The sequence below is a fragment of the Prosthecobacter sp. genome (genome assembly GCF_044227185.1).
GTDB lineage: Bacteria > Verrucomicrobiota > Verrucomicrobiia > Verrucomicrobiales > Verrucomicrobiaceae > Prosthecobacter.
Map to the genome: position 1 here is coordinate 57,164 of NZ_JBGAFO010000001.1, position 57,671 is coordinate 114,834.

At 62.5% G+C, this 57,671-nt stretch carries 41 protein-coding genes (2 of these 41 running past the window's edge); 15 read left to right on the forward strand and 26 right to left on the reverse strand.

Translation table 11 applies throughout. The annotated features are described in order from the left end of the window. Positions 1-67 carry the 3' end of a hypothetical protein gene (locus ACILSQ_RS00225; protein ID WP_395741549.1) on the forward strand. It extends 272 nt beyond the left edge of the window, so only the last 67 of its 339 coding nucleotides appear in the window; its start codon lies off the left edge, out of view; the stop codon is at positions 65-67. Between the two features lie 13 nt (positions 68-80). Here the strand turns inward: ACILSQ_RS00225 and ACILSQ_RS00230 are convergent, their stop codons facing one another. The 3 genes from ACILSQ_RS00230 to ACILSQ_RS00240 form a co-directional block, all read right to left on the reverse strand. Then, positions 81-1,424 (reverse strand): hypothetical protein, encoded by a 1,344-nt coding sequence (locus tag ACILSQ_RS00230; protein ID WP_395741550.1) that lies wholly within the window; start codon positions 1,422-1,424, stop codon positions 81-83. 66 nt (positions 1,425-1,490) lie between these two features. Further along, positions 1,491-1,712, reverse strand: coding sequence for a hypothetical protein (locus tag ACILSQ_RS00235; protein WP_395741551.1), 222 nt, complete (start codon positions 1,710-1,712; stop codon positions 1,491-1,493). A 102-nt stretch (positions 1,713-1,814) separates the two neighbouring features. After that, on the reverse strand, positions 1,815-2,564 hold the full coding sequence (locus ACILSQ_RS00240; RefSeq protein ID WP_395741552.1) for a glycosyltransferase family 2 protein: 750 nt from the start codon (positions 2,562-2,564) through the stop codon (positions 1,815-1,817). Between the two features lie 123 nt (positions 2,565-2,687). Here ACILSQ_RS00240 and ACILSQ_RS00245 point away from each other — a divergent pair, with 123 nt between their 5' ends. After that, the gene (locus tag ACILSQ_RS00245) at positions 2,688-4,958 is read left to right on the forward strand and encodes a tetratricopeptide repeat protein (RefSeq protein ID WP_395741553.1); all 2,271 of its coding nucleotides are present in this window, start codon (positions 2,688-2,690) and stop codon (positions 4,956-4,958) included. Positions 4,959-4,968: 10 nt separating this feature from the next. Here the strand turns inward: ACILSQ_RS00245 and ACILSQ_RS00250 are convergent, their stop codons facing one another. After that, positions 4,969-6,402 (reverse strand): DUF1501 domain-containing protein, encoded by a 1,434-nt coding sequence (locus tag ACILSQ_RS00250; RefSeq protein ID WP_395741554.1) that lies wholly within the window; start codon positions 6,400-6,402, stop codon positions 4,969-4,971. 121 nt (positions 6,403-6,523) lie between these two features. Between ACILSQ_RS00250 and ACILSQ_RS00255 the strand changes: the two genes are divergently transcribed. Next, positions 6,524-8,110, forward strand: a complete 1,587-nt coding sequence (locus ACILSQ_RS00255; RefSeq protein ID WP_395741555.1) for an MFS transporter — start codon at positions 6,524-6,526, stop codon at positions 8,108-8,110. 11 nt (positions 8,111-8,121) lie between these two features. On the opposite strand, the gene ACILSQ_RS00260 is transcribed toward ACILSQ_RS00255, so the two are convergent. From ACILSQ_RS00260 to ACILSQ_RS00285, 6 genes are all read right to left on the reverse strand, one after another. Beyond that, positions 8,122-9,774 carry an L-lactate permease gene (locus tag ACILSQ_RS00260; protein WP_395741556.1) on the reverse strand — a complete coding sequence of 551 codons (1,653 nt, stop codon included), beginning with the start codon at positions 9,772-9,774 and terminating at the stop codon, positions 8,122-8,124. Continuing rightward, positions 9,771-11,021 (reverse strand): glycolate oxidase subunit GlcF, encoded by a 1,251-nt coding sequence (glcF, locus tag ACILSQ_RS00265; RefSeq protein WP_395741557.1) that lies wholly within the window; start codon positions 11,019-11,021, stop codon positions 9,771-9,773. The genes ACILSQ_RS00260 and glcF overlap by 4 nt, the downstream gene beginning before the upstream one ends. Then, positions 11,021-11,965: an FAD-binding protein gene (locus ACILSQ_RS00270; protein ID WP_395741558.1), complete on the reverse strand. Its 945-nt coding sequence runs from the start codon at positions 11,963-11,965 to the stop codon at positions 11,021-11,023. Before ACILSQ_RS00270 ends, glcF begins: the two co-directional genes overlap by 1 nt. Next, positions 11,962-13,410: an FAD-linked oxidase C-terminal domain-containing protein gene (locus tag ACILSQ_RS00275; RefSeq protein WP_395741559.1), complete on the reverse strand. Its 1,449-nt coding sequence runs from the start codon at positions 13,408-13,410 to the stop codon at positions 11,962-11,964. The genes ACILSQ_RS00270 and ACILSQ_RS00275 overlap by 4 nt, the downstream gene beginning before the upstream one ends. A 720-nt stretch (positions 13,411-14,130) precedes the next feature. Beyond that, positions 14,131-15,246: a pyridoxal-phosphate-dependent aminotransferase family protein gene (locus ACILSQ_RS00280; RefSeq protein ID WP_395741560.1), complete on the reverse strand. Its 1,116-nt coding sequence runs from the start codon at positions 15,244-15,246 to the stop codon at positions 14,131-14,133. Positions 15,247-15,336: 90 nt separating this feature from the next. After that, on the reverse strand, positions 15,337-16,293 hold the full coding sequence (locus tag ACILSQ_RS00285; protein WP_395741561.1) for an alpha/beta hydrolase: 957 nt from the start codon (positions 16,291-16,293) through the stop codon (positions 15,337-15,339). A gap of 191 nt (positions 16,294-16,484) precedes the next feature. On the opposite strand from ACILSQ_RS00285, the gene ACILSQ_RS00290 reads away from it, so the two are divergent. After that, positions 16,485-17,009: a hypothetical protein gene (locus ACILSQ_RS00290; RefSeq protein ID WP_395741562.1), complete on the forward strand. Its 525-nt coding sequence runs from the start codon at positions 16,485-16,487 to the stop codon at positions 17,007-17,009. Next, positions 17,006-17,509 (forward strand): hypothetical protein, encoded by a 504-nt coding sequence (locus ACILSQ_RS00295; RefSeq protein ID WP_395741563.1) that lies wholly within the window; start codon positions 17,006-17,008, stop codon positions 17,507-17,509. The genes ACILSQ_RS00290 and ACILSQ_RS00295 overlap by 4 nt, the downstream gene beginning before the upstream one ends. Positions 17,510-17,513: 4 nt before the next feature. Here the strand turns inward: ACILSQ_RS00295 and ACILSQ_RS00300 are convergent, their stop codons facing one another. The 4 genes from ACILSQ_RS00300 to ACILSQ_RS00315 all read right to left on the reverse strand — a co-directional run bounded on the left by ACILSQ_RS00300 (position 17,514) and on the right by ACILSQ_RS00315 (position 24,596). Beyond that, positions 17,514-20,456: a DUF1553 domain-containing protein gene (locus ACILSQ_RS00300; RefSeq protein WP_395741564.1), complete on the reverse strand. Its 2,943-nt coding sequence runs from the start codon at positions 20,454-20,456 to the stop codon at positions 17,514-17,516. Between the two features lie 55 nt (positions 20,457-20,511). Then, entirely contained in the window at positions 20,512-21,144 is a 633-nt protein-coding gene (locus ACILSQ_RS00305; RefSeq protein ID WP_395741565.1) for a response regulator, read from the reverse strand. Beyond that, a complete protein-coding gene (locus ACILSQ_RS00310) occupies positions 21,141-23,042 on the reverse strand; it encodes a histidine kinase (protein ID WP_395741566.1) in 1,902 nt (633 codons plus the stop codon). The genes ACILSQ_RS00305 and ACILSQ_RS00310 overlap by 4 nt, the downstream gene beginning before the upstream one ends. Positions 23,043-23,297: 255 nt before the next feature. Beyond that, a complete protein-coding gene (locus ACILSQ_RS00315; protein WP_395741567.1) occupies positions 23,298-24,596 on the reverse strand; it encodes a DUF1552 domain-containing protein in 1,299 nt (432 codons plus the stop codon). A gap of 343 nt (positions 24,597-24,939) precedes the next feature. Here ACILSQ_RS00315 and ACILSQ_RS00320 point away from each other — a divergent pair, with 343 nt between their 5' ends. Together ACILSQ_RS00320 and ACILSQ_RS00325 are read left to right on the forward strand one after the other, a co-directional pair. Beyond that, a complete protein-coding gene (locus ACILSQ_RS00320; RefSeq protein WP_395741568.1) occupies positions 24,940-25,146 on the forward strand; it encodes a hypothetical protein in 207 nt (68 codons plus the stop codon). Then, the gene (locus ACILSQ_RS00325; RefSeq protein ID WP_395741569.1) at positions 25,127-25,537 is read left to right on the forward strand and encodes a hypothetical protein; all 411 of its coding nucleotides are present in this window, start codon (positions 25,127-25,129) and stop codon (positions 25,535-25,537) included. Before ACILSQ_RS00320 ends, ACILSQ_RS00325 begins: the two co-directional genes overlap by 20 nt. Here ACILSQ_RS00325 and ACILSQ_RS00330 read toward each other — a convergent pair whose 3' ends face one another. Together ACILSQ_RS00330 and ACILSQ_RS00335 are read right to left on the reverse strand one after the other, a co-directional pair. Beyond that, positions 25,538-28,105 (reverse strand): DUF1592 domain-containing protein, encoded by a 2,568-nt coding sequence (locus ACILSQ_RS00330; RefSeq protein ID WP_395741570.1) that lies wholly within the window; start codon positions 28,103-28,105, stop codon positions 25,538-25,540. Positions 28,106-28,423: 318 nt separating this feature from the next. Continuing rightward, on the reverse strand, positions 28,424-29,809 hold the full coding sequence (locus tag ACILSQ_RS00335) for an alkaline phosphatase family protein (protein WP_395741571.1): 1,386 nt from the start codon (positions 29,807-29,809) through the stop codon (positions 28,424-28,426). 79 nt (positions 29,810-29,888) lie between these two features. Here ACILSQ_RS00335 and ACILSQ_RS00340 point away from each other — a divergent pair, with 79 nt between their 5' ends. Continuing rightward, positions 29,889-30,644 carry a glycerophosphodiester phosphodiesterase gene (locus ACILSQ_RS00340; RefSeq protein WP_395741572.1) on the forward strand — a complete coding sequence of 252 codons (756 nt, stop codon included), beginning with the start codon at positions 29,889-29,891 and terminating at the stop codon, positions 30,642-30,644. Between the two features lie 143 nt (positions 30,645-30,787). On the opposite strand, the gene ACILSQ_RS00345 is transcribed toward ACILSQ_RS00340, so the two are convergent. Together ACILSQ_RS00345 and ACILSQ_RS00350 are read right to left on the reverse strand one after the other, a co-directional pair. Beyond that, positions 30,788-30,973, reverse strand: a complete 186-nt coding sequence (locus tag ACILSQ_RS00345) for a type II toxin-antitoxin system HicA family toxin (protein WP_395741573.1) — start codon at positions 30,971-30,973, stop codon at positions 30,788-30,790. Beyond that, positions 30,970-31,188 (reverse strand): type II toxin-antitoxin system HicB family antitoxin, encoded by a 219-nt coding sequence (locus ACILSQ_RS00350; protein ID WP_395741574.1) that lies wholly within the window; start codon positions 31,186-31,188, stop codon positions 30,970-30,972. The genes ACILSQ_RS00345 and ACILSQ_RS00350 overlap by 4 nt, the downstream gene beginning before the upstream one ends. A 132-nt stretch (positions 31,189-31,320) precedes the next feature. Here ACILSQ_RS00350 and ACILSQ_RS00355 point away from each other — a divergent pair, with 132 nt between their 5' ends. Next, a complete protein-coding gene (locus ACILSQ_RS00355) occupies positions 31,321-32,613 on the forward strand; it encodes a hypothetical protein (RefSeq protein ID WP_395742387.1) in 1,293 nt (430 codons plus the stop codon). A 117-nt stretch (positions 32,614-32,730) separates the two neighbouring features. Further along, positions 32,731-34,629 carry an ABC-F family ATP-binding cassette domain-containing protein gene (locus ACILSQ_RS00360; RefSeq protein WP_395741575.1) on the forward strand — a complete coding sequence of 633 codons (1,899 nt, stop codon included), beginning with the start codon at positions 32,731-32,733 and terminating at the stop codon, positions 34,627-34,629. Between the two features lie 66 nt (positions 34,630-34,695). Here ACILSQ_RS00360 and ACILSQ_RS00365 read toward each other — a convergent pair whose 3' ends face one another. Continuing rightward, positions 34,696-35,373 (reverse strand): DUF1080 domain-containing protein, encoded by a 678-nt coding sequence (locus tag ACILSQ_RS00365; RefSeq protein ID WP_395741576.1) that lies wholly within the window; start codon positions 35,371-35,373, stop codon positions 34,696-34,698. Positions 35,374-35,595: 222 nt separating this feature from the next. On the opposite strand from ACILSQ_RS00365, the gene ACILSQ_RS00370 reads away from it, so the two are divergent. Further along, on the forward strand, positions 35,596-35,964 hold the full coding sequence (locus ACILSQ_RS00370) for a hypothetical protein (protein WP_395741577.1): 369 nt from the start codon (positions 35,596-35,598) through the stop codon (positions 35,962-35,964). Here ACILSQ_RS00370 and ACILSQ_RS00375 read toward each other — a convergent pair. From ACILSQ_RS00375 to ACILSQ_RS00395, 5 genes are all read right to left on the reverse strand, one after another. Continuing rightward, positions 35,902-37,284, reverse strand: a complete 1,383-nt coding sequence (locus tag ACILSQ_RS00375) for a WD40 repeat domain-containing protein (RefSeq protein WP_395741578.1) — start codon at positions 37,282-37,284, stop codon at positions 35,902-35,904. The genes ACILSQ_RS00370 and ACILSQ_RS00375 overlap by 63 nt on opposite strands. A gap of 806 nt (positions 37,285-38,090) precedes the next feature. Further along, the gene (locus ACILSQ_RS00380; protein WP_395741579.1) at positions 38,091-40,280 is read right to left on the reverse strand and encodes a DUF1549 domain-containing protein; all 2,190 of its coding nucleotides are present in this window, start codon (positions 40,278-40,280) and stop codon (positions 38,091-38,093) included. Positions 40,281-40,330: 50 nt separating this feature from the next. Then, on the reverse strand, positions 40,331-41,122 hold the full coding sequence (locus ACILSQ_RS00385) for a GxxExxY protein (RefSeq protein WP_395741580.1): 792 nt from the start codon (positions 41,120-41,122) through the stop codon (positions 40,331-40,333). 64 nt (positions 41,123-41,186) lie between these two features. Continuing rightward, the gene (locus ACILSQ_RS00390; RefSeq protein WP_395741581.1) at positions 41,187-43,616 is read right to left on the reverse strand and encodes a serine protease; all 2,430 of its coding nucleotides are present in this window, start codon (positions 43,614-43,616) and stop codon (positions 41,187-41,189) included. A 313-nt stretch (positions 43,617-43,929) separates the two neighbouring features. Then, positions 43,930-45,294, reverse strand: a complete 1,365-nt coding sequence (locus ACILSQ_RS00395; RefSeq protein ID WP_395741582.1) for a DUF1501 domain-containing protein — start codon at positions 45,292-45,294, stop codon at positions 43,930-43,932. 412 nt (positions 45,295-45,706) lie between these two features. Here ACILSQ_RS00395 and ACILSQ_RS00400 point away from each other — a divergent pair, with 412 nt between their 5' ends. After that, entirely contained in the window at positions 45,707-46,462 is a 756-nt protein-coding gene (locus ACILSQ_RS00400) for an SDR family NAD(P)-dependent oxidoreductase (RefSeq protein ID WP_395741583.1), read from the forward strand. Positions 46,463-46,824: 362 nt separating this feature from the next. On the opposite strand, the gene ACILSQ_RS00405 is transcribed toward ACILSQ_RS00400, so the two are convergent. After that, positions 46,825-47,697: an NAD(P)-dependent oxidoreductase gene (locus ACILSQ_RS00405; protein ID WP_395741584.1), complete on the reverse strand. Its 873-nt coding sequence runs from the start codon at positions 47,695-47,697 to the stop codon at positions 46,825-46,827. A gap of 58 nt (positions 47,698-47,755) precedes the next feature. On the opposite strand from ACILSQ_RS00405, the gene ACILSQ_RS00410 reads away from it, so the two are divergent. From ACILSQ_RS00410 to hflC, 3 genes are read left to right on the forward strand one after another with little or no spacing between them, the layout of a single operon-like run. Further along, on the forward strand, positions 47,756-48,724 hold the full coding sequence (locus tag ACILSQ_RS00410; protein ID WP_395741585.1) for an NAD-dependent epimerase/dehydratase family protein: 969 nt from the start codon (positions 47,756-47,758) through the stop codon (positions 48,722-48,724). Between the two features lie 37 nt (positions 48,725-48,761). Further along, positions 48,762-49,751 (forward strand): FtsH protease activity modulator HflK, encoded by a 990-nt coding sequence (gene hflK / locus ACILSQ_RS00415; protein WP_395741586.1) that lies wholly within the window; start codon positions 48,762-48,764, stop codon positions 49,749-49,751. Next, positions 49,748-50,806 (forward strand): protease modulator HflC, encoded by a 1,059-nt coding sequence (hflC, locus tag ACILSQ_RS00420; RefSeq protein ID WP_395741587.1) that lies wholly within the window; start codon positions 49,748-49,750, stop codon positions 50,804-50,806. Before hflK ends, hflC begins: the two co-directional genes overlap by 4 nt. A gap of 16 nt (positions 50,807-50,822) precedes the next feature. Here hflC and ACILSQ_RS00425 read toward each other — a convergent pair whose 3' ends face one another. Then, positions 50,823-57,671, reverse strand: the end of a protein-coding gene (locus ACILSQ_RS00425) for an autotransporter-associated beta strand repeat-containing protein (protein WP_395741588.1). The gene runs 10,518 nt beyond the window's last position; 6,849 of the gene's 17,367 nt are visible here — the last part of the coding sequence; its start codon lies beyond the right edge, outside the window — the gene reads right to left on this strand; the stop codon is at positions 50,823-50,825.

A 57,671-nucleotide genomic window follows, 5' to 3' on the forward strand; every position in this document is an offset into this window, starting at 1 on the left:
TCCGCAGGCAATGTGGCTGTTTCTCTTCAAGCACCTGAAACCGGAGCGTGCTCCGCTGAGGCGATGAACACCCGAGGTGTTTACTTCACGCGGAGCAGTTCGGCGATGGTGTCCCGCATCACCTTTTCGGACTCCGGCGCTGCGAAGGCCTGGGTGGGCTCATAGCCGCCTTCGGCGAAGGATTTTTCCAACGGGATGTAGCCCGGTGCGCCGTCACCGTAGCTGGCCGTGGCGACAAAGGCTCCGGGGCGCTGCTGCTGGGCGAAGAGCTGATACTCGATGAAGGTCTCGCCTGGGAGATGCAGGAGGCTGACGTCATCCCCGAGGTGCAAGCTGGTGAACTGGATGGGCACACCTGCGGCGCTCTGGCGGATGAAGCCCACGCGAAATGCGGCGCTGATGCGCGTGGAGGGGGCTGCGGCTGCATTCTCACAAACCTTCAGCATGCGCTCCTCGGGGAACTCGGGATTGGCCTTCAGCACCACAGGAACGGCACGCCACTCGATTTTGCTCAGCGGCACGCGTTTCATCTGCTGCTCGGAGGCGACCATGGCGGCATGGATGTTTTCGCCGAGGCGCAGGCGGGCCTCCTTGCTGGCGTCATTGTATTTGCCGGCGGCGATGTTGCCACCGCAGCCGGTGAAGTACACGTGGGGCACACCATCGTCCTGCGTGCGTTTTTCCCGTGCGGTGCCCACAAAGTCATACGTGACCATGCCATCGCCATAGTAGCTCATGGGGTGCGTGGCGTAGTAGTGCAGCACGGCGAGCTTCTTTTCGCCGTTCCAGAAGCTGATGGTTTTCAGCATGGGATCGATCAGGCCTTCCGGGAGATCGCGCAGGGTGGCGTCCTTGGTGGAGCTGAGGCGCATCTTGGCGATCTTGCCATCGTCTCCCAGGATTCGCCGGTTGGAAGCCACTTTTTCCACCGCAGCCTGGCCGGTGGCCAGGTGGGTGACCGGCTGCGGATTTTGGAGCGCGGTTTTGATGCTGGTGGCGACGCCCTGCAGAGCGCGCTGCGCCCAGTCGAGATCAAGCACCGCCGGGGGAGAGGGGCAGCCCGCCAGCAGCTTGTGAGAAGCGGAATCTCCGAGCGGTGCATTGTGCTGGTGCAGGCTCTGCACCGCCACGCGCTCGGGAGTCGTGCCCGCAGCCTGGGCCAGCACCTCGCGCCAGTGGACGTGATCGCCCGCACGGATCTCGCACCAGTCCACGGCGCAGAGCACCACGGGCTTGTCATCGCTGAGGATGACGACGCCCAGGGCCAGCAGCGGTTCGCTGATGCCGGCCACGGGCTTGACCAGGCCGCCGCACAAGGGTGCGCCGACTGGAGGAGTGACATCGGCGCGGAAGGTGGCAAGGCGTAAGGGAGCGCCAAGTGCTGTGGAAGCCAGAAGGGGAAGGAGGAGCAGGAGCTTGTGCATGGGATCACTACGGACCCACGTGGGCGGGTTGATCGCGAAAGCTCAGCTCACAGGTGTCTTTGCCGATTACCCGGCTTTCTTGAATGTGATCGTTCCACCGTTGGGAAGTGCATCGTACTGAACCACGCCATCACGAACGGGGACCGTGCTGGCGCCTGCGCCCTGGGTGGCAGCGCACTCTTTCCAATCGGCAGGGACCTGGGTCGAAAGGGTCAGCGGCAGGTCATAGAGCGCGGGATCTGCTTTGCAGGAAAGCTCCAGGCTGATCTCTCCGGCACCGACTTTCACTTTCTTGATTTCGGAGCGTTTTGAGCGTGAGGTGGTGGCGGTGACGCGGAGGCACCGGAAGCTGCCGCGGCACGTGGCGGGGTTTGTGGAGAATATTTTGTTTTAACGCCCTTCCTTGCGCTCCCACCGGGCGGTGATGCCAAACTTGACGATGCACCACAGCGCGCGGACGCCATCGCGCCAGCTTACTTTTTTGCCTTCGGCATAGGTGCGGCCGTGGTAGGAGACGGGGACTTCATAGACGCGCACCCCGAGCGCGGCGACCCTGGCGGCGAGCTCTGGTTCCACGCCGAAACGTTTTTCCTGGATGGTCATGCCGGCGATGATCTCCCTGCGGAAGAGCTTCGGGCCGGCTTCGACATCGCTCAGATTCAGGCCGGTGAAGCAGTTGGAGAAAAAGGTGATCAGGGCATTGCCCACGGCGTGCCAGAAATACAGCACACGGTGCGCCCCGCCGCCGAGAAAGCGCGAGCCGAAGACCACATCGGCACGGCCCTGCAGGAGCGGACGCAGCAGCGCATCGTAATCCTCCGGGTCGTATTCGAGATCGGCGTCCTGAACGAGCACGATGTCTCCGGTGGCGCAGGCAAAGCCGGTGCGCAGGGCGGCGCCTTTGCCGCTGTTGTGTGAATGACTCTGGAGGCGCAGGCGGGGCTCACCGGCCATCATTTTCTCCACGAGGGCATGCGTGCCGTCGGTGGAGCCGTCGTCGATCACGATGACCTCGGTCACAGAGCTCTGGCGCAGCACGCGCTCCAGGCAGAGGCCGATGAACGAGGCCTCGTTGAACGCGGGCACCACCACACTGACGGTGGCGGCTGCTGGGTCCGGAGGATGGCTCGCGCTGGGCATATGATACTCCCCACCACGTAGTGACGGCGCGGGGGGAAGTCAAACGTGCCTGCCGGATGCTGCGGTTGCGCTCATCACGCGCCGGTTGCATCATCCCGGCCTTTTCTTCCCAGCCGCCAGCCCATGAAATGTCCTCCCCGCTTTCTCAGCCCTGCCGGCACCGCCGGGGGGACCTGGGCGGCGGTGTGGCTCGCGGCGCTGCTGATCCGCCTGATCTATTTCTGGCAGATTCATGAGAGCGACCTCGCGGGTGCTCTGCTCGGCGACGCTGCGGTGTATGATGCGTGGGGGCAGCGCATTGCGGCGGGGGCCTGGCTGGGGGACAAGGTCTTTTACCAGGCGCCGCTCTACCCGTACTTCCTCGGTGTCATTTATGCACTCGGAGGTCACAGCCTGGTGGTGGTCCGGCTGGTTCAAATCGTGATCGGGGCCTGCTCCTGTGTGTTTCTTGGCAAGGCGGCGGAGCATTTCATCTCCCGGCGCGCGGGCCAGGCCGCCGGCATGCTGATGGCGCTGTGCCCGACGCTGATCTTTTTCGACGGCCTGATTCAAAAGGCGGTGCTGGATGTGTTTTTCCTGGCGCTGGTGCTGATGCTGGCCGCGCTGGCCGCACGCAAAGGGCAGGCGGTGCGCTGGTGGGCTGCGCTGGGCGCGGGTTTTGGCGCGCTGGTTTTGACGCGGGAGAATGCACTGGTCATGCTGCCGCTGCTGCTCCTATGGGCATGGCAGCACGGGCGGTGGCGGGCGGTGCTGCTGGCGGGGGCGGGAACCCTGTGCGTGCTGCTGCCGGTGGCGCTGCGCAACCAGGTGGTGGGTGGAGAATTTCACCTGACCACGTCACAGATGGGGCCGAACTTCTACATCGGCAACCATGAGCATGCCAACGGCACCTACCAGCCGCTGCGGCCACGGCGAGGGGACGCTGTGTATGAGGAGAAAGATGCCGCTGATCTGGCGGAGCGTGAGCTGGGGCGCAGGCTCACGCCGGGCGAGGTGTCGCAGTTTTGGATGGGGAAAAGCCTGGCCTTCATTCGCAGCCAGCCATGGCAGTGGATACGCTTGATGGGGCGCAAATGGCTGCTGGTGTGGAATGCCGCGGAACTGGGCGACACTGAGGAGCAAAGCGCGTATGCGGCGCATTCGGCTCTGCTGCGGTGGCTTTCGGCGGTGCTGCACTTCGGGGTGCTGTGCCCGCTGGCCGTGATGGGGGCGGTGTGGCTGTGGGGGCGGCGGCGCGAGCTGTGGCTGGTGCCCGCCATGGGGCTGATGTATGCCGCTAGCGTGGCCGCCTTCTATGTCTTCGCACGCTACCGGCTGCCGCTTTTTCCCATGGCGATCCTGCTGGCCGCGGGAGGGATCGTGGAGATACGGGAGCGGCTGCGCCGGCCGGTCTCTCCCTCCACATGGAAGGGACTCGCGGCCCTGGCTGCCGCCGCCGTGCTGGTAAACTGGCCTGTGCTGCCAAACAAAATCGACGGGATGATCACGCTGCAGAACCTGGGCGGTTATTTCTCCAAGCGGCAGGATTATGAACGCGCGATCGCATGCTATGACCAGGTGCTGCAGCGGCTGCCGGGATCGGCGGAGGCTCATGCCGGCAAGGGCAGCGCGCTCATCGAGCTGAAGCGTTACGATGAAGCCATCACCCATTTCGAAGCCGCGCTGCGCCTGAGCCCGGAGTCTCCGGATACGGAGAGCAACCTGGGGAAAGCGCTGGAAGGCAAAGGCGACGCCGCGGCGGCGCTGCCGCACTATGAGCGGGCGGTGCAGCTCAGGCCGGAGTCCGCCGAGATACAGTACAATCTGGGGAACGTGCTGATGAAGGCGGGCAACAAGGCCGCGGCGCTGGCGGCCTACGAGAAGGCGGTGCAACTGCAGCCCGACTTTGCCGATCCGTACAACAACCTGGGATCGCTGCTGTTTGAGACGGGGCGCAGGGAGGAGGCGCTGGAGCATTTCCGCAAGTATGCGGCGCTGCGGCCACATGCCGCCGGCGCGCATGCAAATCTCGGCGTGGCTCTGGCGCAGTCCGGGCACGTGGCGGAGGCGGTAGAGGAATACGAGGCGGCGCTGGCGGCTGATGCGGGCCAGGTGCCGGCCTTGAACAACCTGGCGTGGATTCTGGCCACGAGCAGCGATGCCGCCCTGCGCGACGGCGCGCGGGCGGTGGCGCTGGCGTCCAAGGCCAGCGAGCTCACGCAGCAGTCCAATCCCAGCGTGCTGCGCACACTGGCCGCGGCGCTGGCGGAGAGCGGCCGCTTCCCTGAGGCGAGGCAGGCCGCGAGCACAGCGATCCGCATTCTCGAGACGCAGGGCCGCGGAGATCTTGCAGAGGTCATCAGAAACGAGCGCGACATCTATCAATCCGGACGGCCTTTCCGCGCGCAGCCATGAAGGGACTGGCTCATGCGAGCAACCCACGTAATACATTCCCATGCACGTCCGTCAGCCGGCGGTCGATGCCGTTGTGGCGGACGGTGAGCTGGGTGTGGTCGATGCCGAGGAGGTGCATCAGCGTGGCGTGGATGTCGTAGCAGGTGGTGGGATTGGCGCGGTCGAGTGGCTTGTAGCCCCACTGATCACTTTCGCCGACGGTGACACCGCCCTGGATGCCGCCGCCGCAGAGCCAGTTGGTGAAGACGTAGGGGTTGTGGTCGCGGCCTTTGCCGCCCTGGGTGCTGGGCATGCGGCCAAATTCGGTGGTCCAGAGGATGAGGGTGTCGTCGAGAAGGCCGCGCTGTTTGAGATCGAGGATGAGGGCGGAGACGGCCTTGGCCATGCCCCAAGCAAGGGGGCCGTGGTCGCGCTCGACGTCTTCGTGGCTGTCCCAGTTGCGGCGCGGAAAGCCGTTGTCGTTGCCGCTCCAGATCTGCACGAAGCGCACGCCGCGCTCCAGCAGGCGGCGGGCGGCGAGGCATTTGCGGCCCATGCAGTCGGCCTCTTCTTCCGCGTTGATCTCGGTGGGCCAGACTTTGCGATGCTCCTGAATGCCATACATGACTTTCATGGCGGCGGATTCTTTGGAGATGTCGAGAGCCTCTGGCGCGGCGAGCTGCATTTTGGCGGCGAGCTCGTAGCTCTGGATGCGGCTTTCCAGACGCGAGTCCGCCTGGTGCATGGCCATGTGTTTACGATTCATCTGCTCCAGCAGCGCGAAGCCTTCGCGGTCTGACCGGGCGCTGATGTAACGGCCGGACTTGTGGGGAAAGAGGTCTGAAATGGGCGTCTCAGCGCCGGGATAGATGATGGTGCCTGCGTGCTGCGAGGGAAGGAAGGCGCTGTCCCAGTTCTTCGGCCCATTGGAAGCGAAGCCGCGGTGGTCTGGCAGGACGACGAAGGTGGGGAGGTTATCGCTGAGAGAACCAAGTGCGTAGCTGACCCAGCAGCCAACGCCGGGGAAGCCGGGGAGATTGAAGCCGGTGGCCTGAAGCAGAGTGCCCTGGGAGTGCACGCCGGTTTTGCCGACCATATTGTGCACAAAGGCCATGTCATCGGCACAGGCGCCGAGGGGTGCGACAGCTTCGCTGAGCATCTTGCCGCTTTGCCCGTAAGGCTTGAAATCCCAGACGGGTTTTTTCCAGGGGCCGAGGCCGTTTTGGAAAGCCTCCACTTTCTCGCCAAAGTCGGCGTCTTCACCGTGGTGTTTGATGAGGGCAGGCTTGTAATCAAAGAGATCGATGTGGCTGGCGGCACCGGCCATGAAGAGCTGGACGACGCGTTTTGCCCTGGGGGCGAAGACCTGGGAGCGGTGTGCCGACTCCCCGGCGGCGAGGGAATGAAAGGCGAGTGCGCCAAAGCCTTGACCGGAGGTGTGCAGGAGCTGGCGGCGGGTGAGCATGGGGAAACGGTAGGCAGTCATACGCCGCTGACGAGCGCGGCCTTGTCACGCAATCGCGCGAGCTGTGGCGGGGGCAAATTGCACGCTCGCGGAGGCGGGGAAAAACGTTATGTAGATACTCATGTCAGCCTGGTCTCCGCTCCGCAATTCTGTCTATCGCGCCATGTGGCTGGGCAGCATCGGGTCCAACATCGGGACGACGATGAATGACACAGCGGCGGTGTGGACGATGACGACAATGACGAGCTCGCCGTACCTGGTGTCATTGATGCAGACGATGTCCAGCCTGCCGCTCTTTTTGCTGGCGCTGCCTGCCGGGGCGCTGGCAGATCTGGTGGACCGGAGGCGGCTGGTGATGATCGCCCAAATAGGCGCGCTGCTGACTGCGACAGGAATGGCGCTGCTGGCGTGGTATGGCGCGCTGACACAGAGCCTGCTGCTGCTGGCGACTTTTCAACTGGGCGTGGCGTCCGCCTTTACCATGCCGGCATGGCAGGCCTTGATTCCTGAGGTGGTGGGACGGGAGCAACTGCCGCATGCCATCGCGCTCAATGGCGTGGGCTTCAACATTGCGCGCTCGCTGGGCCCGATCCTCGGAGGTCTGCTACTCGCGGCGCTGGGGCCGGCGCCGGTGTTTGCGCTGAATGCGCTGTCATTCCTGGCGGTGATCGGGGTGATGTGCACGGGCAGCTACATCGCCACGCCGCGCAGCGCGCAGCAGGAGCAGATGCTGGGGGCGATGGCGGCGGCGATCCGCTATGCACGGCATGCGCGGGCCATGCAGGCGGTGCTGTGCCGGGGCGGCATCCACATGTTTGCCGCGGTGGCGCCGGTGGTGCTGCTGCCGGTGATCGTGCATTCCCGAAACTGGGCCGCGGCTGACTTTGGCATTTTGATGGGCTGCTATGGTGGCGGGGCGATTGTGATGGCGCTGCTGTTTCTGCCGAGGCTGCGGTCGCGCTTTTCGTTCGACCATGTGCTGCGGGGCGCGAGCATCGCCTCTGCCGTGATGACGGCGATCCTTGCGCTGGTGCCGGGCAAGATTTTCATGGCGCTGGTGCTGGTGGTCACGGGCGCGGCGTGGATCAGCGGGATGAATACTTTCAGCGTGGCTTCGCAAAGCGTGTTTCCAAACTGGGTGCGGGCGCGAAGCTCCGCCATTTATCTGGTGGTGATGCAGGGCGCCTTTGCCGTGGGGGCGCTGACGTGGGGTCAACTGGCCAGCCATTTGAGCGCGCCGATCGCGCTGGGAATCGCGGCGGGGTGCCTGCTCATCAGCGCGGTGCTGACGCGTCTGCTGCCGATCAGTCATGTGGAGAAGCTGGATCTCAATCCCTCCAACCACATGCTGCCGCATGCCACGCTGACCACGGAACCCGCGCCCAGCGACGGGCCGGTGCTGATCACCATTGAGTACCACATTGACCCCAAGGAAGCGCCTGCCTTTCGTGCCGCGATGCTGCACCTGCGCGAGGTGCGGCTGCGGGACGGGGCCTTCCGCTGCTCGCTCTTTGCCGATCTGGAAGACCCCACGCACTACCGGGAGACCTTTCTGGTGGGCTCCTGGGCCGAGCACCTGCGGCAGCATGAACGCGCGACGATGGAAGATCAGCGCATCGAGCTGGCGGTGCAGAAGTTTCACCAGGGAGCAGAGCCGCCGCGCGTGCGGCATCTGCTGATGGTGAATCTGCGGGATGTGAAGCCGTGAGGCGGTGTGGATTATTTCACACCGGCGACGGTCCAGGGCAGCCAGTAGGCCTGGATCATCACGAGAACGCCCATGAGCAGCGCGAGGGCGATGCTGTGCCAGAAGACGCTGCGCAGCACCGTGCCGGCATCGGGACTGTCGGGTTGGCCACCGGTGGCCACGGAGGCGACGACGATGCTTTGAGCGTCGATCATCTTGCCCATGACACCGCCGGAGCTGTTGGCGGCGACCATGAGCGGCGGCGACAGATGGAGCTGCTGCGCGGTGACCTGCTGGAGATTGCCAAAGAGCACGTTTGAGGCGGTGTCGCTGCCGGTGAGGGCGACGCCGAGCCAGCCGATGAGAGGCGAGAAGAATGGGAAGAGGAAACCGGTGCCAGCGAGCATGAGGCCCATCGTTGTATCCGTGCCGGAGAAGCGGGTGGTGTAGCCGAGCGCGAGCATGAGCGCGATGGTGAGCAGGGAGGTACGCACGCGCCACAGGCAGCGCAGGTAGATGCCGGCCAATGACGCAGGCCCCCTGCCGAGGAGCAGTCCGGCCACGACTCCCGCCAGCAGCAACGCGGTGCCGGTGGCGGAGAGGTAGTTGAACGTAAACGCGGCTTTTTCAGGTTCGGGCTTCAGCGCGACTGGCGGCATTTTTTGCACGGCCAGATGCAGGGGTGAAATGGGCGTGATGGGAGCCTGCCAGGTGCTGACGGCCTTTGTACCGGGCTTGTAGCCATTGAGCAGCGTCTTCGCAAAAGGAGTGGTCCAGACGCCGACGAACAAGGAAAGCATGATCCACGGAATCCAGGCGCGGAAGGGGCGCGCGGCTTTTTCCTCGGGCAGTTTCTTTTCATCTGCACTGCGTGGTTTCCAGAAACGCAGAAGGATGACGATGGAAGCGAGCGAGACGAGGCCCGCGGCGATGTCCACGAGCCAGGGGCCGTGGAAGTTTGAAACGGCGAACTGCACCAGACCAAAGCTGCCGCCGCAGACGAGGCACGCGGGCCAGACCTCGACCATGCCACGCCAGCCGGCCTGGGCCGTGACCAGCCAGAAGGGAACGATGAAGGAGAAGATGGTGAGATGCAGGCCGACGATGGAGCTGAGGATGTGCACATCCAGGCCGGTGACATCTGCAAGCGTGGTGAGCGGAATGCCGAGAGAGCCGAAGGCCACGGGCGCGGTGTTGCCGATGAGGGCGAGCTTGGCGGCTTCGAGAGGTTTGAAGCCGAGACCGATGAGCATCGCGCCAGTGATGGCCACGGGTGCGCCGAAGCCCGCGCAGCCTTCGATGAAGGCGCCGAAGGCGAAGGCGATGAGCAGGGCCTGGATGCGGCGGTCACCTGCCAGTCCGGCGATCTGCTTTTTCAGCGCTTCGAACTGACCGGTCTCAACGGAGATCTGGTAGATGAAGATGGCATTGAGCACGATCCAGCCAATGGGAAACAGGCCAAACACCGCACCGAGACCGCTGGCGGTGAAGGCAAGTTTGGCGGGCATGTGGAAGACAAAGATCGCGACTCCAAGCGCGACGATGAGCCCGGCAAGCGCTGCGAGATGAGCGCGCACATGCCAGAAGGCGAGAAGTCCCAGCAGCGTGACCACCGGCAGCGTGGCCACCAGGGCGGAGAGAAACAGATTGCTGAGAGGATCGTAGTTTTGGGACCAAGTCGTCATGGAATTTGGGAGTGTGCATCACGGAGAATCTGCATCGTATGTTTCACCTCGATGGTCGACCCGAGTTTTTTCAAATGCATCTGGAGCTGGGTGAGGCAGCCGATGTTGCCACTGGCGACAACCTCCGCGCCTGTGGCGATGACGGCCTGTGCTTTCTTCTCTCCAAGCGATGAAGCGATTTCCGGCTGGTCCATGTTGTAGCTGCCAGCGCTGCCGCAGCAGAGGTGGGCATCGGTGATTTCGAGCAACTGCAGGCCGGGAATGGCGCGCAGCAGATCGCGTGGCTGGCGGCGCACGTTTTGAGCGTTCGCGAGATGGCAGGCATCGTGGTAGGAGACCTTGAGCTGCGTCTGACGAAGGGGCTCGCGCAGACCGAGCTTCATCAGGAAGGCACTCACATCCATGACACGATGCCGGAAGGACTCCGCGCGGGCTTCATCCGCCGTGCCACGCAGGACGAGGTGATACTCGTGCATGGCGGAGCCGCAGCCGGCGGCGTTGGTGAGGATGGCGTCCACATCCGCTGGGAAGGCGGCGAGGTTTTGCCGGGCAAAGGCGCGTGCTGATTCCAGATTTCCCGTGTGCCAGGCGAGACCGCCGCAGCAGCCCTGGGAGCGTGGAATGACGACCTCCACGCCGTTGCGTGTCAGGACTTCGATGGTGGCGGTGTTGATGTCGGGATCTAGCACCTGCTGCGCGCAGCCGATGAGCAGGGCCACGCGTGCGCGTTGCCCGCCTTTGGCGGGATAGACCTCCTGCCAGGACTGCGGCGGCGGAAGTTTCTCGGGCACCAGTTCCAGCATGGAACGCCAGCGCTCTGGCATCACCGCTTTCGCCAGACTGCCAAGCCGCATCGCGACACGGAAGCGTTTCGGATAGGGAATGGTCTGTGCGCTGATGAAGCGCCTCAATCGCTCGGCAATGCCTCTTTTGAATTTGGATTTTGCCAGAGCACGAAATGGGCTGATGAGATCGCGATACGGCACGCCGCTGGGGCAGGCGGGCTCGCAGGCGAGGCAGCCGAGGCAGCGGTCCACATGCGGCTGCGCAGCCTCGAAGGTCATCCTGCCTTCCAGCACCTCCTTCATCAGCACGATGCGGCCACGGGGGGTGTCCATCTCCTGCCCCAGCTCGCGGTAGGTGGGACAGGCCGCAAGGCAGAAGCCGCAGTGCACGCAGGCCGAAACCGCCCTGGCCATCGGTTCGCCCAGCGGGCCGAGTTGTGCGGTGGGGATGGTGTGGAGCATCAGTCGTCGAGGGTTGGGAAACGCTGCTGCGGATCCAGTGCTTGCTTCACCGCATCTTCGATGGCGAAGCGCGTCCTGCCGCCGATCCACAGCGGGGCATCGCCGCGCAGGGTCATGCCGCGAGCGGGGAGGATTTGAGAAAAGGCGACGCTGCCACCGCAGCTCACATGCGCGGTTTTGAAATCAGCGATTTGATCGGGTGTGATGTCGGTCTTGTAACTCCAGGGTGTTTCTCGAATGGCATCCCAAATCGTGTTGGAGATGATCTCGCCGCCGATCTCTTTTGCGAGCATCTCCAGGGCTTTCTCCGGCCCGGCAAGACGCACCACCATGGCTGCGCCGCCGGGCAGCACATCGAGTGCCGCAGCCTCATAGCGTGAATTGGCAAGCCCGGCCATGGCCTCAGCCGAAAAGGGGAGCTCAAGGGTGAGCATCGATTCGGGCTGCGGGAAGACTTTGAACGTCACCTCTCCGATGGCACCGAAGCGGCCGAGGCTGCCGACCAGGAACTTCGGCACATCAAACCCAGCGGCATTTTTGACCACCTTGCCACCGAGACGCAGGAGACGGCCCATCCCATCCACGAACTGCACACCGAGAATAAAATCGCGCACGCCGCCGAAGCGGAAGCGACCGGGACCGCTCAGGCCCGAGGCCACCACGCCGCCAATGGTGCTGCCGGCCTCGACGAGCATGGGATCAAAGGGGAGATACTGCCCTTTTTCCGCCAGTTCGGCGATGATTTCTTTCACCGGTGTGCCCGCGAGTGCGGTGAAGGTGAATTCGCTCGGCTCGTATTCGGTGATGCCGCGCAGTTGCAGGGTGGAGATTTTCACCGCGTCCACATCAGAGAGGCGTGGTTTGGTTTGTGCACCTACGGCAATCACGCGCGGTGCGGAGAGCACGGCGTCGCGGAGTTCGGCGAGGGTGGCGGGAGAGATCATTCGCGTGAAATGACGCCGGCCTTTTCCAGCGGGTGCAAACCGACGTGCGACAAGGAAGGAGCCTCGCTGCCAGGAAACATCTTGCCGGGATTGGCGATACCGAGGGGATCGAAGGCGGCGCGCAGGCGCTGCATGCAGTCGATTTCATCGGGCGTGAACATGTCGCCGAGGAAGTCACGTTTTTCGACGCCGATGCCGTGCTCTCCGGTGATGGAGCCGCCCATTTCGACGCACATCTTCAGGATGCGGCCCGCGAGATCTTCGGCGCGATGCAGTGCGCCTGCTTCTCGTCCGTCAAAGAGGATAAGCGGATGCAAATTGCCATCGCCGGCGTGGAAGACATTGGCAACGCGGATGCCCGTCTCGCGGGACATTTCGGCGATGCGGCGCAGGGCCTCGCCGAGCCTGCGGCGCGGCACCACGCCATCCTGCACGATGAAGTCTGGCGAGAGACGGCCGACGGCGCTGAAGGCGCTTTTGCGGCCTTTCCAGATGGCCAGGCGCTCATCGGCATCGCGAGCAGGACGCATCTCAACGGGGCTGCTCGCCGCGAGGATGGCATCCAGCCGTTCGCGCTCGATGGCGACGACTTCACGCGGGCCTTCGAGCTCGACGATAAGCACGGCTTCACATCCGGGCGGATATTCCGCATGCACGGCGGCGACCGCGGCCTCCAGTGCGAGAGCATCCATGATTTCGATGGCGCCAGGCAAGAGACCGCTGGCGACGACGGCGGAGACGGCATCGCCGGCCTGTTCAAGCGTGCGATAACCTGCGAGCACGGTGTGAAAGCACCCGGCTTTCGGCAGAAGCTGCAGCGTGATTTCCAAGGCGATGCCGAAGAGACCTTCGTTGCCGGTGAAGAGGCCGCACCAGTCCGGGCCGAGACGCTCACGGCTGCCGCCACCCCATTCCACGACTTCACCGGTGGCGAGCACGGCCTTGATGCCGAGGACGTGATTGGAGGTCATGCCGTATTTCAGGCAATGCGCGCCGCCAGAGTTGAAGGCGACATTGCCACCGATGGTACAGATAGTCTGCGAAGAGGGGTCCGGGGCATAGTGCAGGCCGAAGGGCGCTGCGGCAGCGGTGACTTGCGTATTGATCACGCCGGGCTGCACCACGGCGATGCGCTGTGCCGGATCGAGCTTCAGAATGCGGTTGAGGCGGTTGAGCGCGATCACGATGCCGTCCGCGATGGGCAGTGAGCCGCCGGACAAACTGGTGCCGCTGCCACGGGCCACAAAGGGCAGCTTCAGCTCATGGCACAGTCGCACGATGGCAATGACCTCGTCCGCCGTCTCCGGCACGGCGACCGCCAGGGGGCGGGTGCGGAAGGCGGTGAGGCCATCGCTCTCATACGCCGCCAGCTCGACAGGCCGCAGAAGCAGACGCTCCGGTGGCAGCAGCGCGATTATTCGAGAAAGCGATTCTGTGGCACTCATGCTATGCCTCCTGATCCTCCCCAGACAGATCGAATCATTGGCGTACTGTGAAAAACGCTAATGCGATCAGATACATACTCGTAGAAAGTGTCGTCAGTAAAACAATCACCCCAAAACACCCAAACCCAAAACAGCCAAGACAGCCCACATGAGGATACCGACTATGCGCTTTTGAAGTCGGAGGACAAGTATCATGCCGCGTATATGGACATTGGTATTTAGACTCATGTGCACAGCGACCTGTGCATCGCACGAATCCTTGATATTTTTTGTAGATCGGGAGGCCGCACTCGAAGCACGTGGTCGTCTCGCGTGCGGGATGCTGAGAATTCGGGTCTCCACACTTTGGGCAGGTCCATTTGAATTGTTTGCCGTTGTCAGATAACCCATTCCTCAAAACTTGACCACAAGCCTGACAGTCAATCGACACGGTGCTCGGCACTGATGATCTAGCACGATTGCTTTCGTAGCAGTTATTGCAGAAGACTAAATCGTCAGCAGCTCTATATGGCGGCCCCAGATTCTTGACACTCTCCGCCGGAAAAAACTTTTCACATTTGAAGCATTGCAGCCCGCTTGGAGTTTGTTGCTTACAGTTTGGGCATCGATCTGCGGCCTTGCTCGTCGGGTTCCCACAGTAAACGCATTTCATGAGTTCTGAATTCATCCTGTGTAAAAATGTGATTCGAATCGGTTGCCGATTTGCAAATCATTGTGATTTCATTTGAAATCAAGCACTTCACGCAGGGCGGTGAGTACGAGATCGACATTTCGCGCGGTCGCGCCGTGGCCCATGAGGCCGATGCGCCAGGCTTTGCCGGCCATGACGCCGAGGCCGGAACCGATTTCGATGCCGTACTCCTCGAGCAGGCGTTTGCGGGTTCCCGCGTCATCGGCTCCGGCGGGGATGCTGATGCAGTTGAGGGAATGCAGCGAGCGCTTGGGAATGTAGCTGATGCCCATGGCCTCCAGTCCGGAGCGAAGACGCAGGTGCATCTTCTCATGACGGGCAATGCGGGCATCCAGACCTTCCTCCAGCACGATGTTCAGCGCCTCATGCAGGGCGTAGGTCATGTTGATGGGGGCGGTGTGGTGGTACACACGGCCGCCACCGCCGCCGGTGTAGTATTTGCGGAGCATGGAGACGTCCAGATACCAGGACTGCACCTTGGTTTTGCGCGCATCCATGATGGCGAGGGCGCGGTCTCCGAAGCTGACGGGGGCCAGGCCGGGCGGGCAGCTCAGGCACTTCTGCGTGCCGCCGTAGATGGCATCGATGCCCCAGTCATCCACCTTCAACTCATGTCCGCCGAGGCTGGTCACGGCATCCACCACGAGCAGCGCGCCTTTGCTGTGCACCAGATCGGCAAAGCCCTCCAGCGGCTGATGCGCTCCGGTGCTGGTTTCGGCGTGGACGATTCCCACGAGCTTTGTTTTGGGATGTTTCTCCAGCGCGGCGGCGATTTGATCCAGGGCGATGACTTCTCCCCACGCGGCCTCGACGGTGTGCACGGTGGCGCCACAGCGCTCCATGACATCCTTCATGCGGCCGCCGAAGACGCCGTTCACGCAAACGATGACTTCATCCCCAGGCTCGATGAGATTGGTGGCGATGCACTCCATGCCGGCCATGCCGGTACCGCTGACGGGAAAGGTGAGCGCGTTTTTGGTGCGGAAGACCTGGCGCAGCATTTCGCAGACTTCGTCCATGATGGTGAGGTACTGCGGGTCCAGATGGCCGAGAGTGGGAGCGCCGAGGGCGCGCAGCACGCGTGAGGGAACAGGGCTGGGGCCAGGGCCGAGGAGGATGCGTTCAGCGGGGAATTGGGTGTTCATGGATTGGGAGACGGGGAGTATGGGAGAAGGCGGGCTGATTTGTCCACCGTCATCTTGTGGAGGCGGCTTCAATATCTTCTTTCCGCCTGCTCACGGGGTTTTGAGATGAGAGTCGAGATGCAGGTGAAACCAGTCCGAGGCCAGCCTGGTGGCGTCTTCAAACTTCTCCTTGTACACGCCATAGTGGCCGATGCCCTCGAGCACGTGATACTCGCTCTTCACGAAGTTTTTCTGCAGGGCCTGGAAGGCGCGCCGGCCATTTTCCTCGTTGCTCATGAGCTCCTCTTTTTCCGCGACGATGATCATGGTGGGTGCGGTGATCTTTGAAGCTGCTTCGACAGGATTGTAGCCGATGCCTTTGGCGGGGTTGGCGCGCATCTGCGCATAGGCGGCCATTTTCCCGCCGAGCCTGCCGGTTTCGATGGGCACGGGCTCGGTTTCGCCGCGCGCCTGCTTCACCGCGAGGTCGCTGGCATATTTCAGTGCCGCCGGGGGCCGGCCACCGCCCATGCCGGGGACCTGGGAGACAACACACTTCACGCGCGGGTCATTCCCCGCGACCCAGACGACCAGCCCGCCGCCGTAGCTGGTGCCGAAAAGGCCGATGCGCGCCGGGTCCACGCAGGGCTCGCCCATGAGGAAGCTGATGGCGCAGCGGATGTCGAGCGTCTGGTCCGCCATGTCCATCTGCCAGCGCACGGGCCTGGCTTTCACAGTGACCGTGCCGTCGGCGTCCGCTTTCGGCATCGGCTCTGGCAGGGTGAGCTTGCAGTCGCTCTCGCCCCAGCCGCGATAATCGAATGCGAGCACGACGAAGCCTTCTTTCACGAAGCGCTTCGCATAGAGGGCGCCATTGCCTTTCTTCACACCGCCGGTGCCGGCACAAAACAGGACGGTGGCACGCTTCTCGCCTTCTTTATAATCTTCCGGCAGATACAGATCTCCGGCCATGCGTGTGCCATCGCTCCAGATGGTGACATGGCGGATTTCAGCAATGGCATTCAGGGCCGGAGCCAGAAGGCTGAGCGCGAAGAAGAAGGATCTCATGGGGAGAAGGAACTGACGAAACAAACGCAGGTCGCGGTTGATTGTGTCATTGCTCCAACGTCAGCATTCGTCTCCGGATGCAATGCTGACTGCAAGGCCCTGCGCTGGGTCTCCGAAAAGGGGGGCTGGTGCATCGATGACAAACAAGCGGTGCGGGCCACGTTTGGTGCGGTGTGAAGATACTCGCACTCATGATTCGCGGTGGCGTCGGGTTTGCCGTGGTCAGCACGGCGGCATTTGCCGTGTGGGCGTTCGGGGAGGGGTGGTTTGCGCAGCTCGGTGGTGAAGCGGGCATGTATGCCGCCTGCTGCGTGGTCTTCATTCTTCTCTCAGGCCTGGTGCTGCGGCCGCTGCTGGGCTGGCCGGGCACGCTCCTGCAGTTTTACCGTTTCTTTTTCACCGCCTTTCTCGCCTATGCCACCGCCTGGTGTGCGGGCTGGTTTTCACTGGGAATGGGCGCGGGTGAATGGCTGGGAGCGCTGGTGGGCTGCACGGCCTTCACAGCGGTGATGGCCGCCACACTGAATGGCTGGCGCATGCTGCTGCCCTCCGCCCTGGTCATGTTTGCCTTTCACTCCGCCGGTTATTTTGCGGGGGCGCATGTGTGCTATTCCTCACTGCATTCGGTGGGCAGCGAACTGGCCTGGGGCGCCTTGTATGGGCTCGGACTTGGGGCCGGCATTGGGTCTGCCTTTGCCATGATGCGACAGCCATGAGCGCTGCTGCTTTCCTGACTCATGGCACGGCCGCGGCGTCATTCGCGGCTTACGTCATCGCTCTCACGCTGCGACTGAACACGAACGCACCACGAAGAACCGGCGCGCGCATCTGGTGGACCATCGGCTGTCTGGTGCTGCTGATGCATGTGGCATGCGCGTTTCATTTTGTGCATCACTGGAGCCATGGTGCAGCCTTCGAAGCCACGGCGCAGCAGACGGCGGCGGTGACCGGTTTTGGCTCCGGCAGCGGTCTTTGGGTGAACTACGCCGTGCTGGCGCTGTGGCTTGGCGATGTCTGCTGGTGGTGGCTGGCTCCTGCCCGCCACGAGTCACGCAGCCGCAGATCCGAGTGGCTGCTGCAGGGTTTTCTGGCCTTCATCTGGTTCAACGCCACGGTGGTGTTTGGCCATGGAATGACACGGTGGCTTGGTGGGGTGGCCTTTCTTTGGCTGATGGCACTGGCCTGGCAGCTCAAATCGCGAAACTCCCCCTCGTAAACGCTCAGTCCACAAAGCTGAACTCGTTCAGGTTCAAAATGACGCGGCAGGTGTTTTCCAAACCTTCGCGTGTGGCGTACTCAAGGAGCGGCGCAAATTCCTCGGTGGTGGGGCGACGTGACAGTGCGAGTTCAAATGCGCGCCGTGTTTGTGCCTCCAGCCCCTGCCCTTCCTGAGTGACGCGCGCGGCGAAGTGCTTGGCCATGGCGACGGTGAGGCCGTTGTTCATCATGGCGAGGGCCTGCAGCGGGCTGAGGGATTCGTTGCGCTTCTCCACACGCATGGAGGGGTCCGCGCAATCCAGCACGGTCATGAAGGGCTGCTGCTGGCTGCGAACGATGAAGCGGTAGATGCTGCGGCGCCAGGATTTAGGGTCTTCGGGATCGTGGAGCTGGTATTCGTAATGCGGGCTGTGCTGCGGCTTTTCGATGACGAAGTCCTGAAAGCTGGGACCGCCCATGGTGAGATCGAGTTTGCCGCTGACGGCGAGAATGCTGTCCCGGATGGATTCAGCGTCCAGCTTGCGGCGGTTTTGGTGGGAGAGGAAAACGTTGCCGGCATCGGATGGTTCGGACTTGTCCGAGGACTGGCGGTAGGTCGCGCTCATGACGATGAGCTTGTGCAGCTTTTTGAGACTGCCGCCAAAATCATCGCGGAAGATGACGGCGAGCCAGTCGAGCAACTCCGGGTGGCTGGGGCTGCCGCCCATGCGCCCGAAGTCGTTTGCGGTGTCCACAAGGCCGCGGCCGAAATGATGCTGCCACACGCGATTCACGATACTGCGCCAGGTGAGCACGTTGTTGTTGCTGCTGATCCAGGCCGCCAATGCCGCACGGCGTGCGGATTCGCCTTCTCCTGCCATCTGATAGGCATCATGAAAAGCCCCACTGAGCGCGGTGATGCTTTGCGGCCCAACCTCCTTGGCGGGTTGCTTGATGTCGCCACGTTTGAGCACCTGGATGACGCGGGGCTTTCCCCCTTCATTGCCGGTGCCTCGGAAAGCCCCTGTGCCGGTATGAATGGCACCTGCATACACCTTGCCGGGCTTGGGCAGCTTGGCGATCTCGGAATCAATGGCCGCGCGCTGGGTGCGCAGTTCCTGCAACTGATGGCGTGTCGCAGTGTCCGCCTGCGAGAGCATCAGGACATCGCGTTCACGGATGAGCCGCTGTTTGTCCTCTTGGGTCCGGGCTTCGGGGGCGATGCCATCGGTGAGATTGGCCTTCCGCCAGCGCGGTGCGGCCTCGATGCTGTCCAATGCCGTCACCTGCTTTCCTGCGGCAAGATTGGGGCCGTTTTTCTCGGCATAGACCTCCATTTCCGAGAGTGCAAAGATGTAGTCGTCTTTGCGCTCGGCGAGCTTCACGGCGGTGACGCGCACATACCTGCCTTTGGCACCGTCATCTTCCGCCGTGCCCGTTTCAAAGGGAGCGAGGCCGGGATTTTTAAAGTCGTTCATGAAGGTGGCGTCATGCTTGCGCCAGATGAGGGTCACTCCAGTCTTGAACTCAGGGTCATCGCTGGCCTCGACCTTGAAGCGGATGGGGAAGCCGAAACCGGCCCCAATGCCGCCGAAGTCGTCATAGCAGGGCTTCAAGACGACGCGCTGAATGTTGGTGCTGCTGCCCAGGTCCACCTGCACCCACTTGACCGTGTTCTGCTCCTTCACGATGGCGCTGTGATAGCCGAAATCGGGCTTCGCATTGGGATTGGCGCTGGAGGCTTTGTCAGCAGCACCGTCGATGCGCTTGGAGAGTGCGGTATAGGCTTCACCCGCTTTCTGTTTGAGCGGTTCTTCCAGCGCCTTGATGTCTGCCACAACCTTCTGCCTCCTGCGGTCCAGATCCATGAAACGACGCATGGAGTCATCATCAGGATAATAATTCACCTCTGTGCGGTCGATGGCGGCAAAGACGGCCTGGAGGGAGTAATAGTCCTCCTGCGTGACGGGGTCGAATTTGTGATTGTGACACTGCGCGCAGCCGACGGTGAGCGAGCAGAAGGTGCCGAGGGTGTTCTGCACCATGTCATCCCGGTCCAGATGGCGCGCGATTTTTCCATCCAGCTTGGTCTCGGGAACTTCGGCGTGGCCGATGAGGTCCCAGGGACCGGCGGAAATGAAACCCAGGGCGGTGATACCGTCCGTGGTGCCGGGGTAGAGCGCGTCTCCGGCGATCTGCTCCTCGATGAACCGGGCGTAGGGTTTGTCGTTGTTCAGCGCACGAATGACGTAGTCGCGGTAGGGCCAGGCATTCAGGCGCGGCTTGTCCTTGTCGTAGCCATGGGTTTCACCGTAGTGCACGAGATCGAGCCAATGACGTGCCCAGCGCTCGCCGTAGCGCGGAGATGCCAGCAGATCATCCACCAGCTTTTCATAGGGCAGCGCTTCATACCGTTTCACCTCCTCGGGGGAAGGCGGCAGGCCGGTGAGATCAAAAAACAGGCGACGAATCAGCGTGCGCGCATCGGCCTCTGGAGCTGGTTTAAAACCGTGTTCGGTGAGTTTCGCACGAATGAAGTCGTCGATGGATGCAGGAGAAGTGATCTTGGTGAACGGCTTGAAACTCCACCAGTCCAGGCGGTTCTCCACCTCGGCCACATCCACCCCCTCGGGCCACACCGCGCCTTCGTCGATCCAGCGTTTGAGCAGATCAATCTCTGCACCGCTCAGTTTTTCCTTCGGCGGCATGGTGGTCTTTTCATCCCCGCCGCTGATGAAGTGGAAAAGAGGGCTTTGCGCGCTTTTGCCGGGAATGATGTTTGGAGCATGCTCATCGCCACCGGTGAGGGCCACAGATCTGATGTCGAGTCGGTAGTCGTTCTTCTGCTTTTTGCTGCCATGACATTCATAGCAGTGCTTTTCAAAGATGGGCCGCACCTCGCGCACGAAATCGACCGCGCTGGCCGGAACGGCCGCTGAGATGACGATGAGGGCAAAGAAACGCATGTGCAGGATATACGACGCACGAGGGGGCTTTTCATGCCACGCGAGCGCGGGACAGTCAGACCAGCCCTTCCTTGAGCGCCTTGGCCACGGCTCCGGTGCGGGTGTTGACCTCCAGCTTTTCGTAGATGCGGCGCAGGTAGGTGTCCACGGTGTGCACGCTGAGGCTCAATCTGTCAGCGATTTCCTTTTTGATGAGTCCGGTGGTCATGAGCTGCAGGATCTCCTTTTCGCGGTCGCTGAGGCCGTAGTCGCGCTGTTTGGGGGCGAGTTTGGAAAACATGTCCAGCACTCGGCGGGCGATGCGGGGATTCATGGGGGAGCCGCCAGCCAGGGCATCGCGCACGGCCTGGGTGATGTCTGCGCCGCTGCCGGTCTTGAGCAGGTAGCCAGCAGCACCGGCGCAGATGGCCTGGAAGACTTTGTCGTCGTCCTCAAAGACGGTAAGGATGACGACGAGGGTCTTGGGTGAGCGCTCCTTGATAAGGCGGATGCCTTCGAGGCCGCTCATGCCGGGCAGACCGACATCGAGGAGGATCAGGTCGGGGGCATTTGATCCCGAGAGCGCGGCGAGGAGCTTTTCACAGGAGTCGAAGTCGCGCGTGCATTGCAGGTCGGATTCGGTGGCAAGGAGACGCACGAGGGTGCGCCGGAAGGAAGCATGGTCTTCGACGATCCAAAGGGTGCTCATGAGAAATCGGCCTCCAAGGTGATGCAGGTGCCGCTGCCGGGAGTGCTGGTGATGTGCAGGCTGCCGCCAAGAACGGTGGCGCGGTGGTGGAGATTAGCCAGGCCGTTTCCGGCGGTGACAGCGGCGGCATCGAAACCGCAGCCGTTGTCCTCGATGCGAAGATGGAAGTGTTTTGCCTTCCAATTCACCTGGATGCGCACCTGTGCGGCATTCGCATGACGGGCGATGTTGTGCACGGCCTCGCGGAAGAGGAGAAAGACCTGGCGATGGAATTCGAGGGAAGCGGTGGCGGGGTCGGTGCTGTCGGGAGCCTCAAGCTGCCAGTGGATGTCTTTGAGCAAGGAGGAGGCACTTTGACGCATGGCGGCGACAAGGCTGGAAAGCGGAGGAAGATCGCCCTCGCGAACGAGCCAGATGATGCCGCGCATGGACTCGGCGGCCTCTCCGGCGAGGCGATGGATTTCCTGAAGGGAGTCGGAGGCGGGTCCATCGCGCAAGGCCAGCTCTGACATGAGGCGGATGCTGCCGAGGTGGCTGCCGATTTCGTCGTGGAGGTCGCGGGAGATGCGGTGGCGCAGAGATTCCATTTCTTGCTGACGAGAGCGGCGGGAACGCAGCCATGCGAGCCAAGCAGTGAGGATGGTGAGGGCTAAGACACTGCCGCCAAGCCATGCGGTGCGCTGGTATGCAGTGGCAAGCGCCTGTGTGCGCTGAGTTTCCAAGGTGGTGAGCTCATCGGTGATCTGACGGCGCTGGGAGAGAGCTGCGAGCCAGGTGGATTCATCCACCAGCGCGCCGGTGCTGCTGCGTGCGTCGATAAGGCCTGCGCGGGTCCAGGATGCGGAGATGGTGTCGTCGGAGCTCGTGACTGCGGAGCTGAGCGCGATGTTGCGACCGTGATCAAAGGCCTGCAGTTCTGCGAGTGCGAAGACGAAGTCGCCGCTGCGTTCCCAAAGATGCGTGGCGGTGACGCGGATGGTCTGAGAGCGCAGGCCGGGGCACGGGAAGGCAACGGGGGTGTCTGCGGGATTGCTGAAATCGGCGGTGGTGGTGTCGAATATCACTTTGCCATCCGCTTCCACTTTGAAGCGGCGGGGAAAGCCGAAGCCGGAACGCTCGGGGTAGTCGCGGGGGTGGGCGGGGATGAGGCGGATCTCGTCGATGGAGCGTGGGGCGCCCAGATCCACCTGAACCCATTTGGTGGCCTCTGCGGTGGTGGAGATGCCGCTGTGCCAGCCGTTGCCATTGATTTCATCCGGATGCACTGGAAGGCCTAGAGAGTAAGCGCCATCGACGAGATGACGCGGGGACCAGGTGGGGAGGGTTTCGACGGAGTTGGGGGCGAGGACCTGGGCGTGCAGGGCCACGTTGCGACCGGCGCTGAAGACCATGAGCTCGCCGAGGCAGAAGATGAAGCGGCGGGTGCCGTGGGGCTGGGCGGCGAGGGTGGTGGCGGTGAAGCGGATGTGGCGTGCTTTGATTCCATTTCCTGCCACGAACCATGGCGCGGGTGAGGGTGGATTGTTGCCGGAGAAATGGTCGAATAGTGTGTCGGATTCGGCAAAAAGGGGGTCGTTTGAGGCGTCGATGCGGAAGCGACTGGGGAAGCCGTAGGCCTCCACCACGCCGAGCATGGCAGGGATGACGACGACGGAGTCGAGCGGGTACTCGGCACCGAGGTCGATCTGGACCCAGCGGACGGAGTCGGCATGAGGGGCGAGGCCGCTGTGGAAGCCGGCGTGCTCCAGGGGCTGGGGTGCGGGCAGGGCGGGAAGTTTTGACAGCGCAGTCTGGAGCTCGTGCTGGCGATGGTCCAGGGTGGAGAGCTGGGGGTTCAGCCATGACCATGGAGCACCGGCAGCGAGGATGGATGCGAGGATGAGCAGGGCTGGTTTCAACAGAGGGACCATTCCTGACAATGGGACGAGTGCAAGGCACGTGAAGGCGGGACAGGGGGAACTCGGCACATCGACTGACGTAGGCGGATGGTGTGCCCCTCACCCCAGCCCTCTCCCCGAAGCGAAATATGGATTGTTGTCGTATGTCAGGGGCGGGGAGAGGGAGAGCCGCGTGCTGGATTGAGGAGCGCTGATCGACAGACGGGAGTGTCTATCGTACTTCCATGCGGTGGCGCTGGGGAGGTTATCACTGTGTCAGGTCAGTCCAGTGAGCGTGCCAGTGCTGGAGCCGAATTGGTCGGACTCGACGCCGAGGCGGTGGAGGAGGGAGATGAAGAGGTTGCTGAGGGGGAGGTTGGTGTCGCGTTTGAAGGCGAGGTGCTGGCCGTGTTTGAAACCGCCGCCGGCGAGGAGGATGGGGAGGTTGGTGTTGTCGTGGGTGTTGGCGTCTCCCATGTTGCTGCCGAAGAGGACCATGGTGCGGTCGAGGAGGCGGGCGTCGTCTTCCTTTTTTGAGGCGAGGGTTTGGATGAGCTTTTTGAAGAGGCGCATCTGCTCGAGGTCGGCTTCGGCGAGCTGGCGTACTTTTTCCTCGGCCTGACCGTGATGACTGAGGCCGTGGTAGCCTTCGGTGGTGTTTTCATCGCCGTGAAGATGAAAGGCGGGAGTGGCGAAGGCATCGACCATGAGGGTGACGATGCGGGTGGAGTCCGACTCGAAGGCGAGCTGGGCCATGGAGAGCATGAGGTCGAGCTTTTCGAAGATGAGTTTTTTGTCGCGGATGTCTTCGGGCTCGGGCTGGGGGGCGACGGGCTTGGGTTTGAGCTCCCATTCCCGGGCGGTGAGGAGGCGTTCTTCGACTTCGCGGACGGAGGTGAGGTATTGATCAAGACGGGCGCGATCGGTGCTGCCGAGGTCGCGGCTGAGGCGTTTGGTTTGATCGAGAAGGGTGTCGAGAATGCTGCCGCGTTCGTCGAGCTGCTGGAGTTGTTTTTTGACGGCGGCGGGATCGCCCTGGACGAACATGCGGCGGAAGAGGGCGGGGGCGCTGTCTTCGGCGGGGAGAAGGACGCCATCGCGTGTCCAGGAGAGGCTGCGGTTGGCCTTGTCGATGTTCACGCCGAGGTTGAGTGCTGGGTAGCGGGTTTGCTGGCCGAGTTTTTCGGCGATGTATTGATCGAGGGAGATTTGATTGCGGAAGCCGCTCTTGGTGGGGCCGCGTGCGGCGGTGAGGAAGCAGTTTTCGGCGCTGTGGCCGCCGTTGACGTCGGGGTGGGAGAGACCGCTGAAGAGGGTGAACTCGTTGCGGACTTCGGCGAGGGGCGCGAGGGTGGGCGAGAGTTCGTAGTCGCGGCCGGTGGTCTTTGGGAAGAAGGGTTTGGGGAGGAAGCCGAGGTTGTTGGAGATGATGAGGAGACGTTGGGGAGGTTTTGTCTGTGCGGATTTGCCGAACACCGGGTGAAGACATTCCAGCATTGGCAGGGCAAGCGTTACTCCGGCGCTATGGAGAAAGCGGCGACGGGAGAGGGATTTTGCGATGTAGGGAACGTGCATGGAGACTCGCGAGTTAACGCGCGGGAGGAGGTGTGGCGGGGCGTTTTGCAGACGCTGCTGGGACCCGTTGGGTGTGGCGGAGTGGTGGATTTGCTTCCCGGTCGGGTTGGGGCATACCCAGGGGAGCACTCGCTAAAGCTCGGCACCCCTGGGCTGAATTACGCAGCCCCTTTGGGGCTGGTGTAGTGCGGAGTAGCGTGGCGAAAGATGGCGGCGGCCAGACTCGCGCCGTTGTGTGCGAGGGGAGCAGGCACGAGGGGTGGCGGCGCGACAGAATATAGGCAACGCAGGGAGGATTCATCGGAGCTTTGACTTTGAATGTTCGAACGGTTAACCTCGGCCCATGACTCTCAGCGAAATCCTGCCATCGGCCTTGTTGCTGCCAGCAGCGGACAAGCTTCGTTTGATTCGCTATCTGGCGGTCGATATTGACAACGAAGACAGCGTCGCGCCTCTGGAACATGGTCGAACTTATGCGCTTCAGTCGCCTCAGTTTGAGGAGGGGGCAGCGGAGGCTTTGATGGGAGTTCTTGAAAGCAACCAGCATTGAATCAGCGATGCGGCTCCCATACGATGCAAGGCAACGTCCCATGCTGCCGATTACATTGAGAGGTGGCAGTTTGGCCGAGGAGTTCAGCGCCTTGGTGGACAGCGGGGCGGACGTCAACGTTCTACCATGGTCGGCAGGCCTGAAGCTGGGATTGGTTTGGAATGCGAACAAGGCCACCCTGCGTGTTGCTGGAGTGCCGAGTGGCGCGGTGGCGATGCCAGTGATGGTGACGGCTAATTTTGGCGAGTTCAGCGGCATCACGCAGGCTTTCGCATGGTGCAACTCAGACCACGTGCCTCTCGTGCTGGGGCAGACAAATTTTTTCATGGAATTCGACATCTGCTTTTTCAATTCCAGGAAAGAGTTCCAAGTGGTGCGCAAGGCGGGCTGATTATTCATTCTGACTGGCAGCATCTGAGCAGCAACCGAGGAAGATGGGGCTTTGGATGAGGGCGTGGAGGAGGTCGCGGATGGGGTAGTTGTTTTTGGCGCAGGCGTTGAGGAGGGATTCGATTTGGGGGCGGTCGGAGAAGCGGACGGGGGTGCCGGTGGCGTAGAGGGTGAACTGGTGGAGGAGATTGCGGGCGAGCTGGCGGGGATTGGCGGCGAGGAGGGTTTTGAGGTCGTTGATGTTGGCGAAGGTGCGGCCGTCGAGGAGTTTGCCATTGGTGTCCACGGGGGAGGCGATGGTGTAGCTGAAGCTGTGTCCGGCGCGGTCGATGCCGGTGATGCGTTTCCCTTCCTCCAGGCCGCGATAGTGGGTGCGCCAGCCGCCGAGGATGTCGAAGTTTTCCAGGGCGAGGCCGACGGGATCGAAGCGGGCGTGGCAGGCGGCGCAGGTTTTGGATTTGGTGTGGAGGGCGAGGAGATCGCGGATGGTTTTGGCGCCACGGATGTCAGGCTCGACGGCGGGGACGCTGGCGGGAGGTGGTGGAGGGGGCTGGCCGATGAGGCGCTCCATGACCCAGGCGCCGCGAACGACGGGGGAGGTGGTGGTGCCGTTGGCGCTGACTTTGAGAATGGCGGCCTGAGTGAGCAGTCCGCCATGCGGGCTGTCTTTGGGCAGGGTGACCTTGCGCATGGCTGAGCCGATGAGTGGTGGAAGCTGGTAGTGGGTGGCGAGGCGGTCGTTGGCGAAGATGAAGTCTGACTGCACCAGCACGCTGGCGGGCAGATTATCACGGATCATCGACGTGAAGAAGGTGCGGGTCTCGCGCTCCATGCTTTCGACGAGGTATTCGTCGAAGCGATACTCGGGGAAGAGGCGGATGTCGGGATCGTCGCGGCGGATCTGGCGGAGGCCGAGCCAGCAGTCGGTGAAGTTTTTGACGAAGCGGTCAAAGCCTGCGCTGGCGATGAGGCGGTCTGTTTCCGCGCGGAGCACCTGGGGATCGCGCAGCTTTTTGTTTTGCGCGAGCTGCATGAGCTGCGCATCGGGGCGGGAGTTGGTGAGGAAGTGGGAGAGGCGGGAGGCGATGGCGAAGTGGTCGTCTGCCTGGATGGGTTCGCGGACGTAGATGAAGTCGCCGGAGGCGAGGAAGGCTTTGTAACCGGCGAGCATGGCCTCGGCGAAGGAGGCGTTTTTGGACAGGCGCTGCTGGATCAGGACATCGAACTTTTTCAGGTCTTCTTCGGGGATGGGCTCGCGTGCGGCGAGTTTGACGAAGCGGCGGAGGAGGCGTTTGGCGTCCTGTTGAGGGTCCTGGGGTTTGACCTCGATGCCGAGATCGTCAAAGAGGACGCGGTGGGAGGCTGGGGGCCAAGTTTGGGATTCGATGGGGCCTTCGATTTCGAGCCACTGAACGGCGAGGCCGGGCTGGCCGCCCTCTGGGAACGGCGGGTAGCGGTACGAGGGAGCGGAGCCGTTGGGGTTCATGGCCAGCGGCATGGGGAGGCCGAGGAGACTGTACTCGATGGCCTCGCCTTCGCGGAGGCGGACGGTGGTTTCATAGACGCGCTTTTCAGGCTGGATGTCGATGATGCCGCCGGAGTCGTGCACCTCATTGATGATGTCCACACCGGCGGGCTTGCGGGTGCGGAAGGTCATGGGCAGGGGCTTGGTGGCCGGAGTGATGACGAAGCCGGGCTGTTGAAGGACTGCGCGGGCGGAGAAACGGACTTTGTAGTTTCCTGTGCGCTTGGCGGTGAAGTGTTTTGGGGTGCCGAGGTAGGGCCAGCTGGCGGAGCGGAAGAGCGCCATCTCGAGCGTTTCATCCTGGGCGCTGTGCTTTTCGTTTTTGTCGTGATGGCCTTTGAGGTCGGTGGCTTTGCTGTCGCGAGTGAAGAACATGGCCTCGCGATTGCCGAAGGTGCCGGTGCCGGGGAAGAGATCGGTGCCGACGGCGCGGTATTTTTGCACTGGGGGCGGTGCGGGCTCGGTGGTCACGGCGGCGTGCAGCGCGGCCTCTGCGGCGTCGAGGTAGGCGACGAGCTGGACGCGAGACATGTCGAGCATGTCGGTGGTTTTGTTGAAGCGGTGGCCTTCGCGGTCCTCGGGGAGGATGTCGCGGATGTCGAGATCGGGAAGCTGGAGGATGTCGCGGAGGTTTTGCTCGTACTCGTCGCGGTTGAGGCGGCGGAGGGGGCCGCGACCATGGGCGAGAATGTCGGCGTGATCGGCGGTGGTGATTGAGGTGGCGAGTGACTGGACGAGGGCTGTGCGCTCGGGCTGCGGGAGGTCTTCGGGCTTGGGTGGCATCTCGCCTTTTTCGACACGGTCGTAGATGCGGATCCAGCGGTCGCGGGTGGCGGGGTCGGCGAGATCGAAGGTGAGCGAGGTGAGGTCGAGGCCGCCTTTGGTGGTGTCCTTATCGTGGCATTCGATGCAGCGCTGCTCGATCTGCGGAGGGGTGGTCTGGGCGTGTGCCAGGCCGATGGTGAGAACGAGGGCGGTGAGCATGCAGAGAAGGTGCGTGGGACGAGCCTGGGCTCTGCGGCTGCGGAGACAAGGGGAAGACATGGGGGGAATGGGGGCGCTAGAGTTTACAAAGCGCGGGGGGTGTTTCTGTCAGGGTGTGCCTTCTCCAGCCGCACCAGGATGTATCTAAAATGCACCCGGGGGATGATTAACAGGGAATGAGCGAGGTGTGGTGTGAGGACGCTGCACGGCGTGGGGAGTTGGTGGGGACGTGCGGCCGGAGCCGATGTGGACATCGGCGCTGCCAGCAATGAGCGGCTGGAAGGCGGCTGTGGAGCGTGGGAGGGTTGCAGGGACGTGCGAAAGCGCCGGAGGACCGGCGCACTCCAAAACGCTAGCGCGTGCTGCGGAAGCTATGGGCTATTTCTTGTCTGTGGAGGTCAGGATCTCTTCGAGGACGCGGCCGTCGGGCTTGGGGAGCTGGAGGCCCATGAGTTTGGCGATGGTGGGGGCGACGTCGAGATTGGCCATGCGATCTAGGACGACGCCTTTTTTGATGCCGCGGCCGCTGGCGATGAAGATGCCGTCGAGTTCGGGGTCGCCGTTGAAGTAGCCGTGGGTGCCGGCGTAGTTGACGGAGGGGGTGACGGTGGCGTCTCCTGCGGCATCGTTTTTGAAGGCGTAGCCGGGTTTGGGGTAGAGGACGAGATCGCCCATGCCCTGGTTTTCCTCAGGGGTGGGCATGCCGAGGGTGTGGCCTTCTATGCCGTCGATGACGCGGTCAACGCCTTCGACTTTGGAGAACATGTCTTTGAGCTTGGGCAGGAGCTCGGCCTTGCGGGCGGGATTGGTGACATAGACGAAGGCCATGCCGCCCTGGGTCATGGAGTAGGCATCGCAGGTGGTGATGGAGGGACCGATGCCCTGGGCGAGCCCGGCTTTCTTGAGCTCGACATTGGGGAGGATGATCTTGGTGACTTTTTTGAAGCCGTGGTCGGTGGCGATGACGAAGGTGGTGCTGTCGCGGAGGCCGCTGTCTTCGACGGCTTTGACGAGGTCGCCGACGAGGCGGTCGGCGTAGGCGAGGGCGGTGTGGCTGGCCATGGAGCCGGGGCCGTAGGTGTGGTGGGTGGAGTCGGTGTTGAGGGTGTGGTAGAGCAGCAGGTTGGGCTTGTGGGTCTTGAAGATGTGGATGGCGGCCTTGGTCCACATGTTGTCAAGGAAGGTGACGCTTTTGCGCTGGGGGCCGAGCTGCATCCAGGTGATGTCCTGGGGCTTGATCTCGCCGGCGGCGATCATTTCTTTTTCGACTTTGCCTTCGGCTTCGGGGAGCTCGGCGAAGCTCCAGTCGATGGTCTTGGCCTTGGTGACGGCGACCCAGTCTGACTCGGCAGTGGTGAGGCCGGCGTCGTGAGCGACGTCGTAGAGGGTGGGCACATGGACGAGCTTGGTTTTATCTGCCCACTGCTCGATCTTGGGGGGCTTGTTGTCCCCCTGGCGCACGAGGAGGCCATTGAAAAGGACGCCGTGCTTGCGGGGTTCGACACCGGTGACGAGGGTGGTGTGATTGATCCAGGTGATGGAGGGATTGCTGACGGTCATGGCCTTGGTGCTGGCACCTTCGGCGGCGAGCTTGCGCAGATTGGGGATCTGGAGGGATTCGTCATTCCAGAGCCAGGCGGGGAAGCCATCGAGGCTGATGAGGATGACGTGCTGGTCTTTGGGGTCGGCGGACGGTGACTTGGAGCAGGAAGTCAGCGTGCGGACGATGATGAAGCTGATGACGAGCAGGAAACAAAATTTCATTTGGGGCGAAGGGTTACGGATGCTTGTGTCGTTTGCTTTCTCCCTCATGAAGTCTGCTGTCTTTTTTCTCCTCACCGCCATGTCTGCACACGCTGTCGAAATCGTCGCTCATCGCGGGTTTTCCGCGCGAGCACCGGAGAACACGCTGGGATCCTTTGAGCTGGCGTGGAAGAACCAGACGGATGCATGTGAGCTGGATGTGTACCTGACCGCGGACGGGAAGACGGCGGTGATCCATGACAAGGATACAAAGCGGACGACGGGCACAAAGATGGATGTGGCGACGACGAAACAGGCGGAGCTGACGGCGCTGGACGCGGGATCTTGGAAGGGCAAGGAGTGGGCGAAGGAGAAGATCCCGACGCTGGAGCAGGCGCTGGCGACGATGCCGAAGGGGAAGCAGCGGTTTTTTATCGAGGTGAAATGCGGGCCGGAGATCGTGCCGGAGCTGAAGCGGATTTTGGAGCCGATGAAGGATCGCGCGGCGCAGCTGGCGATCATTGCGTTTAATCGCGGGGCGGCGGCGGAGTCGAAGAAGGCGATGCCGTGGGTGAAGGTTTACCGACTGGCCTCTGGCAAGACGAAGGAGAGGAAGCCGACGGATCTGACGCAGCTCATTGCGGATACGAAGGCGGACAAGCTGGACGGGCTGGACCTGGGAACGAGTGATTTCCCGTGGGATGCGGCGATGGTGAAGCAGGTGCGCGACGCGGGCTTTGAGCTGTATGTGTGGACGGTGAACAAGGCGGCGGATGTGAAGAAGTTTGCGGCGCTGGGGGTGGACGGGATCACGACGGATGATCCGGTGATGGTGAGGGAGGCGCTGGGGAAGTGAGAGGCTTGGGGTGAAAAGGAGGCGTTTCTTTTTTGCAAGGGAATGGAGAGCAAGGGAATGATCTGATTTGAAAGGATGGGTGCGTGGGAATGCCGCACCATCACAGATGATCTGGTGATGGAGGCAATGGGAAGCCGTGAGGGCTAAGGAGCGGGCACTTCCAACTGCTTGCAGATGGCGCGAGCGGTGTTGTCCTTGACCTCGCGATGCCGTGGGACGCTGGTGATCTTGCGGTTGGCTGGATTCCACCAGATGGAATGGCTGCCGCCTTCGCGATACAGCTGACAGCCATGTCCACGCAGATGCCGCTCTAGATCGGCGAGCTTCATGCCGCGGCAAGTTCGAGCGAGCGTTTGAGACTGCCGGGGCTGCGGGTTTGGTCGGAGAGTTCGCGCTGGCATTCCAGCACGAGCTTCAAAGCTTCCATGAGATTGCTTTCTGCTTCCTCGATGGTTTCGCCCTCGGAGATGGCGGCAGGAATTTCCTCCACCCAGCAGGTGAAGCCACCTTCGGGGGCAGGTTCATAAACGGCGGTGAAGCTCATGGGAAAGAATAACGGCTCAGGCGGGACAATTCAATGCCGGAACTCCGTTTGGATGCTGGGAGGCAAAGCCTTCGGTGAATTTGCCTGTTCTTTTGGAATCGACATAGGGAAGTTTACCTGCATCCTCCGTTCATGCGTTCCCTGTCCTCATTGATCGCCATGATTGCGTTTGTTGCCTGCGCCAAGGAGCCGGAGAAGACAGCGGCGCAGCTGAAAAGCGAGATCCATGCTGCCGCCGAGGCTGCCGAACAAAGCGTAAAGGACTGTGACAAGGCGGCAGCCGAAGCTGCTGCCAGCAGTGCCGCAGCCGCAATGGATCAATTGCGAAAACTAAAGGTGCCGGCGGATGCGGCGCTGGTGGCCGAATGCGAAGCGGAGGCACGGAATGCCGGACTGCGAGCGGAGCTGGTGATCGAGAAAGTGGCGCGCAATGAAAGACTGGCTGGATGGCGGGCGAAGACGTATTATGCGGTCGAGTCCGCGACGTTCACGGTGTTTTTCCACGGGCTTTCCCTGGCAGCGGATCAGGCTGCGGCAGGACGTCTGGAGCTGCTGCCTCAATCTGTACAAGATGGAGCCAAGAGGGCGGCGGAGTTCATTGAGTCTTACGTTGGTCCGCAACGCCTGGCCTCGGGCGAACTGAACTGGAAGAATGTGAGTGTTGAATTGAAGAAGTTTGCTGAGTCACCGCCGGTGGACCTGCGGGTGCTGATGGTCCTGCTGATGTCGCTGGGCATGGACTTCAATTCTGCGTTTTATGAGATTGAAGCCATTCCGGAAGGCGCGATCAAAACGGCGGAGCTCCAGGCTACGTACCATGTCCTGCGAGGGGTGGCTTATTTGGGGCAAGGCTATGGTCAGCTGGCGTTTACCGAATTTGAAGTGGCAGACCGCCTTTCCAGCAGTCCGGAGGTGCAACTGGACCCCATGAAGAAATGCGGGGTGCACCTGCTGCTGGCGTGCTACTTCTTGAAGGAGCAAAGGTGGTCTGATGCGGACCGCTGCCTTGCCTCTGCAAGCCGTGCGTGGCCCGACAATCCGGTGGTGATTTATCTGACTGGGGAGCGCGAGATTGCGGGCAAGGACTATGCGGCGGCGGATGAATCCTTTGCGAAGGCTCTGAAGGGCACGGACTATGAATGGCTGGCAGAGAAAATTGCGGCACGAGTGAAGCGGCTGCGTGACAACCCTGCCAGTCTGGAGCCCTTTTTGTTGGACCACCGAATGATGGCGGACCTCGCCTGGTCGTTCATCAAGAACCAGTCGGAGAAATCGGATGCCCTGAAGAAGCTGCAGAAGCAGGTGGATGCGACGCAGTCCTTCCTGCAGGAGCTGAAGAAGAAGATCCCTGATGTGGAGCTGAAAATGCCTGAACTGAAGGGTCTGTTCAAGAAGAGCGCAGAAGCGCCCACCGACAAACCGTAGGCGGCCGAAGTTGGAGGCCGAAGTTGGAGGCCGAAAAATGCAGAGCGGAATATTCCGCGGACGAAGGTAATCTTTCGCGGTGAGTGGGAGATCGTGCTATCTCAACGGCCCCCAATTATGTCTCCGATCACTCCTGCTGTTATTTCTGCCAAAGACCTGCGCCTGCAATTTGGGCTGCAGCAGGTGTTTATTGATGCGACGATGAGCATCCATGAAGGGGAGAAGCTGGGGCTGGTGGGACGCAATGGATGCGGGAAGACGAGCCTGATGCGCATCCTGGAGGGGACGGAGAAGCCGGACAGCGGGACGATCTCGCGGAGGAATGGCATTATTGTGAGCCATCTGGCGCAGGAGTTTACGCTGGATGAGGAGGCGAGCGTGATGGAGAACGTGCGCTCTGGGGCTGCGGCGCTGCTGGAGATGGTGGCGCGGTATGAAAACGGCGACTACAAGGGGGACCAGGAGGCTGAGCTGCTGCACCAGATCCAGCTTCACGACGGGTGGGGGGTGGAGACGCGGATCAGCACGGCGATGAATGAGCTGGGGGTGCCTGCGGCGGACCGTATTGTGAAAGGGCTCTCGGGTGGTGAGAAGAGGCGTGTGGCACTGGCGCGTGCGCTGGTGGCGCAGCCGGACCTGCTGCTGCTGGATGAGCCGACGAACCATCTGGATGCGGAGTCGATCGAGTGGCTGGAGATTTTCCTGCGGGAGTTTACCGGGGCGGTGCTGTTTGTGACGCATGACCGGTATTTCCTAGACCGAGTGGCGACGCGGATCATCGAGATCGATGACAGCCGGATCTACAGCCACCCGGGGAACTACAGCGACTTTCTGGAGAGCAAGGCGATCCGCGAGAGTGTGGAGGCGAACTCGGAGCGGCGGCGGCAGAGTTTTCTGCGGCATGAGCTGGAATTTGTGCGGGCCGGTGTGAGCGCACGGCGGACGAAGCAGAGATCGCGACTGGATGAGTATGCGCGTGTGGCGGCGATGGATGCGCCGGAGGAGGAGCTGGTGATGGATTTGATTATTCCGCCGGCGGCGCCGCTGGCTAACACGGTGATTGATGCGGTGGAGATTGGTGCGCACATCAATGACCGGTGGTTGTTCAGCCATCTGAATCTGAGCTTTGAGGCAGGGACGTGCACGGGGATCATCGGCCGCAACGGGCTGGGCAAGACGACGCTGCTGCGCATTCTGATGGGCGAGCAGGAGCCGAACGAGGGGAAGGTCACGATCGGCAAGCGGACGGTGTTTAACTATGTGGATCAGCAGCGGCTGCTGCTGGACCCGGAGAAGAGCGTGATGGAGGAGGTGGCGGGGCCGAACTCTGACTTTGTGCAGTTTGGCCCGGAGAAGCTGCACGTGCGGACGTACCTGCGGCGGTTTCTTTTCAGCGATGAGCGCGCGACGATGCGGGTGAAGGAGCTGAGCGGTGGTGAGCAGAGCCGGGTGCTGCTGGCGAAGATCCTGCGACGTGGCGGGAACTTTCTCATTTTGGATGAACCGACGAATGATCTGGACCTGCAGACGATGCGGGTGTTGGAGGAGGCGATCTTATCCTTCAAAGGATGCGTGCTGGTGGTGAGCCATGACCGGTACTTTCTTGATCGGGTGTGCGACCGGCTGATCGCGTTTGAGGGACAGGGGCGCATCCATGAATGCGCGGGGAACTACAGCTACTACCAGGAGAAGCGTGCGGCGAAGGCTGCGGCGGAGCTGGCGATGGTGCAGGCGCCGGTGAAGAAGGAGAAGCCGGCAGCGGTGAACAATACGAAGCCGAAGAAGATGTCGCAGAAGGAGCAGCGTGAGCTGGCGGAGGTGGAGGCGGCGATGGCGACGCTGGAGGGAGAGATCGCGGCGATGGAGGCGGAGCTGAGCAACCCGGAGACGTTTGTGAAACTGGGGGCCGGGACGAATGACTACATCGCGAAGCTGGAGGCGAAGAAGGCGGAGCTGGAGGGGAAGTTTGCGCGGTGGGCGGAGCTGGAGGAGATCAAGGCAGCGTGCGGGGGGTAAAAAGAAGCCCAGAGTTTTTGCAAACTCTGGGCTCGATCGAAACAGGCTGTCGGGCTTGAGGCGGAGCTATTCGAGCACCTTGATCTTGAGGTTGCGGTAATAGACAGGGGCCTGGGCTTTGCCGTGGAGGCCCTGGAGGCCGATGGGGCCGGAGCGGGCGAAGTCTTTGAGGGCTTTTTTGAACTTGTTGGGGGTGCCGTCGGGGTTCTGGCCGACATTGGGCCAGTTGTCGAGGTTGGCGTTGATGACTTCTTCGCCGTTGAAGACGACGCTGATCATGGGGCCTTTGCAGGTGATGGTGAAGTGATTCCACTCGCCGACGGGCTTGGCCATGCTCTTGCTGGGGGGCATGGCGTCATGCTTGGCCATGCTCTTGCTGGGGGGCATGGCGTCATAGATGGCGGCGACCATGCCGTACTTGCTGGCGTCCGCCGACTCGTGGACCTGGATTTCGAGGGCGGCGAGGGTGTCCTTGATGTTGCCGGAGCGGAGGAAGACGCCGCTGTTGGATTCCTTTTCGACCTTGAACTCGAGGTCGAGGATGAAGTCGCCGTAGGAATCCTTGGTCCAGAGGGTGTCGTGGTCCCTGGCGACGAGGATGCCGTCCTTGTACTCCCACTTGCCAGGGGCGACGGTGTTGGAGAGGTCGGGGGCGAAGAGGTCTTTCCAGCCGGTGGTGTCGGGATGATCGGCTGCCAGGGAGAGGGAGGCGGTGGCGAGAAGGGCGAGGAGCGTGCTTTTCATGGGGGAGGGATAACGCCGGGCGGCATGGGAAGATTCCAAATTTCAGCAGGAAGAGGGGCGGCGGACAGCGGGGGCGGCGCTGGTTTTGGGGCGTTCATTGAGGCCGGAGCGGGCCGCCGGGACATCAGGGATAGCCGGAGCTTGGATTATAGGATTGCTTTTTTTTGCGGCTTGGCCAATTCTCCATAAAATAAATCGTCCGTCTATCACCACCTCAGCTCCATGAAATCCGCCCACTCCCTGGTCCTCCTCTCGGTTTTTGCCGCCTTGTCCCTCACCTCCTGTGGTCATGACTGGAGCTGGAGCGGTGGTGGCTACAAGCCCGTCTCTCTGGGTGGCAGGTACTACAGCAGCAACTTCAACGGAGCGCCAAGCTTTGGCGGCCATGGTGGCGGCTACGGGAATGGCTACAGCGTGTGGCCCCAGCCCACGATCAACTACGGTGAAAACTTCACGTGGGAAGATGATCCCAACAACGTGGGCAACAGCTGGGACCACGGCACCGTGGCGGTGCCGCAGAGAGTGCTTCTATATCCCTCCACCAGCCGCCAGGTATCGACGTACGACACCGTCCGCACCTCCGGCAAATAATCCCTTCCCATCGAAGGTGATGCTGGTCTGAATTGGAAGAGCGTTCTCGGAAGGGAACGCTCTTACTGCGCCGCCGCTGGTGTTCCAAAGACGAACGTGATTGTCGCGCCCGGCGCTGAGGAGCTCGCCTTTGGGTCCGAAGGCGAGGGCGAGCACGCCATTGGGAATCTTGCCGTAGAAGCCCTGCGGGCGCGCCGGGGGATGGGCATTCGTTTTGGTAATGGCGGGCCAGCCGTCCTTGGCGTCCCACCAGATGAGGAGGCCGTCTTCGCCGCCGCTGGCGAGCATTTTGCTGTCGCTGCGCCAGGCGAGGGCGCGAACGGAGGCCTTGTGCTCGGAGAGGGAGAGGAGGATGCCGCCGCCGGTGGCGTCCCAGAGATGGATCCCCCCCGCCCTGTCTGAACTGGCGAGCTTTTTGCCGTCCGGGCTGAAGGCGAGGGCGGTGATCCAGTCGGTGTGCTTGGTGAGCTTGTGGCGGAGTTTGCCATCGGCGGTGCCGTAGATTTTGACGACCTTGCCGGAGCCGCCGAGGGCGACGAGCTGCTGATCGGGGCTGAGGTCTGCGGCGAGGACGGCGTCGGTTTCATCGCCGATGGTGGTGAGGCGTTTGCCGGTTTTGACCTCAAAGAGGACGACGCTGCCGGACTGGACGGGTTTGCCACCGGCGACCATGAGGACGCGGCCATCTGCGCTGAAGCGGATGACATTGGGCTGGCCCTCCGGGAAGGCGAGGGTACCGATGTCATTCTGTGTGGTGGCATCGAGCAGGCGCACGTGCTCATGACCGGCGACGGCGATGAGAGGGGCGCGGGGGCTGGCGGCCATGGCGATGACGGGGAGCGGGCGCTTCAGCGTGGGGGGCGTGAAGGGAGGAAGCGACTCGGGCATGGGAGGGGGGCCGTCGAGTTTGATTTCGGTGGTGGGGGTGAAGGTGGTGTCGCGTTCGGCGACGAGGGATTTGCTGGCGGAGGATTCGCGGAGGCCGCCCTGGATCCACTGGCGGATGAGCTCGATCTGCGGGGCGGGAATGGCGGCTTTTTTGGGCGGCATGCGCTCGGCATCGTCCTCGGCGGTGATGGCGGTAAAGAGGAGGCTTTGGCTGGCGCGGCCGGCGATGACGGCCTTGTCGCCGCTGCCGCCTTTGAGGACGGCGGTGAAATTGGCGAGATTGAGGTCGGCCTTTTGTTCGTCGTCGCCGTGGCATTTGAGGCAGTGCTCACGGAAGATGGGCTTGATGTGCTCGTCGTAGGTGATGACGGGATCTGCGGCACCGACTGAGGCGGTGGTGATTAGAGCGGTGAGGAGGAGAAGGAGGCGCATGATCTTTGCAAAGGAATGAGAGAGCAAGGGAATGGGGAGCGGAGGGGCCTGACCTTTGTTTGCTCAGAGGTGAGTGGAGGGTGGGTGAGCGGAAGAGAGGTGGTGGTTTCTTTGGCAGGGGAATTTATTGGCAGAGGAATCGGAGAGGGATTGATGTCCGGAGGGGAAGGTCGATTCAGCCGAGGGCTTGAGTTTGGGGAGATGCGGAGCCGTCTGTGGCGGAGGGACGGGAGAACGCTGCTGGTGAGCGCGGCGTGCGAAGGGGGCGCTGGGTTTGCTTCCGGATTTGACGGGGCTGTGACCCAGGGCTTGCTCGTGCCTCGCTGCGCCCTGGGCTGAATCCTCTGCCCCTTTGGGGCAGGTGCCGGGCGAGGCGTTTGAGGTGAAAAGAGAACAAACCTGTTTTCAATATCTCGTGGTAGAGGACGGGCCAGAGGCTTGCCACCCTTGCGTCCTTCATTCCAACTGCCATCAGGGGGGACCCAGGACCTGCTCGTTCTCGTGCCTCGCTGTGTCCTGGGTCGAATCTGAAGCCCTTTTATTAGGGCAGGTGCCGGGCGGGGCGTTTGAGGCGACAAGGGAATCGACCTGTTTTCATTGGCTCGTGGTAGAAGCCGTGCCAGCGACTCGCCACCCCTGCTTCTTTCACTCCACCTGCCATCAGCCCGGCCGTGCTGGTGCGACGGGCGGAGGGGCTTTTTGTGTACACTGCCGGTGAATGCAGATGGCGCATGCGCCGCCCCGAGCATGCAGTGCGATGCAGCCGGGATATGCTTTTGAAACGGGCTGAACGCTGCGCGCATGGATCAATGATTGAAGATGAACTCGGTGGAGTTGAGGAGGCTCCAGAAGATGTCCTGGTAGGGCTTGCGGTCGCGGGTGTCGCTGCCGACGAGTTCGAGGAGGGCCTTGAGTTCTTCGGGGGTGGGCTTGCGGCTGACGGCACGGAGGTAGAGGTCTTCGATGATGGTCTCGGGGGGCGTGCCTGCCTTCAGATGTTTTTCGATGACCTGCCCTGCGCCGACCTGATTCTGCACGGTGTCTCCGGCGACCATGTGGAGGGTTTGGGAGAGGGTGGGCTCAAACTTGGTATCGCACACACAAACGCTGGCGCGGCCAGCACGGCCGAAGGTTTCGAAGAAGGGATCTCCGGTGTTGGCATTCGTGGTGTCTCCGGGGGTGCGGGGGTAGTGCTGGACGGCCTTGGTGCCTTTGGGGAAATAGACGAACCCGCGTTCGCCATCGGTGGCTTTGACGATGGCATCCAGCAGGACATCGGCACGCAGGCGACGGAGCTGGGCGCGGGAGAACTGGCGGGTGTCGTCGGCGTTGGTCTTGTTGGGCTGCGCAGAGAGCTGGTAGGTGCGCGAGGTGGTGATGTCGCGAATGAAGGCGCGGAGATTGAAGCCGGAGTCGCCGAGGTGCTGAGCGAGGGCATCAAGCAAGGGGCCGTTGGTGGGGGGATTGCTCACGCGCATGTCATCGAGAGGCTCGACAAGGCCACGGCCCATGAAGTGGGCCCAGATGCGGTTGGCGAGGTTGCGGGTGAAGAGCTCGTTCTTGGGCGAGGTGAGCCAGGCGGCAAGGGCCTGGCGGGGGTCTTTGCCCTTCGGCACGCTGCTTTCGCCGCCGAGCACGGTGGGGAGCATGGGGCGCTCATCGACGAGGTGCCTGGCGGGGGCGGCGGAGAGGTCATTGAAGACATAGAACTCGCGGGGCTCGACGCCGAGCTTGCGCTGGATGCCGGTGAAGAAGCTGACCCAGCCGTAGTAGTCGTCCATGGTCCAGCGGTCGAAGGGATGGTTGTGGCATTCGGCGCACTGGATGCGCACGCCGGTGAAGAGCTGGGAGAAATCGGCGGCGAGGTTTTTGGGGGTGACCTTCACATCATGGACGAGCATGGTGTAGAGATTGGCGGGGCCGCTGTTGAGGTTGCTGCCGGTGCCGGTGATTTGATCGGCCACGAATTCATTGAGCGGGCGGTTCTGCGCGATCTGATCGTGAATCCACTCGTAATAGACGTCGGCAGCTTTGACATCGGTGGCGGTGGGGGCGTAGCCGCCGCCTTTGACGCGGAGCATTTCGGCCCAGAGATCGGTCCACAGGTCGGTGAAGCCGTCGCTGCTGAGCAGGCGGTCGATGAGGACGGTGCGTTTGTCCCTGGAGGTGTCCGCCATGAAGTCGCGGTAGTCCTTGGTGGAGGGCAATGAGCCGCTGAGGTCGATGAAGACGCGGCGGAGAAAGGTGGCATCGTCGCAAACGTCCGAGGGAAGGAGCCGGAGCTTTTGCAGGCGGTCGTGGATGATTGCGTCGATGTAGTTGTTCGCGACGGGATTCGTCCATTGGTAGTTTTTGTCCTGCGGAAGGACGATGACTTCGGAGCCGATGGTGAAGCGGTTGAAGCGGGCGAAGACGTGGGTGTCGCCACGGCCGGTGGAGGTGACGACGCCGTTTTTGTCGATCTTGGCGGTGGAGGGGTTGTTGGAGGCGAAGAGGGCGAGATCGGTGACGTCGCGCCTGGAGCCGTCGGAGTAGCGGGCGGTGACGGTGGTCTTTTGCGTGCCTTTGCCGCCTTCGAAAACGATGCGCTCGGGGGCGAGGGTGATTTCCACGGGCTGAGGAACGGACTCGGCGTCATCGGGGGCACCGGCGGCGATCCAATTTAACAGGGTCTGGTAGTATTTGGTATCGGGCTTGAAGAGCTCGCCGCCGGTGTGAGGGACTTTGCCGGTGGCTTTGAGGAGAAGGAGGCTTTGCTCAGGGGCGGCGAGATTGACACGGCGGCCGACCATTTCCTGGGTGATGCGGTAGTAGTCACCCTTCGCATCGTAGCCGAAGAGGGAGAGCATGAAGCCGTCCTTGCCGCGGGCGGAGCCGTGGCAGGTGCCCTGGTTGCAGCCGGAGCGGAAGAGGATGGGCATGACGTCGCGGCGGAAGCTGGGGGCTTCGGCTGTGGCTGCTAGAGGGAATAGCAGGGCGAGAAGAAAGGTTTTCATTTTGGCAGGGGAATTTTTTGGCAGAGGAATCAGAACCAGAATGGACGGATTTATTTGATCAGGGTGGTCAGGGTGATTTCCTGGCGGTTGAAGTTGATCCAGTGGATGGCCTTCAATGGGAGGGTGGCGAGGAGGCGTTGAAGATGCGGGCGATGCCGGGGAATGTTTTCGGTGAGACCGCTGACGTAAAAAGCGATGTGGTCTGCGAGCATGCGTGTGGCGTGGGTACCAAGCTCAATTCCATTGCTGGTGACGGTGAGGCGGGTTTCAGGGGCGGCGAGAATGCAAGAGAGGGCTTCTTCGTAGAGGCTGGCTTCAAGGAAGCCGCCGAGATCGTCAACGAGGCCGGTGAGGTGTTGTTTGAGAAGCTGGCAGCGTGGCGATAGAGGCTGCCAATCGTTTGTGCTGATTTTGGCGGCATGCCGTTCGGGTGCAGTGACAGACATGATGCGCAACTTTCCATCCACATTGTTCCCACGAAAGTTGATGAGCTTGATGCAGCGGATGCCGAGGCACATGGCATAGTTGAACAACTGCGCATCATGAGCGCGAGTAAACTGGGTGACCGTCTTCAATTCATACACTGCATGGTCCGCGACCAAGTCGAGGCGATATTCTTTGGTGAACGGGCCATGCGTCACATAAAGCGGAACTTGTGTGGCAACGTCTTTCACCCCCGCTGTGCGCAGGCGATCGGCCAACTCATTTTCATAGACACGTTCATCACAAAGCCGACCCAGCTTGTTCTGGGCAGCATAGGCGCAGTCCATTACGAGTTCATCGCGCCTGATGAATTCGTCGCGTGTCAGATTGTCGATGGATATGGCGCACTTGATCGGCATCAGTCGAAAGTAGAAAATTCAGTCATTCCTTTGCTCCTTCATTCCTTTGCCAAAAGAGAGGCGTTCATTTGAGGGCTGATTTTTGCAGAGCGGGGTCGACGCGGAGGATGGCTTTGCCCATGCGCTGGCGGATTTGCTGGCCGCGTTCGGTGACGGTGATTTCACAGCTGAGCTCTTTGTACTGACCGAGGAGGGCTTCGGGGGTGGCGGAGATTTCGAAGGTGAGGTGTTTGTCGCCGGGCTTGAGTTTGGGGTCGTTGACGACTGTCACGCCTTTGGGGAGACCGAGGAGGATGGCGGAGGCTTCGCCTTCGAAGGGTTTTTTATGCTCAATGTCCCAGACGACCTGGGCTTTTTCACCGCGACGGATGGCAGTGGGGTTGCTCTTCAGGGCGATGTAGGGCTGGGCAATGGTGAGGTCGATGAACTTGGTGGAGGTGCGGGAGCGGCCGGTGCCAAGATAGTACTCGCCGCCGACCGTGGAGGCGGTGATGGCGAGCTGATAGGTACCGGGCGCGGCGGAGGCACTGGCGCTGAGGCGGAGGGTGCCTTCGCTCTTGTCGGCAGGAAGGGTGATGGTGGGCTCGCCTTCGACACCAGGAGGGACCCAGTCGAACTGGTACTCAATGTCTTCTGTGAAACCGGGCTGGCGGGTGACTTTGACGGCGAGGGAGAGTTCGCCATTTTGTGAGAGGGGAATCTGCGGCTGCGCGACTTCGATGCTGAAAGGCGGCGGCTCCATGACGGCGAGTGCGTAGTGATCAACCACAAAGGAATGCCAGGCGCGGCCGCCGGAGTGGCCGAGGAAGGGGAAGGACTGCTGCGAGTGGCTGACGAGCGGCGTGCCGTCTGCGGCTTTGCATTCGAGAGAGATGAGGGCGCACTGGGGTTTCACCCCTGCTGCAGCGGCGAACTGCACGGGCACCTGGCGCTGGCCTGCGCGGATGCGTGGGGCGGTCATGGTGACGCCCTGGGGCAGGCCGTGGGCGACGAGATCGAGCTCGCCTTTGTAGGTGTTGCCGGGGCCGTCGGCGAGATTGACGTTCACGGTCCACTGCCCGCCCTGGGGTACGGTGATGCCGGTGAGCCGGGGGCATTCCACCATGTCGATGACTTTGGCCTGGAGGAAGGTGCTGACCTCAGCGCGCACGGGCTCGACCTCGATGCGATAGACGGAGGTGGGATCGCCGAGGCCGCGCATGTCTGTGATGCTGAGAGTGTAGTCGCCGTCTTCCTTGGGCTCCCAGACAATGGCGGGGTCCATCATTTCTTTGCGCTGGATGGCGCGGCTCATGGCGTAGAGGCCGCGGTCTTCGAGAGTGGCGTCGTCTGCGGTGACATCGGCTGATTCGGAGCCGACGCGCTGGATGGTGATGCGGGGGTCGAGCGGGGTGCCGAGAGAGCGGGCGAAGACTTTCACATGCCAGCGCTCGCCTTTTTTGACGGAGAGCTTGAAGGAGTCGCTATCGCCGGGGGATTCGATGATGCCGTTGAGGGCGGCGGGGAGGGCCTTGACGGTAGTTTCTGCGGCGGTGCGGTCTTCGAGGATGTTGTCATACTCGCTCACGCGCATGGGGAGCGGCGAGGGCATCTTGTTGTAGAGGGAGAAGTCGCCGGGAGTGGCGGGCAGGGTGAGGGTTAGTTTTGCTTCGCCTGCGGGGTCGCCGAGGAGGGTGGCCTGCAATGAGTCCCCTGCCCTGCCACCGGCGGGGTAGGCGACGAGGGGGCGAGGGTTATCACCGATGTGGGCGAGGTAGTAGCAGCGGGGGCCGTCTTTGAAGACGCGCTGCTTGATCTCGACGAGGTAGTCGCCGTCCTTGGGCAGGACGATGCTGGTGATGGGGTCCTGAAGATGGAGGGCGCTGTCGTCATTGCGGGCGAGCTCCTTGCCGGTGGCGTCGAGGAGGCGGACCATGAGATCGAACTCGGACTCGGCGTAGTGGCGCTCAGTGAGCCAGACGGAATCAACTTCGACGGAAAGGTGCTGGCCGGCCTTGCCGCTGACGCGGTAGAGGTCCACATCGCTGAGTTTGACGGAGTCGATGCGGCCGTGGACGGTGGTATTGAGGGGGATGGATTCGGCGGTTGTGTCGTTGGCGCCCTGCTTTTGCTCCTGCTCGTGGTAAACGGGATGGGCGGTGACGGCGAAGGTGGAGAGGGTGGTGAGCTCGGTGGCGGTGCGCAGCTTGAAGGGGTGGAGACCGAGGGGGCAGTCCGGGGCGATTTCGAATTTGCAGAGGACCTGGTCTTCACGGTAGCCGCCGTGGTGGAGGCCGACCTTGGGCATGGGCGGGAGGGCTTTGACCTCGGTGCATTGGATGCCGGGGCGGAAGAAGAGGATCTCGCGGGGGTCTTTGAGGTGGGCGCCGTCGAGGATGACTTCGACGGTGGTGCCGCGCTGACCAGCGCGTGGGGTGACGGCCTCAATGTGGTGGACCATCGCGTGGAGGATGGCGGGGGCTGCGATGAAGAGGAAGCAGAGGAAAAAGCGCATGGCTATAGGAGGAAGAAGGCGCTGTTTTTTAGCAAAGGAATGAGGGGACAAGGGAATGGCCGGAGGGGGATCAGAACAAGGGAGTGCCTTTTTTCTGCGTCGGTGGTGGGACGGAAGGGGGCGCTGTTTTGTGGCAGTGGAATGGATTGGCAGAGGAATCAGAGAGAGAGGATGAGAGCTGGCGCAGAGAGAGGGGGGGATGTTTTATCTCTGTGTGCTGAGTGTTTGCGACGGCCCAAATGCCGCACACGGAGTGTGCGGACTACTTTGCTGGCGCACTCGCGATGCCCTGAGGGTCTTTTGCATCGTGGGTTTAAGAGATAATGGCTTTGACGACTTTGCCGTCTTTGACGATCTCGATGGGGCGGGTGCCGCCGAAGGCCATGAGCTCTTCGTTGGAGTCGATGCCGAGCTGGTGGTAAACGGTGGCGAGGAAGTCTTCGAGCTTCACTTCATCGCGTGCGGGTTCGGCGGAGGTGGCGTCAGAAGCGCCGTAGATCTGGCCGCGGGTGATGCCGCCGCCGGCAAGGAGCATGGAGTACACTCGGGCCCAGTGGTCGCGGCCGTTGCTCATGTTGACCTTGGGCGTGCGGCCAAATTCGGTGGTGACCATGACGAGGGTGCTGTCGAGCATGCCGCGCTGATCGAGGTCGGTGATGAGGCCGCTGATGGCGTGGTCGAGCGCGGGCATGAATTCCGTGCAGGTGCCTTTGATGTCCACGTGGGAGTCCCAGGAGCCGTAGTTGACACTGACGAAGCGGACGCCGGATTCGACGAGACGACGGGCGAGGAGGAGGCGCTCGCCGACGGCGGCGGGGGCGCGCTGTTTCAGCTCGTAGCCACGACCGTAGAGATCGCGCATGGCGTCGTTTTCATCGGCGAGGGAGAAGGCTTTGCGGGCGGCGTCCGAGGTGAGGAGGGTGTAGGCGCTTTTGTAGAAGTCGTCCATGGTGTTGAGCTTGTCGATGTCGGCATCGAGTTTGCGGAGCTGGCCTTCGACGATGTCGCGCGCGGCTTTGCGGCGCTCGAACTGCTGCATGGAGACGCCATCGGGGATGCTGAAGTCACGGACTTTGAACTCGCCCTTCGCACCCGGGTCGGCATTGAGCTGGAAGGGGCCGTACTTGCTGCTGAGAAATCCGGTGCCGCCTTCAAAGCCGCGCATCGCGGGAATGGCGACGTAGGGGGGCATGTCCCTGCGCACGCCGAAGAGGTGAGACACGACGCTGCCCATCTGGGGGTAGTCGATGACGGTGGTGGGGGTGTAGCCGGTGTAGAGGTGGTAGGTGGCCTGCTGGTGGTCGGGGATCTTGCCAACGACGGAGCGGACGATGGTGAGCTTGTCGGCGACTTTGGAGAGGCGGGTGAAGTTTTCGCTGAAGACTTCGCCGGTTTTAGTTTTGACCACGCCGAAGCCACCGCGGTACTCGGTGGGAGCCTCGGGCTTGGGGTCCCAGGATTCCTGCTGGGCCATGCCGCCGGGGAGATGGAGGTGGATGATGCTTTTGGCTTTTCCTTCCTTGAAGAAGCCGGGCTCGACGGTGGCACGGGCTTCGTGTTTCAGGAGGTCGGCCATGCTGAGTCCGAGGGCGCTGCAGAAGCCGATGCGCATGGCCTCACGGCGGCGAAGGTTCATCTGACGGAAGCCGGAGCAGCCGGTGGTGGAGGGCGCGTTCATGGGACTGGGGAGGGATTGCGGGGAAGCGTGTGGTGGAGTTTACTGAGCGAGGCTGGGTTTCCTTGCGTGACCCCGAGAACTCGGGGAGCGATGGCTCGTGTGAGAGGTTTGGATTTTGGCAAAGGAATGAAGGAGCAAGGGAATGGGGAGGAGAGTTGATGGATCCGATCTGGGTGGTGGTGAGCGTTGAGTGGGGTACGTGGGAAGTGAACGCGGTGCTGGCATGCCTCCGGCATGCGGCCTTGAGGGGCGTGTGGTGGGCGTCTTACCAGGGGGCATTCGCCCCCTGGCTACCTTCTGTGATCCTTTCAGGATCAGGCGCAGCGTAGGCGTGTTAGTCCAATTGGTGTCTTCTACCAGCCTGGATCGATGTGGGCTTTGCACATGCAGGCAGAGCGTTTCATAGTGGGGGATGAATTTGAATCTTGCGGGACAGTCGGTGGCGGTGTTTGGGGCTGCGCGTGGCATTGGCCGGGCGATTGCGGATGGGTTTGTGGCGGAGGGGTGCGTGGTGCGCGGGTTTGACCGGGAGAAGACGGCGGATTTTGTGACTGCGGGGGATGTGACGGATTATGAGGCGGTGAAGGGATTTGCGGCGGGGTTTGAGGGTGTGGACCACGTGGTTTTCTGCGTGGGGATCGGCTCCGGGAAGTTTGGGTTTCCGTTTTGGAATCTGGAGCCGGGAGACTGGGCGCGGGTGCTGGAGGTGAACCTGATCGGGGCGGTGAATGTGGCGCATGCGTTTGCGCCGAGGCTGATCGAGCGTGGGGGAGGATCGATGCTGTTTCTGGTTTCTGTGGCGGGGCAGATGGGATCGCAGACGGATCCGCCGTACAGTGCGTCGAAGGCGGGGCTGATCAATTTCACGCAGTGTGCGGCGAAGGATCTGGGACCGCATAACGTGCGCGTGAATGCGCTGGCGCCGGGGATGGTGAAGACGGAGCTGAACCAGAGCATCTGGGCAGCGGGGCAGAAGAAGCTGCCGGAGGAGAAGCGGCAGAGCTTTGATGCGTGGGCTGCGGAGAAGATCCAGAAGGTGTCCCACCTGGGGCGCTGGCAGATGCCGGAGGAGTATGCGGCGATGGCGACGTTTTTAGCTTCGGATCATGCGAAGAATATTACGGGGCAGACGATCAATATTGATGGGGGGCAGGTGATGCATTCTTGATGGGGGGAGGCAAGGGACGCTCGTTTTTTGCCGCAGAGGAGCGGAGAGGCAGAGGGGGCAGAGTTTTTTGGCTCCCTAGCGTTGGGGACGTGATAGCGGAGCGCCGCACAGGGGATTGCCTTCGGCGCGCTTCGCGAGGTGCGGACCACTATGCTGGCGCTCGTGTGGAGCACTGGAAGGTCATGAACGGTCTCATTTCTCCAGAGCTTTTTGGTGATAAGCGCTTGGGGTGAGGCGGAGCGTTCCTTGTTCCACAGGAACAAGGCTACTTTGCTTCGTCGTGACGATCGTGTGCGTGTTTTTGGAAGGCTTTGAACCCAAGTCCAAACATGTAAGACCACGAGCGAACTTGGAAGTTCGCTTTACTCGTAGAGGCGGAAGAGGCCGCTGTGGTCGAGGTCGCCGAGGTGTTTTTCGTGGACGAATTTTTCCCACTGGGCGAGGGAGTTTTTCAGGGTGGGGGAGTCGAGGCCGACGGAGTCGGCGAGCTGGGACATGAGGCGGACGTCTTTGAGCTGGAGGGTGGCGCGGCCGCCGGGGGCGAAGTCGCGGCGGACCATGCGGTCGCCATGGAGATCGAGGATGCGGCTTTCGGCGAAGCCGCCGAGGAGAGCTTTGCGGACGAGGGCGGGATCGACGCCGGAGAGCTCGGCGAGGCGGAGGGCCTGGGCGACGGCGTCGATGGTCTGGGCGACGATGAGCTGATTGGCGAGTTTTGTCACCTGGCCGCTGCCGACGGGGCCGAGGTGGGTGATGTTTTTGCCGACGGCCTGGAAGATGGGAAGGGCGCGCTGGAAATTTTCCGCACTGCCGCCGGCCATGATGGTGAGGGTGGCGGCCTCGGCGCCGACCTGGCCGCCGGAGACGGGGGAGTCCACCCAGTTCACGCGCTCGGCAAATTTTTTGGTTTCGGGGACGCCGGTGGTGCCGAAGTCGATGATGAGGGCGTCTGGGTGCAGGCCCTCGATGAGGCCGCCGGGGCCGAAGACGACCTGCTCGACGACGTCGGTCGAGGTGAGATTGATGCAGATGATGCCGGGGCCGATCTCGCGGGCGAGCTCTGGGAGGGTGGCGGCGCGGCGCATGCCGAGGGCGACGGCGGCCTCTGCGGGCGGGGCGCTGCGGTTCCAGACGACGACGTCGGCTCCGGCTTCATGGAGGTGGCGTGCATTGGCGCGGCCCATGTTGCCGAGTCCGACGAATCCGATCTTGTGTCCTGTGAGAGGCTTGCTCATGTCGGGGGCGAACTCACATCAGGCCGGGCCTGATGGCAAACTCCTTCCCTACTCAACCATGAAAATCATCATCACCGGCGGCGGCGGCTTCCTTGGCTCACAGCTTGCGCAGAAACTCCTGGAACGCGGCACGTGGTGCGGGCAGGCGATCACGGAGATGGTGTTGCTGGATGCGTTTTTCCGCAGTGAGCCGACGGATGCGCGGGTGAAGCATGTGAAGGGCGACATCGGCGACCGTGCGACGGTGCTGGCGGCGACGGGGGCGAAGTTTGACGTGATCTTTCACCTGGCCTCGATGGTGAGCGGAGAGTGCGAGGAGCGCTTTGATGATGCGATGCGGGTGAACCTGGAGGGCGGGAGGAATGTGTTTGAGGCGGCGCGTGCGGCGGAAGGAAGGCCGAGGGTGGTGTTTGCGAGCAGTGTGGCGGTGTATGGGGGGCTGGACATGTCTCAGATGATGTCTGACCTGACGAAGCAACTGCCGCAGACGACCTATGGGATGACGAAGGCGATGTGCGAGATGATGGTGAACGACCACACGCGCAAAGGCCACTTTGACGGACGCAGTGTGAGGCTGCCGACGGTGATCGTGCGGCCGGGCAAGCCGAATGCGGCGGCATCGAGCTGGGCGAGCGGGATGTTTCGCGAACCGCTGAACGGTGAGGCGTGCATGCTGCCGATCCGGAGGGACCAGCCGCACCCGATGACGGGGTACCGGACGGTGATTGAGTCGTTCATCTTTTTGAGCGAGGTGCCGGAGGAGAAGCTGGGCAAGGACCGCGCGTATGTGCTGCCTGCGCACCGGGTGACGCCGAACATCGCGGAGAAGGTGATCCAGGAAGTGGCGGCGGAAAAAGGGATCAAGCTGGGGCCGATCGTGGATGCCTTTGATGCGCGGATTCAGGGGATCGTGGACAACTGGCCGCAGCAGGTGGATGGCGCGAGGGCGGAGGCGATCGGGCTGCCGAAACCGCCGGCGCTTAAGGAGATCGTAGAACAATATGTGATGGACTTTGGAATGAAGTAGGCTTTGCCGGGACCCCGGATTGGGGTAGCCTCGCGGCATGAGTGCGATACGACCTTTCCCGAATGCGCCGCAAATAAGGTTCAATCCCAGGCTCATCCTCATCGGCCTCGGGGCGTTGTTTCTGCTGGGCGGCGTTTTCTCCGGTGTGTATCAGGTGCCGGCGGAGTCCGTGGCGGTGGTGCAGCGCTTTGGAGGATATTTGAAAACGGAAAATCCGGGGCTGCATTTCAAGCTGCCATGGGGGATCGACCGTGTGACTCTGGTGGAGATCCTGCGGCAGCAGAAGCTGGAGTTTGGCTTTGGCACTCAGGGTGCGACCAATCCCTATCAATATGCGGAGTACGAGGACCGGGAGGGTGAGAAGACGATGGTGACGGGGGACCTGAACACGGCGCTGGTGGAGTGGGTGGTGCAGTACCATGTCAGCGATCCGGTGGCGTATGTGTTCAACTTCCGCGAGCCGCTGCCGACGCTGCGGGATCTCTCCCAGGCGGTGATGCGCGAGGTGGTGGGAGACCGCACAGTGGACGAGGTGCTGACGATCGGGAGGCAGGAGATGGAGGCAAAATGTGCGGACCGCCTGCGCGAGCTGGTGGCGGCGCTGAACATGGGCGTGCACATTGACCAGATCCAGCTCGGGAACATCAACCCGCCCGCGGATGTGCAGGCGAGCTTCAGCGATGTGAACCGCGCGAAGCAGGAGAAGGAGTCCGCCATCAACACGGCGAGCGGGAACTACAATCAGATCATTCCCAAGGCGCGCGGTGAAGCGGAGCAGAAGATCAAGGGTGCGGAAGGCTATGCGGCCAAGCGTGTGAACGAGGCCGAGGGTGATGCGGCGCGATTCCAAGCAGTGCTGACCGAATACTTGAAGGCGCCGGAGGTGACGAAGAAGCGCCTGTATCTGGAGACAATGGGAGAGGTGCTGTCCCAGGTGCCGGGCAAGGTGATCCTGGATGACAAGGCCTCGTCTTTCCTGCCGCTGATGAATCTGCGCCAAACAACCCCTGCCCCTGCCACACGATGAAAGCCTCCCTTTTACTGATTGTTGTCCTGGCGCTGGCGGTCGTGCTGAGCTCCGGTTTCTACACCGTCAGCGAGACGGAGCAGGTGGTGATCACGCAGTTTGGCATGCCCGTGGGCGAGCCGGTCAAGAAGGCCGGGCTGCACTGGAAGACGCCTTTTATCCAAACGGTGAACCGGCTGGACAAGCGGGTGCTGGAGTGGGACGGCCCTTCGGCGAACATGACGACGAAGGACAAGGTGATCGTGGTGGTGGATGTGTTTGGGCGGTGGGAGATCAGCGATCCGCTGGTGTTTTTCCGGCAGCTGACGGACGAGCGGCGTGCGCTTTCACGGCTGGATGACATCCTGGCGAGCGAGACGCGGATCGTGATCGCGAAGCATGATTTCATCGAGGCGGTGCGGACGACGAAGGACCGCAAGGCGGTGCGTGATGTGTCGAACACGAGCAGCGGGAGCGGGAGTGTGCCCTCCACGGCGGATTTGCGCATCGGCGTGCTGCCGCCGATCACCCATGGCCGGGTGGAGCTGGAGGCGGAGGTGCTGAAGAATGCCATCCCGAAGATCGAAGGCTATGGCATCAAGCTGCTGGATGTGCGCTTCAAGCGGATCGACTACGATCCTTCGGTGAGCCAGTCGATCCACCAGCGCATGATTTCAGAGCGTCAGCAGATCGCCAAGCTGCACCGTGCGGAAGGCGAGGGCGAGGCGGCGAAGATCAATGGTGAGCGGGAGCGCGACCTGGCGACCATCGAGTCTGAAGCGTACCGCAAAGTGCAGGAGCTGGAGGGCGCGGCGGATGCGAAGGCGACGGAGATCTACGCCAAGGCGTACAACCAGACGCCGGAAGCGTCGCAGCTTTTTGAGTTTCTCAAAACGATGGAGACGTACAAGACGCTGATCACCGCGGACACGACGATGATTTTCACGACGGAGAGCGAGCTGTTTCGCTTTTTGAAGGCGAGCAATCCGCAGGCGTCGAAAGCGGCCGCGGGAGCCGCGGCAAATGAGTTTACGCCGCTGCAGAAGCTGCCCACCCTGCTGGATGTGGGCCGTTAGATCCGCTTCTTGTTCTTTACCGGCGGCGGCGGCGCATCACGAACCCGCAGAGCCCCAGCATGAGGAACAGCATCCTGGAAGGCTCGGGCACCACGACGATGACGCCGTAGGTGGTGAAGGCGCTGGTGTCCCAGGCGAGGCCCGCGCCGAGCTGGATGGCGGAGAGGTCCAGATCCGTGAGGCTGAAGCTGCCGGAACCGGCCAGCGAATCCGTCACGCCCACCGTGCTCCAGTCGAGCAGCTTGAAGATGCTGCCATAGCTCACGGAGGAGCTGTTATCGACCAGCTTGATGGTGCCGCCCGCGGTGGTTCCCAGATTGAAGGTGCCGTTGGTCAGCTTGATGCTGTCGTAGTTGCCGGACTGCGCCCAGATGCTGGTGTAGGCCGTGCCGGTGGCGCCGCCGTTGGCATTCAAATAAGCGAGGGCGTCCGTCGATGATCCAGTGAAGGCGGCGTCGTTCTGCGTGCTGGAGGTCAGGCCCAGTTGAATCTGGCCGCCGTTCTGCACATCCACCGCCGTGTTGACTGCGGTAAAGGTGAGAGTCTGGTTGCTGCCGTCCGTGGCGCCCACGCCCGGGGCGAGAATGGCGCCGCTGCTGACCACCGTGCTGCCGGCGATGCTGCCCGAGCCGGAGAGGGTGGCGCCTGTGCTGACGGTGACGCTGCCGGCTCCAGCCAGGGCGCCGCTGGTGCCATCTCCCACCTGCAGGGTGCCGGCGGCCACGGTGGTGGCTCCGGAGTAGGTGCTGGTGCCTGTCAGCGCAAGGGTGTTGGTGCCGAGCTTTTCAAGACCGACATGGTTGGCGCCGCCGTTGGTGTCGGCAATGGCGCTGCCATAGGTGAAGGTGCCGCCGCTGGCATTGGTGGTGTCCAGACCGATGGAGGAGCCGTCTTTGAAGCCGCCGGTGGCGGTGCCGAGCGTCCTGATGGCGTCCACATCGGTGGCGGTGAACTCACCCGTGCCGCCCACATTGAAGGCGGCGGTCGCGGCGGCATTGACCACGATGTTGGTGTCAGTCCACCTGGAGGTGTTGTTGTTGTAGAGCGCGGTCTCCTTGACGAACTGGAGCGTGCCGGCGGTGACGGTGGTGGCGCCGGTGTAGCTGTTCACACCATCCATGTAGAGGGTGCCGGCACCGGTCTTTGCGAAGGCGCCCCCGCCATTGAGTTCAGCGAGATTTTTCAAGGTGCCGGACTGGGCGCTGAAGGTGATGGCGTTGGTGGAGGCGCCGATGGTCTTGCCGGTCATGTCCAGCGTACCGCCGTCCAGGGTGACGGTGGCGCTGCGAGTTCCCGCGCCTGTGCCGCCCACAATATTTCCCTGAACCGTCAGAGAGCCGCCGGTGACGCTGATGGTGGCGTTTGCGGTGCCGGCACTCGCGCTGGCCATGGTCACGGCGGTGGAGCCGGTGGTGGCCAGAGTGACACTGCCGCCGGAAACATTGAGGGCGGTGTTGGTGGAACCGGTGGCGTTGGTGTTGCTGCTGCCCATGATGAGCGCCTGGCCGCTGCCGGCGCCGATGGTGACGGTGCCACCAGACACATTGATGGTGGCGCTGACCACAGCGGTGTTGGTGTTGCTGCCGAGGGTGGCGGCCGTACCTGTGCCGGAACCGATGGTGACGGTGCCGCCGCCCAGATTCATGACATTGGTGCTGTTGCCCGCGGCGGTCTTGGAGCCCATGGTGAGATTGCCCGCGGCCAGAGTTCCCGTGTCGAAGGCAAACAGATCCTCCATCGGCCCGGTTCTCGCAACGAGAGTACCAATAGACATGGCGCCGAAGAGCAGGTCCGCATTGTGACCGGTGACATCGAAGGTGTTGCGATTACCGGCAGGCAGCGCGGCCGCGGTGGCCCCGGCGCCGGCACCCATGTTGAAAACGGCGGCGCTCACGCCATCGGCGGCGCGAACGATGAGGGTGCCATTGGAATCTTGGAAGGTGACGGAACCGAGATCCCGAGTTCCAGTGCCAATGTTGAAGGTATTAACGTTCAAAACGGTGGCACCCGTGCCCAGCAGGAGCTGGTTGATCTGGCCCGCAGTGCCGTTGTACTGGCTGCTGTCCCCCACGGACAGGGTGGCGGCGGTGATGGTGGTGTCCGCAGCCAGTTTGAGCACGGAGTAGATGCCGTTGCTGTTTGCGCCGGAGTTGTTGTTGACGCGAAAGATGCCGTCCGTGGTGTTGAGGCTCACCTGCATGGTGGCAAGACCGCTGAAGTCCGCGACGGCGATGTTTCCATTGCCCGCGGTGCTGCCGGTGTAACCACCGACCCGGAAGGTGCCGCCAGAGGCCAGATTGGTCACCACAAAGGAGCCCCCGCCGCTGACACTGAGAAGCGTGTTGGTCACGGCGTTGACGGAGGTTCCGATGACCACGTTGCCATTGATGGTGAGGGTCTCTCCCGCACCAATGAGGATCTGATTGGTCTCCGCGGATGTGTTCGTCTGCACCGTCATGGCTCCACCGAAGGTGGCGCTGGCGGTGGAGAGATCCAGCGTGCCCGCCGTGGTGATGGTGTTGGCGCTGCCAAAGTTCAAGGCTCCCGCAAGGGTCTGGTCCACGGTGAAGCGCAGGATGCCGTCGTTGATGCTGGTGGCGCCAGAGTAAGAACTGGCGGCGGTCAGCACCCACGTGTTTGTGTCTGACTTGATCAGAGACAGCACGCCAAGGCCGTACTCGTTGATGGCGCCCAGGCCGTTGGCAAGAAGAGAATCCGACAGGCCTTTCAGGGTGAGAGTCTTGCTCCCCGCTGTTTCCATATGCACACCGCCCAGCACCAGCGCGCCGGCCCCCGAAGAGTCCAGCGTGACACCGCCCGTGGTGCCCTGCATGCCGATGGTGCGATCGCTGCTGCTGCCGTTGCCTGTATAGACGAGCGTGGTGGCGGCGGTGCCGAGGCCCATGTGGATGACGCCGTCCTGCGCATTGGTCACACTGCCCAGCGCGCTGGCGCCGCCGCCGACATTGGTGATGGTGTTGAAGCTGAGCGTGCCCGCCTGCACTTCGACGGGGCCGCTGAAGGTGTTCAATCCCGACAGGGTGAGAATGTTCGTCTGTGTCTTCAGCAGTCCGACGGCGCCGTCCAGAACGGCGTCCACGCCAATGTCGCCTGTGTTGCCAAAAGAGAAACCGGTGCTGGCGGTGATGGTGCCGGAACCCAGGATGGTGGGAGCAGCGCCCGTGGTGCTGACCAGCCCCGCGGTGATGTGGTAGGTGACGAGGTCCAGGGTGGCTCCGGCACCGATGACGAGATCTCCGCCCGCGCCGGTGGCATTGTCCGCCCCGATGATAAGACTACCGCCGGTGATGGTGGTGGTGCCGGTGTAGGTGGCGGCGGCGTTCAGCGTCAGAGTGCCCAGGCCGGCCTTCGTGAGCCCGCCATCTCCCGAGCCCACACTGCCGGCCAGCGTGAGATTGATGCCGTTTGTGTCGATGGTGCCGCCCCCGTTCAGGAACGTGATGGTGCGGGTGGAAAGGTCATCCCCCGCATAAGAGGCCGAGAGGCGCAGCGTGCCGCCGGCGAAAACGAGGACGCCGGTGCTGCCGCCGATGTTGTCGAGATCCGAGATTTCCAAAGTGCCTTCGTTGATCGTGGTCTTGCTGCTGCCGCCGCCCGCGGTGTTGGTTCCGGTGAGGACCAGGGCGCCGCGGCCGGACTTGGTGATGTCCGCGGCGGAAGTCAGAGCGGACGAAATCGTGGCGGTGAGGGTGGCCGTGGTCGCCAGCGAGGAGGGATTGACCACAAAGAAAACATACTCATTGGTGGAGCCCACGCTGATCCCGCCGTCAAAGCCGCCCAGAGTGATGCTGTAGGGAGTGCTGGCCGTGGCGCCGGTATTGAGAGTGAAGAGGAAGGCGCCGCTGGTGTTGATGAGCGTCTGCCCGGCACCGCCGCCGGTGAAGCTGACGTCAGCCACGGTGGCGTTGTTATCGATGACCAGCGAGTTGATCGTCTTCCCGGTGAGACCGGTGAGATCCGCCGAGAGCGACTCGCGGACGTTTTCCTTGGTGCCGGCGGCGCTGTAGGTGTTGTACTCCGTGGTCAGGTTCAGGGCGCGGAATCCCTGGCCGGAGACATAGGTGGCAAAGGAGTTGCCCATGTTCAAGTCCGTGAGTCCTGCGGTGGTGTCTTCCGCAATGGCCCAGGGGACGATGCTGATGTTCTTGGTGCCCAGCGTGGTGCTGCCACCGCCAATCATGGCGGCGATAAAGGCGGTCTGGTTCGCTGACGTGCCGATACGCAACTGCGCGCGCTGCCCGGAAGTGGCGGACATGTTCGTGCCGCGCACATCGAGCGTGGCGCCGTTCTGCCGGACGATGTTGTCCGCAATGATGGCCGTGGCGGCGCTGGCCACGGTGGCTTCCAGGCGCGCATAGTTCGCGCCGGACATCGCGGTGATGACACCGACAGTCTCGTTCTGCGAGGAGCCCTGGTCACGACGGATGGCGAGGCCGCTGACTTTGGTTTCCCCAGACCAGGAACCGTTGGCGGAGTTCAAGGTGATGGAGGCCGTGTCCAGGATGCGCGTGCCCACCGTGGTGGTGCCGTTGTTGTCGATCATGAAGCTTGACCCGCTGTTGAGGGTGAAGCTGGAGGCATTGGAGGAGCCGATGCCTGAGAAGTACAGCAGCCCCATGTTGACCGTCACGCTGCCGGTGAAGCCGGTGCTGGCGTTGGTGAAAAGCATGTTGCCGGCACCCGTCTTGATCAGGCTGCCACTGCCTGTGAGCAGGCCTGCATAGGTCGTACTGCCTGTGGCGTTGATGGTGAGGGCAAAGGCGCCGATGTCCACCACGGCGAGCTGGTCGATCCCGGCGCTGGCGCTGCCGCCGGCGAGACGGCCGATGGTTTCATTGCCGAGGAGCTGCAGCATGGAGGCCGTGTCATCAGCGAGAGTGACGATGGAGGTGTCCCCGATGGCATTTCCGCCGCTGACCTGGAGGACGCCGGCCTGGATCTCCGTTTCATCGGTGTAGGTATTGCTGCCGCTGAGCAGGAGCGTGCCGCTGCCGGCCTTCGTCACGGAATGACCGACGCGAATGCTGGAGGCCACCGTGAGCGCCTGGCTCGTGCTGTCCTGGATGAAGATCAGCTCGTTGGTGCCGGAGGTCAGCACTCCGCCCGTGATCGTGGACGGACCCGAGGTGACGTTGGAGGTCATCAGGACGCCGCCGCTGGCGATGCCGAGCACACCGTTGCCGGCGATGTTCAAAGTGGAGCCGCCGGCGGCATCGAAACGCAGGGTGCTGATGTAGACCCCTGAGACGGCGCCGGTAAAGCCCGCGCCGCTGTCAGTGATCTGATCACCGCTGATCCAGGTGCTGACATCGTTTTTGGCGGTGGTGGCGACGGCGATGATGCTGCCCAGGCCTGTGCCGGCGCTGTTGGTGGCAAACCAGGTGCCCGTGGCATCCGTGACGGTGGCCCAGCCGCCCAGCACACCTGTGGTGCCCAGATTGCCGGTGGTGGTGGTGACCGCACCGGAGGCCGGCAGATTCACCCGCAGCGTGCCATCCTGCGAACCGGCGGCACGGGTGATGGCGCCGAGGTTCAGGGTGACGGAATGCCCGGCGCCGCTGTTCAGGGTGATGATGCTGGAGCCGCCGTTGCCGAGCGTGGTGCTGGCCACGGTCTGGGTCGTGTCGGCGGCGGCGCTGCCATTGAGAACAAGCAGCACACCGCGCAGATCAAGCGCGACCACGGTGCTGATCTTGCTGTTGTTGTCCGAGGTGAAGTCGAGCACCAAGGTGCCGGAGTCGAGGCGCGTGGCGGCGACGGTGCCGGTGAGCCCGCTGTTGTCGCCAGAGAGGGTGACGGTGCCGAGCCCCTGCTTCAGGATGGTGGCCACGCCCGCCAGACTGGCGCTGACGGACCCGTTGAAGAGGCGGAAGCCCGCGCCGTAGTCCGTGGCGGCGTAAGTGCTGGTGATGATACCAGAACCGAGCACGTAGCCGGTGCGGCCGGAGACGAGACTGCCGACATCAAGTCGTGGCGTGGTGATGTTGAAGGTGTTGGTGTTGAAGGTGGCGGCGTTGCCGGTGACATCTCCGAGGATGATGAAATCGAGGCCGCCGCTGTTGGCGGCGCCGTTCACGTCGCTGGCATTCAGATTGATGACGCCGCCATCGCGGACATAGAAGCCGTTGCTGGTGCTGGTGTTGTAAGTCAGCATGCCGGTGGTGTCCAGATTCATCACTGCCGTGCCGGTGGAGGTGGCGGTGACGATGATGTCATCGGCCAGCGTGCTCGTCGTGGTGCTCAGGTGCCAGGTGCCGGAGTTGACAAGGATGTCGGCGGCCGTGCCCGTCTGTGTGATGCCTCCGGTGATGAAGCCCTCCCCGGTGCCGGTGAGCGTGGTGCTGTTGCCCGCGGTCGAGATGGCGCCCGTATAGGTGATGGTGGCGCCACCAACGCCGCTGGCGGAAAGAGTGCCCGCGCCCGTCAGAGTGACCGACCGGTCCGTGGACTGACTGACGCTGCCGATGAACTGCAGGGTGCCCGAACCCACACTGATGGCCGACCCCATGCCGAGATTGCTGGCGACGGCGCCGGTGGCGTTGGAGACGGTGCTGAACTGGAGGGTGCCGGCCGTCACAGTCACATCGCCCGTGAAGGTGTTGGCTCCGGAGAGCTCCAGCACGCCGGAGCCTGCCTTGGCCAGGGTGGCGTCAGCACTGCTGTTGCTCAGCACGCCGGAAAGCACCGCCTTGTCCGTGGTGACGTCGGTGTTGTCATTGACGGTGACGGTGCGCGTGAGGGCGGAGGCGGTGTTGTTGAGGTCGATGTTGTGCGTGAAGGTCACCACATCGTTCGCGGTGGTGGAGCCAAAGAGCAGCGTCCCCGCGCCGGTCACAAAGTATGG

Bases quoted from the DNA above. Each gene is read 5' to 3' on its own strand.
- ACILSQ_RS00230 (WP_395741550.1), bottom strand. From the start codon at position 1,424: ATGCACAAGCTCCTGCTCCTCCTTCCCCTTCTGGCTTCCACAGCACTT.
- ACILSQ_RS00240 (WP_395741552.1), bottom strand. From the start codon at position 2,564: ATGCCCAGCGCGAGCCATCCTCCGGACCCAGCAGCCGCCACCGTCAGT.
- ACILSQ_RS00245 (WP_395741553.1), top strand. From the start codon at position 2,688: ATGAAATGTCCTCCCCGCTTTCTCAGCCCTGCCGGCACCGCCGGGGGG.
- ACILSQ_RS00250 (WP_395741554.1), bottom strand. From the start codon at position 6,402: ATGCTCACCCGCCGCCAGCTCCTGCACACCTCCGGTCAAGGCTTTGGC.
- ACILSQ_RS00255 (WP_395741555.1), top strand. From the start codon at position 6,524: ATGTCAGCCTGGTCTCCGCTCCGCAATTCTGTCTATCGCGCCATGTGG.
- ACILSQ_RS00260 (WP_395741556.1), bottom strand. From the start codon at position 9,774: ATGACGACTTGGTCCCAAAACTACGATCCTCTCAGCAATCTGTTTCTC.
- glcF (WP_395741557.1), bottom strand. From the start codon at position 11,021: ATGCTCCACACCATCCCCACCGCACAACTCGGCCCGCTGGGCGAACCG.
- ACILSQ_RS00270 (WP_395741558.1), bottom strand. From the start codon at position 11,965: ATGATCTCTCCCGCCACCCTCGCCGAACTCCGCGACGCCGTGCTCTCC.
- ACILSQ_RS00275 (WP_395741559.1), bottom strand. From the start codon at position 13,410: ATGAGTGCCACAGAATCGCTTTCTCGAATAATCGCGCTGCTGCCACCG.
- ACILSQ_RS00280 (WP_395741560.1), bottom strand. From the start codon at position 15,246: ATGAACACCCAATTCCCCGCTGAACGCATCCTCCTCGGCCCTGGCCCC.
- ACILSQ_RS00285 (WP_395741561.1), bottom strand. From the start codon at position 16,293: ATGAGATCCTTCTTCTTCGCGCTCAGCCTTCTGGCTCCGGCCCTGAAT.
- ACILSQ_RS00290 (WP_395741562.1), top strand. From the start codon at position 16,485: ATGATTCGCGGTGGCGTCGGGTTTGCCGTGGTCAGCACGGCGGCATTT.
- ACILSQ_RS00295 (WP_395741563.1), top strand. From the start codon at position 17,006: ATGAGCGCTGCTGCTTTCCTGACTCATGGCACGGCCGCGGCGTCATTC.
- ACILSQ_RS00300 (WP_395741564.1), bottom strand. From the start codon at position 20,456: ATGCGTTTCTTTGCCCTCATCGTCATCTCAGCGGCCGTTCCGGCCAGC.
- ACILSQ_RS00305 (WP_395741565.1), bottom strand. From the start codon at position 21,144: ATGAGCACCCTTTGGATCGTCGAAGACCATGCTTCCTTCCGGCGCACC.
- ACILSQ_RS00315 (WP_395741567.1), bottom strand. From the start codon at position 24,596: ATGCACGTTCCCTACATCGCAAAATCCCTCTCCCGTCGCCGCTTTCTC.
- ACILSQ_RS00320 (WP_395741568.1), top strand. From the start codon at position 24,940: ATGACTCTCAGCGAAATCCTGCCATCGGCCTTGTTGCTGCCAGCAGCG.
- ACILSQ_RS00330 (WP_395741570.1), bottom strand. From the start codon at position 28,105: ATGTCTTCCCCTTGTCTCCGCAGCCGCAGAGCCCAGGCTCGTCCCACG.
- ACILSQ_RS00335 (WP_395741571.1), bottom strand. From the start codon at position 29,809: ATGAAATTTTGTTTCCTGCTCGTCATCAGCTTCATCATCGTCCGCACG.
- ACILSQ_RS00340 (WP_395741572.1), top strand. From the start codon at position 29,889: ATGTCTGCACACGCTGTCGAAATCGTCGCTCATCGCGGGTTTTCCGCG.
- ACILSQ_RS00345 (WP_395741573.1), bottom strand. From the start codon at position 30,973: ATGAAGCTCGCCGATCTAGAGCGGCATCTGCGTGGACATGGCTGTCAG.
- ACILSQ_RS00350 (WP_395741574.1), bottom strand. From the start codon at position 31,188: ATGAGCTTCACCGCCGTTTATGAACCTGCCCCCGAAGGTGGCTTCACC.
- ACILSQ_RS00355 (WP_395742387.1), top strand. From the start codon at position 31,321: ATGCGTTCCCTGTCCTCATTGATCGCCATGATTGCGTTTGTTGCCTGC.
- ACILSQ_RS00360 (WP_395741575.1), top strand. From the start codon at position 32,731: ATGTCTCCGATCACTCCTGCTGTTATTTCTGCCAAAGACCTGCGCCTG.
- ACILSQ_RS00365 (WP_395741576.1), bottom strand. From the start codon at position 35,373: ATGAAAAGCACGCTCCTCGCCCTTCTCGCCACCGCCTCCCTCTCCCTG.
- ACILSQ_RS00370 (WP_395741577.1), top strand. From the start codon at position 35,596: ATGAAATCCGCCCACTCCCTGGTCCTCCTCTCGGTTTTTGCCGCCTTG.
- ACILSQ_RS00375 (WP_395741578.1), bottom strand. From the start codon at position 37,284: ATGCGCCTCCTTCTCCTCCTCACCGCTCTAATCACCACCGCCTCAGTC.
- ACILSQ_RS00380 (WP_395741579.1), bottom strand. From the start codon at position 40,280: ATGAAAACCTTTCTTCTCGCCCTGCTATTCCCTCTAGCAGCCACAGCC.
- ACILSQ_RS00385 (WP_395741580.1), bottom strand. From the start codon at position 41,122: ATGCCGATCAAGTGCGCCATATCCATCGACAATCTGACACGCGACGAA.
- ACILSQ_RS00390 (WP_395741581.1), bottom strand. From the start codon at position 43,616: ATGCGCTTTTTCCTCTGCTTCCTCTTCATCGCAGCCCCCGCCATCCTC.
- ACILSQ_RS00395 (WP_395741582.1), bottom strand. From the start codon at position 45,294: ATGAACGCGCCCTCCACCACCGGCTGCTCCGGCTTCCGTCAGATGAAC.
- ACILSQ_RS00400 (WP_395741583.1), top strand. From the start codon at position 45,707: ATGAATTTGAATCTTGCGGGACAGTCGGTGGCGGTGTTTGGGGCTGCG.
- ACILSQ_RS00405 (WP_395741584.1), bottom strand. From the start codon at position 47,697: ATGAGCAAGCCTCTCACAGGACACAAGATCGGATTCGTCGGACTCGGC.
- ACILSQ_RS00410 (WP_395741585.1), top strand. From the start codon at position 47,756: ATGAAAATCATCATCACCGGCGGCGGCGGCTTCCTTGGCTCACAGCTT.
- hflK (WP_395741586.1), top strand. From the start codon at position 48,762: ATGAGTGCGATACGACCTTTCCCGAATGCGCCGCAAATAAGGTTCAAT.
- hflC (WP_395741587.1), top strand. From the start codon at position 49,748: ATGAAAGCCTCCCTTTTACTGATTGTTGTCCTGGCGCTGGCGGTCGTG.